The sequence below is a fragment of the Pseudonocardia phyllosphaerae genome, from assembly GCF_046546475.1.
Taxonomy (GTDB): Bacteria; Actinomycetota; Actinomycetes; order Mycobacteriales; family Pseudonocardiaceae; genus Pseudonocardia; species Pseudonocardia phyllosphaerae.
This window is the reverse complement of the sequence record NZ_JBKGXS010000008.1, coordinates 169,672-225,746: the sequence shown is the minus strand read 5'-3', so window position 1 is coordinate 225,746 and position 56,075 is coordinate 169,672. Positions and strand designations below refer to the sequence as shown.

Sequence of the window (56,075 nt, the reverse complement as noted above, 5' to 3'; positions counted from 1 at the left end):
GTCGTCGCGCTGACGCCGCGCGCGGACGCCGAGCCGCTGGCGACGGCCGGGCTGGCGGGGGAGCGGGTGGCGCTGCTCGTCGGGGCCGAGGGGCCGGGGCTCAGTGACGAGGCGCTCGACGCGGCGGACCGGCTCGTCCGGATCCCGATGGCGAGCGGGGTGGACTCGTTGAACGTGGCGACGGCGGCCGCGGTCGCCTTCCACGCGGTGACCGGCGGGGGCTGAGTTCCGGCGCCCCCTGCACCGGCGCCCCTGACGCGAGTCGGGCCCCGCACGAACGTTCTCGTGCGGGGCCCGATCGGGTCGGTGCGGGTCAGCGGCCGCCGCGGACGCCGAGCAGGACCTCGTCCCACGACGGCATGACCGGCTTGCCCTTCTTCGTGCGCTTGGCCGGGGTGCGCGGCTTGTCCTCGGCGCCGTCGGTGGTCTCGGCGCTCTCGGTGGGCCGGGCGTCCTCGGTAGGCGCGGCGTTCTCGGTGGGCGCGGCGTTCTCGGTGGGGTCGGTCGTCGCGGCCGGCTCGGTGGTCTGCGGTTCCGGAGCCTCGGCAGGGGCCTCGGTGGTCTGGGACTCGGTGGTGCGGACCTCAGCTGCGGCCGGCTCAGCGGTGGCGGAGTCGTCGGTGCCGTAGTCGTCGGTGTCGGGCTCGGCCGCGGCCGGCTCGGTCGCCGTGGACACGACCTCGTCCGCCGGGACCGACGCCGCGGTGGCGGCGGCCTCCGTGCTGTCAGTGCTGCCGGTGCTGTCAGTGCTGCCGGTGCTGCCGGCGGTCCGAACGGTGCCGGGCCGGGCCTGCTCGTCGGCGGGCTCGCTCACGGGCGTCGTCGCGGGAGAGCCGGTCCCGGTCGTGGAGTCACCGGTAGCCGAGTCCCCGTTCGCCGGGGTTCCGGCCGACGTCTCGTCGACGTTCTCGTCGATGGCCGGGGCCTCGTCCGTCGTCTCCCCGGACTCGACGATCTCCGCCTCCGGCGTCTCCGCCACGTAGGTCGTGACGTCGGCCGCCGGAGCGGGCTCCGCCGTCCGCGCGTCCTCGGCCGGCGCGGTCCGCTCCGCGGCCGGCTCGTCCCGGCGCTGCGGGACGGCCGGGCGGGACTCCTCGGCCGGCGCGGTGTACTCGGTGTACTCGGCGCGCGGCTCGTCGTCACGGGTGCTGCGGGACCCCGCGGCGGGCGTCGACGGCAGCCCCCAGGACGTCCGGGTGGGCGCCGACGGGCGCACCTGCGGCGGGCTCGGCCGGCGCTGCTCGGGAGCCACACCGCGTCCGGCCCAGGACTCCGCGGGGGAGCCCTGGCCGACGGCGTGGGCCGGAGCGGGGGCGTGGTCGTCGTAGGTCGGGGTGGGGTCCTCGTCGCGCGCCATGTCGACGACCGCGCCGAGCGGGCGCAGCGGACGCGCGGGCAGGCCCTCGACCAGGTCCGACGCGTGCTCGTCGAGCGGAGCGACGGTGCCGCCGTGCGCGCCGGGCTGGAACGCCCAGTGCGCGGCGTTGTCCGAACGACCGGTCTGCCAGGTCAGGACGACGACCCACTTGCCGTCCTCGCCCTTCCACGAGTCCCAGCCGGCGCTGCTGTAGTCCTGGCCGCGCAGCCCGAAGGTGTGTGCGACGGTCTCGCCGAGCGTGCGGGAATCGGGGCCGTCCGCGCGCTGGGGGTGTGCACCCTGGGCGAGCTCGGCGGTGCGGGAGCGTTCCAGCAGGACCGGGTACGCGAACCGCTCGATCTTCTGCACCGGAACGCCTGCTGCGGCGGCGACCTCGTCGACCGACGCGCCGCCCCGGATGCGGGCCTGGATCTCCCGTGGGCGCAACTGGCTCTCCAACTCGATCGCGATCTGTCCGAGCCGGGTCACGTCGCCGCGTGCCGCGGCGCGGAGCTGCTCGTCGGCCGGCACGGTGAAACGCTCACGTCGCCCTGGGTCCTCGAGGACGACCGAGCCGTCCCCGGTCACCCCCACGACCCGCAACGCGCGCATTGATCGGCCCTCCTGCTGTTCGTCCCCGTCCGGGTGACGGTAGATGCCTGCGGGTCCCGAGCGGCTGAGGCGCGCCGGGCGTGTTCTGCCTGGTCGGCAATGCGTACCTGGCCGGGGGACCCGCGGGCCGGTTTCACGCACCGTGCGCAGACTCTCATGTGGCGTGCTGCACGGTGCTCTTGGGGCTGTTGTGAAAACTGTGACTACAACGTGTTGCTATCGATCCGGTGTCGCGCGGGTGTTGCCGGATGCGATTCCGTGCTGATCAGTTCCGTGCCGATCAACCGGGCGGGGCCGGACACGCGGACGGCCGGGGCCCGCTGCTGCGGGACACCCGGCCGTCGGCGGGAACGCGGGGCTCAGCTGCCGAGGCGCTCCACGACCCAGTCCACGCTCGCGGTCAGGGCGGAGACGTCGGCCGGCTCGATCGCCGGGAACATCCCGACCCGCAGCTGGTTGCGGCCCAGCTTCCTGTACGGCTCGGTGTCGACGATCCCGTTGGCGCGCAGCACCTTCGCGACGGCTGCGGCGTCGACGGCGTCGTCGAAGTCGATCGTCCCGACGACCAGGCTGCGGTGCGCGGGGTCGGTCACGAACGGCGTCGCGAACGCGCTCTTGTCGGCCCAGGTGTAGAGCCGCTCGGACGAGTCGCGGGTGCGGGCGACGGCGCCGTCGAGCCCGCCGAGGCCGTTCAGCCAGTCGATCTGGTCGGCGAGCAGGAACAGCGTCGCGAGCGCCGGGGTGTTGTAGGTCTGGTCCTTGGCCGAGTTGTCGACGGCGGTCTGCAGCGACAGGAACGGCGGGATCCATCGCTCCGAGGCCTGCAGCTCCTCCACCCGGGCCAGCGCCTTCGGGCTCATCAGGGCGATCCACAGGCCGCCGTCGGAGGCGAAGCCCTTCTGCGGGGCGAAGTAGTAGACGTCGGCTTGGGCGATGTCGACGGGCAGCCCGCCCGCGCCGGACGTCGCGTCGATGACGACGAGCTGGTCGTCGGTCGTGCCCTCGGGTCGCAGCACCGGTACCGCGACACCGGTCGAGGTCTCGTTGTGCGCCCACGCCAGCACGTCCGCCGACGGGTCGGTGCGCGGCGCAGGCGCGGTCCCCGGCTCCGACGACACGATCACCGGGTCGGCCAGGAACGGCGCGCCCGCGGTGGTGTCGGCGAACTTCTGCGAGAACTCGCCGTAGGTCAGGTGCAGTGACTTCTCGCGGACCAGGCCGAACGCGGCCGCGTCCCAGAACGCCGTCGAGCCGCCGTTGCCCAGCACCACCTGGTAGCCCTCGGGCAGCGAGAACAGCTCGCCGAGCCCGGCCCGCACGCGTCCGACGATGTCCTTGACCGGCTTCTGCCGGTGCGAGGTGCCCAGCAGGGAGTCCCCGGTCGCGGCGAGCGCGGACAGCGCCTCGGTGCGGACCTTCGACGGGCCACAGCCGAAACGGCCGTCGGCGGGCAGGAGATCGGACGGGATCGTGAGGTCGGCAGGATCGGTCACGGACCCAGTGTCGCAGCCCGTCCCGAGCTGTACCGATCAGGCGGTGGGTGAGGTCACCCCGCCGGGCCGGGGTCGCACGGTCGGGTCTCCGCGCTGCTCCGGCTCCCGGATGCGGCCCGCACCGGGTAGAACCGGGCGACGCACACGAACGGGGAGGGGTCGTCCGTGACCGAGCAACCACCGCGGCCGTCCGGCGGGGAGCCGGGCCGGCCGGCCCGCCCCGGCATCATCCCGCTCGCCCCGCAGGACGCGGGCGACCTGGTCGGCGCGGGTTTCCGGTTCGTCCGGACGTGCCCGGTGACCGTGCTGGTGCCGATCCTGGTGTACTCCGCGGTACTCGTCGCGGTGCAGTTCGGGCTGCAGGGCGAGACCGGCGGGGTCGGGCCGACGTCGGTGCCCGGCTACGGCGCCGACCCGTTCGGTCCGTTCTCCCTGTGGTCGGGCCTCGGCATCGCCGCGGTCACCGCGCTGATCTACCCGCCGCTGCTGGGCATCGCGCTGGCGGCGCTGCGCCCGGCCGTCGTCGGCCGCCGGATCGGGCCGGGCCAGGCCTGGCAGGCGGCCCGGCCGCACCTGGGCGCGCTCTACGTGGTCGTGCCGGTCACGGCCCTGATCGGGCTCGTGCCGGTCCTGATCATCGGGTTCGTCGGGGCGCCGCTGTGGGAGTCCGGTGTGGTCGGCGCGGTGGTCGCCGTGCTGCTCGTCGTCGCCGGGTACGTCGTGATGATCTATCTGACGGTGCTGCTCACCCTGGCGCCTGCGGCGGTCGTCGTCGAGGGGCTGCCCGCGGTCGACGCCCTGCACCGGTCCCGCGAGCTGGTCACGGGTTCCTGGTGGCGCTGCTTCGGCGTGCAGCTGCTGTGCGGGATCGCCGTGGCGGTCGCCGGGCTGGCGATCGCGATCCCGGTGATCGCCGTCGCGGTCGCGGTCGGAGCGGGTGGCCTCCGGTCCGGCGCCGTGGTCGTCGGCGGGATCGGCATCGTGCTCTACGAGGCGCTCGCCTACGCCGTGCTCGTCGGGACGACCGCGTTGCTGTACCAGGACCAGCGCATCCGTCGCGAGGGTCTCGACCCGGAGCTGGCCTCCGCCGCGCACGGCGGCTGACGGCCCGGGCTCACACGGCCTGGGGGGCCCGGTGCGCCCGCCGGTAGGCCAGCGGGGCCATCCCGATCTCGCGGTGCAGCCGGTGCCGCAGCGCCGCCGTGGTCCCGAACCCGGACCGCGCCGCGATCTGCTCGACCGACAGCTCGGTGGTCTCCAGCAGCCGCCGGACCAGGTCGAGCCGCCGCGCGGTCAGCCAGTGCCCGGGGCTGGTGCCGGTCTCGGCGCGGAACCGCCGGGTGAACGTCCGCACGCTCATCGCTGCCCGCGCCGCCAGGTCCTCGACGCCGAGCGGCCGGTCCAGGTGGGCCAGTGCCCACTCCCGTACCTCGGCGGTGTCCGGTCCGGACGGCTCGGGCATCCGGTGCTCGACGAACTGCGCCTGCCCGCCCTCCCGCCACGGCGCGACGACGTTGCGCCGCGCCGTCGCCGCCGCCACCTCGGCCCCGTGGTCGCGGCGCACCAGGTGCAGGCACAGGTCGATGCCCGCGGCCACGCCCGCGGAGGTGAGGACGTCGCCGTCGTCGACGAACAGGACGTCCGGCTCGAGTGTGACCTGCGGGAACATCGCCCGGAACCGGTCCGCGTGCGCCCAGTGCGTGGTGGCGCGCCGGCCGTCGAGCACACCGGCCGCGGCGAGCGCGAACGCGCCGGTGCAGATCGCGACGATCCGGCATCCCCGCGCCGCGGCCGCCCGGATCACCTCGAGCAGCCGCGGCTCCGGGTACTGGCGCGGCCGCCCGGGCCGCGACGCCACGGCCGGGACGACGAGCGTCTGCGCCCGGTCCAGCACCTCCGGGCCGTGGTCGGGCAGCACCCGGTAGTCCGACGCGGTGCGGACCGGCCCGCCGTCGAGGGAGGCGACGCGCACGTCGTAGAGCTTGGTCCCGTCGGGGGCGACGGTCGTGCCCAGGATCCGGTCCGGGATCGCCACCTCGAAGGGAATCACCCCGTCGACGACGACCACACCCACCCGATGTGTCATGGCCGGATTTTTGCACATGTCGGCGGAACGGCCACTGGCTCGCAGCGGGCGACCGGCGCAGGATCGCGGCCATGAACGCTCCCGCCGGAGACCGTCGCATCCACCCCGCCTGGTGGGCGGCCGCCGCCACCTTCCTCGCGCTGCTCGGTGCCGCCGGGTTCCGCTCGACGCCCGGGGTGATGGTCGGCCCGCTGCACGACGAGTTCGGCTGGGCGATCGGCGACATCTCGGTCGCCATCGCGGTCAACCTCGCGCTGTTCGGGCTGACCGCGCCGTTCGCGGCCGCGCTGATGGAACGCTTCGGCGTCCGGCGGGTGGTGGCGGCGGCGCTGCTGCTCGTCGCGGCCGGTGCCGGCGCGACGGTGTTCATGACGGCGGTGTGGCAGCTGGTGCTGCTGTGGGGCGTCGTCGTCGGCCTGGGGACCGGGTCGATGGCGATGGCCCTGGTCGCGACGGTCGTCGGTCGCTGGTTCGTCGCCCGCCGCGGCCTGGTGTCGGGAATCCTCACCGCGGCCACCGCCACCGGGCAGCTGGTCTTCCTGCCGATGATCGCCGCGATCGTCGAGGGCGGCGGATGGCGCCCGGCCGCGCTGACCGTGGCGGCCGCGGCGCTGGTCGTCGTGCCGGTGGTGTGGTTCTGCCTCAAGGACCACCCCGCCGACGCGGGCGTGCTCCCGTACGGCGGCACCGAGGCCGACGTCGTCGTCCCGCAGCGCAGCGGGGCCGCGCTGCTCGCCCTGCGGACCCTGCGCGACGCGGCCCGCACCGGCACGTTCTGGCTGCTCGTGGGCGGGTTCTTCATCTGCGGCGCGACGACCGCGGGCCTGGTCCAGTCGCACTTCGTGCCCGCCGCGCACGACCACGGCATGCCCGCGACCACGGCCGCGTCGCTGCTCGCCGTCGTCGGGATCTTCGACCTGGTCGGGACGATCCTGTCCGGCTGGCTCACCGACCGCGCCGACCCGCGGATCCTGCTCGGCGTCTACTACGGTCTGCGCGCGGTGTCGCTGGCGCTGCTGCCGCCGCTGTTCGGCACCGACCTGAACGCGAGCATGCTCGCCTTCGTCGTGTTCTACGGCCTGGACTGGGTCGCGACCGTCCCGCCGACGATGGCGCTGGCCCGCGAGCGGTTCGGGCCGCGCGCCGCGGTGGTGTTCGGCTGGGTCTTCGCCTCGCACCAGCTGGGGGCGGCGTTCGCGGCGCTGGTGGCCGGGCAGGTCCGCGACGCGCTGGGCAGCTACGACGCCGCCTGGTACGGCGGCGCCGTGCTGTGCGTCGTCGCCGCGGTGCTGTCGCTGCTGGTCCGGCGGCGGCGCACCGCGCCCGCCCCGGCCCCGGCGCCGGTCTGACGGGCCCGGCGCGGCGAGAGCCCCGCGAGGGCTCAGCGCGGGGTGACCGACTCCCAGCCGGGGACCTGCTGCGGGGTGCGCGGACCCGGCCCGACGTACTGCGCGGACGGGCGGATCAGCTTGTTCTCCCGCTTCTGCTCCAGCACGTGCGCCGACCAACCCGCGGTCCGGGCGGAGGTGAACATCGCGGGCATCATGTGCGGCGGGACCTCGGCGAAGTCGAGGACGACCGCGGCCCAGAACTCGACGTTCGTCTCGATCGGGTGGTCGGGGCGGCGCTCGCGCAGGATCGCCAGCGCCGCACGCTCCAGCTCCGCGGCCACCTCGTAGCGCGGGGCGTTGAGCTCCCGGCAGGTGCGGCGCAGTACGCGGGCGCGGGGATCCTCGGCCCGGTAGACCCGGTGGCCGAAGCCCATGAGCTTCTCGCGGCGGTCGAGGATGCCCTTGACCAGCGCCTCGGCGTCGCCGGTGCGCTCGACCTCGTCGATCATCGGCAGCACGCGGGCTGGCGCACCGCCGTGCAGCGGCCCGGACATCGCTCCGATCGCGCCGGACAGCGCCGCGGCGACGTCGGCGCCGGTGGAGGCGATGACGCGGGCGGTGAAGGTGGAGGCGTTCATGCCGTGCTCGGCCGCGGAGACCCAGTAGGCGTCGACGGCGGCGACGTGGCGGGGGTCGGGGTCGCCGCGCCAGCGGGTCATGAACCGCTCGGTGATCGTCGCGGCCTCGTTGATCCGGGCCTCGGGGACGGCGGGGACGCCGATCCCGCGGGCGGACTGCGCGACGTAGGACAGCGCCATCACCGACGCGCGGGCCAGGTTGTCCCGGGCCTCGTCGGTGTCGATGTCGAGCAGCGGCCGGTAGCCCCAGTAGGGGGCGAGCATGGCCAGCGCGGCCTGGACGTCGACCCGGACGTCGCCGGTGTGCACCGGGATCGGGAACGGCTCGGCCGGCGGCAGGCCCTGGCCGAATCGGCCGTCGACCAGCAGCGCCCAGACGTCGCCGAACGACACGGACCCGGCCAGGTCCTCGATGTCGACGCCCCGGTAGCGCAGCGCGCCGCCGTCCTTGTCCGGTTCGGCGATCTCGGTCCGGAAGGCGACGTGGCCCTCCAGCCCGGAGCGGAAGCCGGGCGGGGGCGGCGGGACCTCGTGGGTCACGCCGGGGCTCGCGGTCTCGGTCACCGGGTCTCCTTCGGCTCGGGTCGGTGCCACCCTGCTCCCGTCGCGGCGCCCCCGGCAACGCGGGGACCCGGTGGTATCGGTCACGAACCCGCCCCTGAGCACCCCGAACGGTGGGTGCGCGCGACCACCCGTTCCGCCTACGGTCGGGGCCCGCAGGGCCCGCGCAGGAGGACACATGACCGACGCACCGCCACTGGAGACGATGCGGACGGACTACGACAGCCGCCCGTTCGACGTCGCCGACCTCAAACCCACCTGGTACGAGCAGCTCGCCGCCTGGATCGACGAGGCCCGCGAAGGCGGTGAGCCCGAGCCGAACGCGATGGTGCTGGCCACCGCCGACCCGGACGGGATCCCGTCCTCGCGCACGGTGCTCTGCAAGGGCGTCGACGCCGACGGGATCGTCTTCTACACCAACTACACCTCGGTCAAGAGCCACGACCTCGACCGCACCCGGGTGGCGTCGGCGACCTTCCCGTGGTTCGCGATGCACCGCCAGGCCCAGCTCGCCGGCCGGGTCGTGCGGGTCCCCGAGGCGCAGGCCGACGCGTACTGGGCGCTGCGGCCGCGCGGTGCGCAGCTGGGCGCATGGGCGTCGGCACAGTCGACGGTCGTGCTGGGGCGCAACGTCCTCGACCACGCTCTCGACGGCGTCACCCGCCGGTTCGCCGACACCGAGGAGATCCCGCGCCCGCCGCACTGGGGCGGCTGGCGGATCGAGCCGCGCACCGTGGAGTTCTGGCAGGGGCGCCACGACCGGATGCACGACCGGCTCCGGTTCGACATCGACCGCGACGACGACGGCTGGACGGTCCGCCGGCTGGCCCCCTGATCCGGCCGCGACCCCGGCGCCGCCCCGGGCCCCGGCCAGGGTGAACCCGGAGGCGGTGCCGCGGGGCCGCGGTGTAGACCTGTCGTCGTGAGCAATCCGAACGACCCGCCGGAGGGTCGGACCGAGCCGGTCGCCGGCCCGACCCGGCCCGTCCGGGGGACCGGACCCGGTGCCACGACGACCCCGACGGCCCGTGGCGGTGCGACTTCCCGGCTCACCGCGCTGCTCCGCTCGACCTTCGCCGACACCACACCGCTGCGCACCCCCGCCTACCGGCGGCTGTGGGCGGCGGGGATCGTCACCGTCATCGGGGCGCAGCTGTCGGTCGTCGCGGTGCCCAAGCAGATCTACGACCTGACCGGCTCGTCGTCCTACGTCGGGCTGACCGGGCTGTTCGGCCTGGTCCCGCTGGTCGTGTTCGGGCTGTGGGGCGGGGCGATCGCCGACGCCGTCGACCGCAGGCTGATGCTGCTGTTCACCGGCTCCGGCATCGCGCTGACCTCGCTGGCGCTGTGGGTGGTGAGCGCGTCCGGCGCCGGGAACGTGTGGGTGGTGCTGTGCCTGTTCGCGGTGCAGTCGGCGATGCTCGCGATGAACCAGCCGACCCGCAGCGCGGTGATCCCGCGGCTCATCCCGGCCGACCAGCTGCCTGCGGCCAACGCGCTGAACATGACGGTCGTGCAGGTCGGCGCGGTCCTCGGGCCGGTGCTGGCCGGGGTGCTGATCCCGCTGGTCGGGCTGCCGACGCTCTACCTGATGGACGCGGTCTTCCTGCTCGCGACGCTGTGGGCCACCTGGCGGCTGCCGCCGCTGCCGACCACCGCCGCCGACGACGGCGCCCGCCGTCCGGCCGGGCTCCGCTCGGTCGTCGACGGGTTCCGCTACGTCGGCACGCAGAAGGTGCTGCTGGTGTCGTTCCTGCTCGACGTCGTCGCGATGGGCTTCGGGATGCCGCGTGCGGTGTTCCCGGAGATGTCGGTGACCTCGTTCGGCGACCCGCCGCAGGGCGGGATCGCGCTGGGCCTGCTGTTCGCGGCGATCCCGATGGGCATGGTCGCCGGCGGGGTGCTGTCCGGCTGGCTGCAGAAGGTGGACCGCCAGGGCGTCGCCGTCGTCGCGGCGATCTGCGTGTGGGGCGGCGGGATCGCGGTGTTCGGGCTGACCGGCTCGCTGTTCCTGGCCGTGCTCGCGCTGGCCGTGGCCGGGGCGGGGGACCTGGTCAGCTCGGTCTACCGCTCCTCGATGCTCCAGTCGGTCGCCACCGACGACATGCGCGGCCGCATGCAGGGCGTCTTCATCGTCGTCGTCGCGGGCGGGCCGCGGCTGGCCGACCTGTGGCACGGCCCGGCGGCCGACGCCGTCGGGCCCGGGCCCACCGCCACCGTCGGTGGACTCGCGGTGATCGCCGGAGCACTGGTGGTGGTCGCGCTGTTCCCGCAGTTCCGGGACTACCGTGCGCCACGAACCGGACATTCTCCGGAGTGAGCCCGGTCGCCGGGCTCCGCCGGAGCCCGGTAAGCGGACTAGCCTCCGCACGAGACCCGATTTGATCCCCGTTGTGAGAGGGAACCTCCACATGTCCGACGAGACCGCCACCCGGCCCGACTCCGCCACCCTCCACTACCCCGGCGGCGAGTTCGAGACGGCGGTGCACACCCCGACCGAGGGCTCGAAGGCCGTCGACGTCAGCAAACTGCTCGCGAAGACCGACCTCATCACCTACGACCCGGGGTTCACGAGCACCGCAGCCTGTTCGTCCGCGATCACCTACATCGACGGCGACGCAGGCATCCTCCGCTACCGCGGCTACCCGATCGACCAGCTGGCGTCGAACTCCTCGTTCCTCGAGGTCAGCTACCTGCTCATCTACGGCGAGCTCCCGACCGAGAAGCAGCTCGGGTCGTGGACCAACGACATCAGCCGGCACACCCTGCTGCACGAGGACCTGAAGAACTTCTTCGACGGCTTCCCGCGTGACGCGCACCCGATGCCGGTGCTGTCCTCGGCGGTCAGCGCGCTGTCCACCTTCTACCAGGACGCGCTCGACCCCTACGACGACAAGGCCGTCGAGCTCTCGACCCGCCGGCTGATGGCGAAGCTGTTCACCATCGCCGCCTACGCGTTCAAGAAGTCGGTCGGCCAGCCCTTCCTCTACCCGGACAACTCGCTGGGCCTGGTGGAGAACTTCCTGCGCATGACGTTCGGCTTCCCGGCCGAGCCCTACGAGGTCGACCCGGACGTCGCCCGCGCGCTGGACACCCTGCTGATCCTGCACGCCGACCACGAGCAGAACTGCTCGACCTCGACCGTTCGTCTGGTCGGGTCCAGCCAGGCGAACATGTTCGCCTCCATCTCCGCCGGCATCAACGCCCTGTTCGGCCCGCTGCACGGCGGCGCCAACCAGGCGGTGCTGGAGATGCTGACCCGGATCAAGGACGTCGAGGACGGCAACGTCGACGCGTTCGTCGAGCGGGTCAAGAACAAGGAGCAGGGCGCCCGCCTGATGGGCTTCGGGCACCGGGTCTACAAGAACTACGACCCGCGCGCGACGATCGTCAAGGAGCAGGCCGAGACGATCCTGAAGAAGCTCGGGATCAACGACCCGCTGCTCGACATCGCGATGCGGCTCGAGGAGAAGGCGCTCGCCGACGACTACTTCGTCGAGCGCAAGCTCTACCCGAACGTCGACTTCTACACCGGCGTCATCTACCGGGCGATGGGCTTCCCGGTGAAGATGTTCACCGTGCTGTTCGCGCTCGGCCGGCTGCCGGGCTGGATCGCGCACTGGCGCGAGATGATGAGCGACCCGCAGAACAAGATCGGTCGCCCGCGTCAGCTCTACATCGGGTCCGGCGAGCGCGCCTACGTCCCGATCGGTCGCCGCTGAGCGACGCCACCGCGCCCGCCCCGCCGAGCCCGGGAGCGGGCCGATGACACCTGGGCCCCGCCGGACACCGGCGGGGCCTTCGTCGTCCCACCGGTGTGTGCACGGTGTGACCGGTCGGGCCGCTGCTCGGCGCGCGGCGGGCATGCGGCCGAACTAGCGTCGTCCGACATGGCCGCCACGCCCACCGCCGTCGTCTGGTTCCGCCGCGACCTGCGGGTCGCCGACCAGCCCACGTTCCTCGCCGCGGACGAGGCCGCCGACCGCGCCTTGGCGCTGTTCGTGCTGGACCCGGCCCTGCTGGGCCCGTCCGGGACACCGCGGGCGAACTTCCTGTACGGCTGCCTGCGGGAGCTGGACGACGCGCTCGGCGGGAAGCTGCTGGTCGTGAAGGGCGACCCGGCCGACGTCGTCCCGCGGGTCGCGAAGGCGGTCGGCGCGGGGACCGTGCACGTCGCGGCCGACTACGGCCCGTACGGCATGCGGCGTGACGAGCAGGTCGAGAAGGTCCTCTCCGACGACGGCGCCGAGCTCGTCCGCACCGGCTCGCCCTACGCCGTCGCGCCCGGTCGGGTGCTGACCGGCGGCGGCGACCGCTACAAGGTGTTCACCCCGTTCAGCCGGGCCTGGGCCGAGCACGGCTGGCGTGCCCCCGCCGACACCGGGGCGGACACGCTGACCTGGATGGACCCGTCGGACACCGACGGCGAACCGCGCGCCGTGCAGATCCCCGACGACGCCGCCTGCGACGCCGAGCTGCCCGAGCCCGGCGAGGCTGCGGCCCAGCGGCGCTGGCACGACTTCCTCGACGAGGGGGTGCAGTCCTACGAGTCCGACCGCGACCTGCCGGCGAAGAAGGGCACCTCGGGGATGTCGCCGTACCTGAAGTACGGCTGCGTGCACCCGCGCACGCTGCTCGCCGACCTGGCGGGGCGGAAGGGGGAGTCGGCGTCGGCGTACCGCACCGAGATCGCCTGGCGCGAGTTCTACGCCGACGTCCTGCACCGCCGCCCCGACTCGGCCCGGCAGAACTACGACAAGGCCTTCGACCACCTCCCGCTGCGCAGCGGCAAGGCCGCCGACGCCGACTTCGCGCGCTGGCAGGAGGGCCGCACCGGTTTCCCGATCGTCGACGCCGGGATGCGCCAGCTGCGCGCCGAGGCGTGGATGCACAACCGGCTGCGGATGATCGTCGCGTCGTTCCTGGTCAAGGACCTGCACCTGCCGTGGTGGTGGGGCGCGCGGCACTTCATGGCGCTGCTCGTCGACGGCGACCTGGCCTCCAACCAGCACGGCTGGCAGTGGACGGCGGGGACGGGGACCGACGCGTCGCCGTACTTCCGGATCTTCAACCCGATCACCCAGGGGGAGCGGTTCGACCCGGCGGGCGACTACGTCCGCCGCTGGGTCCCCGAGCTCGCCGGGATCGAGGGCAAGGCGGTGCACCAGCCGTGGAAGCTGCGCGACGGCATACCGGACGGCTATCCGGAGCCGATGGTCGATCACAAGGCCGAGCGGCAGGAGGCACTGGATCGTTATGAGGACGTGAAGCGAGCGAATCGATCGTGATATCTGCAGGTCGTAGCGGGTGCTCGTGAGGAATCGCACGGGTGTTGTCCGCGGCAACGGCATGGCTGGCGACGGCCGGGTTGCTCCCGTAGCGTCCAGCGGAATCCACGATGCGGAGCGGCCACGGCCGACGGCCGCGTCACCTTTGGGGGGTGTGCGATGAGTTCGCAACCGGCTGGCAAGGCGTCGACCGGCGACGCCGATGAAGTTGAACCGTCCGTCCTGCGGCGGGCGGTCGCCGCGTCTGCCATCGGCAATGCGACCGAGTGGTACGACTACGGCATCTACGGTTACCTGACCGCGGAGCTGACCACAGCCTTCTTCCCCGGTCTGGGGTACCTGGGCACGCTGCTCGGATTCGCCATCTCGTTCGTCCTCCGCCCGCTGGGCGGATTCGTGTGGGGACCGCTCGGCGACCGTCTCGGACGCCAGAAGGTGCTGTCGCTGACGATCGTCCTCATGGGTTGTGCGACGTTCCTGATCGGCGTCGTCCCGTCGTACGGCACGATCGGCGTCCTGGCCCCGATCCTGCTGTTCCTGCTGCGGATCGTGCAGGGCTTCTCCACCGGCGGCGAGTACGGCGGCGCCGCGACCTTCATGGCGGAGTACTCGCCCGACAAGAAGCGCGGTTTCTGGGGCAGCTTCCTGGAGTTCGGCACCCTGGCCGGTCTCACGCTCGCCGTCATCGTCGTGTACGGACTCGAGTCGGCGATCGGCGAACAGGCCATGTCCGACTGGGGCTGGCGTGTTCCGTTCATGCTCGCCCTGCCGCTGGCCCTGATCGGGCTCTACATCCGGACCAAGCTCGAGGACACCCCGGTGTTCCGGGACCTGGAGGAGGCAGGCGAGACCGAGCACGCCGCCACCGGCGCGCTGAAGAACCTGCTGGTCCAGTACTGGAAGCCGATCCTCACGCTGTTCGGTCTGGTCATCGCACTGAACGTCACGCAGTACACGCTGCTGAACTACATGCCGACGTACCTGCAGAACACGATCGGCATGTCCTCCAGCGGCGCCGACACGCTGGCGATCGTCGGGCAGGTCGTCATGATGGTCTTCATCCCGTTCGCCGGGTCGCTGTCGGACCGGATCGGCCGCAAGGCGTGCTGGCTGATCTCGATGGCCGGGTTGTTCGTCCTCGCGGTTCCGATGTATCTGCTGATGGCACAGGGCCTGGCGTGGGCGATCGTCGGTTTCACGGTGCTCGGGCTGGTCTACATCCTGCAGCTCGGCACGATCTCGGCGACCTTCCCCGCGATGTTCCCGACACACGTCCGGTTCGCCGGTATGGCGGTCTCCTACAACGTCGCAACCGCTGCTTTCGGCGGGACCTCGCCGCTGATCGCGGAGAGCCTCGTCGAATCCACCGGCAATCAGCTCATCCCGGCGTTCATGGTGATGGTCTCTTCGGCGATCGGTCTGTTCGCGCTGTACTTCGTGATCGAGACGAAGGGGACGTCGATCCGGGGCCGGGAGATCCCCGGGCTCGCCGAGCACCAGGCGAAGCTGGCGGCCAAAACGGGGTCCTGACCCCACTCTCGTCCCGCACCGGGCCCGTCTCCGCACGTCGGAGGCGGGCCCGGTCGCATGTCAGTGCCTCGCCCACCCGTCGGGCAGCGGGCGCAGTCCGGTGCGCCCGGCGATCCACAACCACGCCCAGCACACGATGCCGTCGGCCAGGGAGACCCGGATCCGCCGGTACTCCGGGCCCTCGTAGCGGTCCAGGTCCGGCATCGCGGCAGCCGGGTCGCCCAGCTCGACGACGTGGCCGGGCACGCCCGTCCCGCCCAGGGTCAGGGCCGGGTAGCCGTGCCCGGTGTCGGCGACGGCGGCCCCGGGCAGCGTCGCAGGCCGGGGCGGCGAGGCGGCGACCTGCTCGATCCGCCACCACGCGCGCTGCCCGGGCATCAGCGAGCCGTAGACGAACACCCGCGAGGGCCACGCCCGCGGGTCCGGGACGCCGTCGACCGTGGTCGCGGCCAGGCCGTCGTCGCCGGGGACACCGGTGAGCAGCGCCGCCCCGGCCTGCCCGACCGCGGTGACCGGCACCGGGACGCCGTCGACCAGCAGCGGGCGGCGGTCGGTGCGGGGGTCGCCCCGCGGGACATCGGGTGCGATGTAGGCGATCGGCCGGTCGAGCACCGCACCGCCCTCGAACACGGGTCCGCCGTCCGGAACCGCACCGCTTTCGAGTACGACGCGGCCGGTCGTGAGGGCGGCCAGCCGGTAGCGGGGCGGCACGGCCACCCGACCCTCGACGACGTCGAGCGCGGCGAACTGCTCCGGCGCGGCGAACCAGACCGCCTGCTCCTCCACGACACCTGGTGCCGCGACCAGCGTCGCCGGGCGCTGCTCATCGACCACGCGCCGCCCGGCCGACCAGACCGCGGAGATCCCCTCGACCCGCGCCCGCAGGCAGACGACCGGACCGGTCAGCCCGCGGTGGCACCGCATCCAAGAGATCTTCGACGGGCAGGCGTTCGAGCCGTACGCGAGCACCGGCACCCGGTCCGCGAGCGGCGCCGCGCCGAGCCCGGTGAGCACGTCGTCCAGGCACCGGCCGTCGAGCGCCCACCCGGACGGCCGCTCCCGGTCCGCGACGACCGGCTGCGCGACCCCGCCGGCGTGCAGGAACGACGCCGGTGGCCGCGCCCCCGGATACGGGTCGGCCGGGAACAGCGCGTCCGGCCAGGGTGGGCCGGGCAGGGTCATGGACGGTCGCGGCGTACCGCCGGGTGGAACATCCCCCGCAGCCACGGCGGGGCCTCGTCCGGGAACACGAAGATCCTGCGCAGCAGCTCCATCACCCGACGGTAGCCGAATCCCTGGCGGCCCGGGGACCCTCGGTCATTCGGACGAGGAAGCGCCCTCCGGCGTCGCGATCCCGTAGCCACGGATCTTGCGGTAGATCGTCGCCCGGCTCATCCCGAGCCGTCGTGCGGCCTCGGCCTTGTTGCCGGAGGCGTCGGTGAGTGCCTCGACGATCGCGTCGCACTCGATCGACTCCAGCGGCGTCAGCACCCGCCGGGTCAGCGCGTGCGCCTCCGGCGGCAGGTCCTCGGGCCGGATCGTGCCGGTCCGCCGGTGCGCGACCACCTTGCGCAGCACCTGGTAGAGCTGGTCGACGTTGCCCGGCCAGCGGTGCCGCATCAGGATCCGCATCGCCTCCGGCGAGCAGGCCAGTTCCGCGCCGCGGGTCAGCCGGGTCAGCAGGTAGGGCACGAGCTCGCCGACGTCCTCGACGTGGTGACGCAGCGGCGGCACCTCCACGGTCCGCGGGAACGCCTGCAGCAGCTCGTCGACCTCGGGGGCGAGGTCGCGGTCGTCGTCGCCGAGAGTGGCGACCACCCACGGCCGTTCGTGGCAGGTGGACTCGCGCAACGGTTCCAGCGCGTCGACCAAGGCGTGCGCACCGGCCGCCGACAGCTTCCCGACGTCGCGGATCACCAGCGTGCCGCCGGCCCCGGCCAGCTCGTCGTGGACCTCGGCGAGCCAGCGCGGGCAGAAGTCACCGGCGTCGAGGATCCGGATGTGCCCGGCGGGGGAGTGCAGGTGGTGCGTCGCCCGGGCGAGCGTCGTGCGCCCGGAGCCGGACTCGCCCTGCAGCACGACCCACTCGTTGGTCCGCAGATGCCGGTCGACGGTCTGTGCGCACTTGGCCCACAGCGCCCCGGACCCGACGGCCGTCGGCAGCGCCGGGCCGGGCACGGCCGGGCCACCGGCGCGGGGGGCCCGCGCCGGGGCGGCGGCGGTGAGGCTGACCTGCAGCACCCCGCCCGACGACCCGCGCTCGGCCCAGCTGGGCCTGCACTGCACCCGCGCGGTCGTCCCGCTCGGCAGGTCGACGACGATCTGCCGCGCCCGCCCGCCGCGCAGTGCCTCGGTGGCCCCGGCCAGCAGCGGCACCTGGTCGCCCGGCGCGATCAGCTCGCGGGCCCGGTCGTTCATCATCACCAGGTCGTCGCCGACGGCGAGCACCGGTGAGTTCCCGGCCCGCGCGACGGCACCCAGATAGTCCTGCAGCAGCGCCAGCTCGCGCCGGCTCGACGCGGCCAGCAGCGCGTCCTCGATCCGCCGGGCGGTCGCGGCCGCGGTGGCCACCATCAGCGAGTTCGCCTCACGCCGCCAGCACGTCAGGTCGACGACGCCGAGGACCTTCCCGGTCACCGGGTGCCGGATCGGCGCTCCGGCGCACGCCAGGTCCTCCAGGTGCTCGACGAAGTGCTCGTGCCCGAACACCTCCGTCGGCCGGCGGCCCTCCAGCGCGGTGCCGATGCCGTTGGTGCCGACGTGGCGCTCGGCGTAGGAGAAGCCGGGCGCGAGCCACACCCGGTCCAGGTGCCGGCCCAGCGCGGAGTCACCGGTCCGCCGGTCGAGCACGACGCCGTCGTGGTCGCAGAGGATCAGGCTCACCGGCTCGGTCGTGAACTGGTCGGCGAGCTCGGCCACGACCGGGCTCGCGGCCCGGGTCAGCGGACAGTCGGCGTCGGCGCCGATCTCGGGCAGGTCGATCGAGTCGGCCGGGACGTCCATGTCCCGGGACCGGATCCAGGACGCCAGGATCGGCGCCCGCACGGCCCCGGAGGTGACCACCGGGGACGCCGTGTCGTGGTGCAGAAAGGCCTCGCGGGCAGCGGCGATCCGTTCGGCCGCAGCCGACTCGGCACGTACCGCCGGTCTGTCGTCGTGCACGTCCTCGGGCACGGAAGTCAACGCGAGCCTCCTTGCCGGCGTCGAGATCAGGACACACCCGAGTCCCACGCGTGCAGCGGTGACCTGCACGGACATCGGGTGTGGCGGCGACGGTACGCGCCGCACAAGCAAGATCACCAGACGCCGGCCGGGGCCCGCGTCTCATATTGAGACCGCTACTGCCGCATGAGTTCAGTGTGATGTGGAGCACGGAACGACCGGCATCGGGGCCGCGGACACCATCCGTGCCATCCCCGCATCGCCGGTGGGTCCGACGTTCGATCACCCGCACCGGGGCACCCGCGCTCGCCCCGAGGTCCGGCGGTCGGGCGAGGCGGGATGCACCGCGACGACGCGCTCACCCCTCGGTCGAGGGGGCCCGCGGGGCGTGACGTCGCCGGCCCGCACGTACGACGCACGACCGCACGGACCGCGATCCGACCACCCACCACCGTGAGGAGACGACGTGAGTCGGCAGAGCTTGGCGAAGGCCCACCAGAAGATCCAGGAGCTCTCCTGGGAGCCGCAGTACCACGAGCCGTACATGAAGTACGGCACGGACTACACCTTCAAGAAGGCGGCCAAGAAGGACCCGCTCAAGCAGGTCCTGCGGTCCTACTTCCCGATGGAGGAGGAGAAGGACCACCGGGTCTACGGCGCCCAGGACGGTGCCATCCGCGGGAACATGTTCCGCCAGGTGCAGGAGCGCTGGCTGGAGTGGCAGAAGCTGTTCCTGTCGATCATCCCGCTGCCGGAGATCTCCGCGGCGCGCTCGATGCCGATGCTGTTCCACGCGGTCCCGAACCCGGAGCTGCACAACGGCCAGGCGATCCAGATGATCGACGAGGTCCGGCACTCGACGATCCAGCAGAACCTCAAGCGCCTGTACATGAACAACTACATCGACCCGGCGGGCTTCAACAACTCGCTGCGGAACTTCCAGTCGGACTACTGCGGCACCATCGGCCGCCAGTTCGCGGAGGGGTTCATCACCGGTGACGCGATCACCGCCGCGTCGATCTACCTGACGATCGTCGCGGAGACCGCGTTCACGAACACCCTGTTCGTCGCGATGCCGGCCGAGGCCGCCGCGAACGGCGACTACCTGCTGCCGACGGTGTTCCACTCGGTGCAGTCCGACGAGTCCCGGCACATCTCCAACGGGTACGCGACCCTGCTCATGGCACTGTCCGACGAGGACAACCGCCAGCTGCTCGAGCGCGACCTGCGGTACGCGTGGTGGAACAACCACCGCGTCGTCGACGCCGCGATCGGCACGTTCATCGAGTACGGCACCAAGGACCGGCGCAAGGACCGCGAGTCCTACGCCGAGATGTGGCGCCGCTGGATCTACGACGACTACTACCGCAGCTACCTGCTGCCGCTCGAGAAGTACGGCCTGGTCATCCCGCACGACCTGGTCGAGGAGTCCTGGAACCAGATCTGGAACAAGGGCTACGTCCACGAGGTCGCGCAGTTCTTCGCCACCGGCTGGTGCGCCAACTACTGGCGGATCGACGGCATGACCGACGAGGACTTCGAGTGGTTCGAGTACAAGTACCCGGGCTGGTACGACCGGTACGGCAAGTGGTGGGAGAACTACAACCGCCTCGCCAAGCCGAACGGGCACAACGCGATCGTCGCCGAGGACGTCGACTACGTGTACCCGCACCGCTGCTGGACCTGCATGGTCCCGTGCCTGGTGCGTGAGGACATGGTCGTGGACAAGGTGGACGGCCAGTGGCGCACCTACTGCCACGAGGTCTGCCGCTGGACCGACGCCGAGGCGTTCCGCCCGACCTACCAGGGCCGCGAGACGCCGAACATGGGCAAGCTCGTCGGCCACCGCGAGTGGGAGACGCTCTACCACGGGTGGAACTGGGCCGACGTCGTCCAGGACATGGGCTTCGTGCGCGACGACGGCAAGACCCTCACCGCGCAGCCGCACCTGGATCTGGACCCGAAGAAGATGTGGACCCTGGACCACATGCGGCGGATGCCGCACCTGCAGAGCCCGAACGTGCTGCTCAACGAGATGAGCGACGCCGAGCGCGAGGCGTTCGTGGCCGACTACAACCGCCAGGGGCCGGGAGGCCGGCCCGCGCCCGCCGACGCCTGAGCGCGGGTCAGGCGAGGGAGGGGGCCCGCGCCGCCGCGCGTGGTGAGGGCCTCTTCCCGCGGTCCGGCCGGGGTGTCGTCATCCCCGGCCGGGCCCCCCGCCCTGCCCCCAGCAGCTCAGCACCTGTCGCCGCGCACGCTCCGCGAGTTCACGGAAGGTGGTTCCCGTCGTGGGTGAGAAACACGTCGTGCGGTTCGAACCGGTCGGCATCGAGATCGAGGTCGACTCCGACCAGAACATCCTCCGCGCAGCGGCCGAGCAGGGCGTCCAGCTCATGCACGGCTGCAAGGAGGGTCAGTGCGCCGCCTGCAAGTCGTTCGTCCTGGACGGCGACGACATCGAGTACGACAGCTACTCCACGTTCGCGCTGCCCGACTACGAGAAGGAGGAGGGCCAGACCCTGCTCTGCCGGGCGCACGCCTACGAGGATCTGACGATCGAGCTCCTCAACTACGACGAGGAGATCATCCGGTCCGGCCTGCCGCTCACGAAGGGCGTCGTCGAGGTCGTCTCCAACGAGCCGGTCACCCACGACATGCGGCACCTCACGGTGAAGCTCGTGGAGCCCTCGGAGATCAAGTTCTTCCCGGGCCAGTACATGGACTTCGTCGTCCCGGGGACCGAGGAGACCCGGTCGTTCTCGATGGCGAACGTCCCCAACCGCGACGGGCTCTACGAGTTCGTCGTGAAGGTCTATCCGGACGGGCTGTTCTCCGAGTACCTGGACAAGAAGCTGCAGGTCGGTGACCGGCTCGACGTGGAGGCCCCGTTCGGGACGTTCACGCTCCGCCAGAACCGCAGCAGCGACATCGTGTTCGTCGGCGGCGGCGCCGGCATGGCCCCGGTCCTGGGCCTGCTGCGTGCGATGGCCGATGGCGGCGTCGAACGCAAGCCGCGCTTCTACTACGGCGCCCGCACCGCCAAGGACCTGTGTTTCGAGAAGGAGATCGAGGAGCTGGGTACCAAGCTCAACGACTTCCGCTACGTCCCCGCGCTGTCCGAGCCGGACAGTCTCGACAGCCAGGGGTGGTCCGGCGAGACCGGACTGATCACCGAGGTGCTCGACCGCAACGAGACCGACCTGAAGGGAGCCGATGCCTACGTCTGCGGCCCGCCGCCGATGGTCGATGCGGCGATCGCGACGCTCACCCGGCTGGGCGTGAGCGAGCAGAACATCTTCTACGACAGGTTCACCACCACCGGTGAGCAGGAAGAGGACGGCCAGTGACCACCACAGAGCGCACCACCCCGCAGGACAACGAGTCCCCGGAGGAGTCGCAGCGCAGCGTCCCCAGGCCCGTGTTCACCGACGCCGAGGCCGGGGCCCGCACGTTCCCCGACTCCGGTCCGGACGCGCGCCACTTCAACTACTACAAACCGGCGAAGCGCAAGCAGACCCTCTACGAGGACACGACCGTCGAGGTCCAGCCGGACCCGCGGCACTACCTCACCCAGGGCTGGATCTACGGCTTCGCCGACGGCACCGGCGGCTACCCGCTGCACTGGACGAAGCTGAAGGCCTGGGGCGTCGACGAGCCGGAGCCGCAGCGCGGCCCGGGCAGCGGCGGCCGCCCGGTGGAGAACTGGCCTGCCCACGGCTGGCACGAGTTCCGCGACCCCAACGAGGAGTGGGAGCAGAGCCTCTACCGGTACAACGCCAACGTCGTCCGGCAGCTGACCCAGAACGTCGACAACGCCCGCAACGCCAAGGCGTTCGAGATGTGGAACCCGAACTGGGTGCGCTTCGTCGAGCGCAACGTCGGCGCCTGGATGCACTTCGAGCACGTCCTGGGGCTCTACGTCTTCGCCTCCAACGAGCGCTCGGCGCCGACGAACATGCACAACACGGCGCTGGCCGCGAACTCCACCCGCAAGATCCGGTTCGCCCAGGACCTGGCGCTCTACAACCTCACCCTCTCCGAGGAGATCGAGGGCTTCGAGGGATCGGCCCACCTGCAGGCGTGGAACGAGGCCCCGGAGTGGCAGGGCGCGCGGAAGTTCTGCGAGGCACTGACCGCGGTCCAGGACGACTGGGGCGAGGCGGTCTTCGCGGCGAACGTCGTGTTCGAGCCGCTGATCGGCGAGCTGTTCCGGTCCAACCTGGTCATGCAGTCCGCGGCACCGAACGGCGACTTCGTCACCCCGACGGTGATGGGGGCCGGCGAGTACGACTACGCCCAGCGTGACCTGCGCTGGACGATCGCCTGCTTCGCGCCGCTCAACCACGACCGCGAGTTCTCCGGCTACAACCAGGACCTCATGAACGGCTGGCTGCGTACCTACGTGCCGCAGGCCCTCGAGGCCGCACGGACGATGCAGCCGATGTGGTCGCAGGTCGACTCCAAGCCGCCGACCTTCGAGGACTCGCTGGACCGCGCCAAGAGCCGCTTCTCCGGGATCTGCACCGATCTCGGTCTCGACGTGCCCGAGGAGATCAAGCAGTGAGCACCGAGAGCCCCTTCAAACAGGACAGCACCGCGTCGAACATGTGCGGGTTCACCCTGATGAACAACCAGATCGGCGCGATCATGGCCGACGTGCTGGACCGTCAGGACAACGTGACCGTCCAGCACCTGCCCTCGATGATCCGCGTCGACGGCACCGGCATGTTCGAGGTCGACTACGCCGCCATGGACGAGGAGGCCGGCCACGAGGACGGCTGGTTCGACGCGGCGGAGTTCGAGGAGAACATGTCGACCCACTACGGGCGCATGGTCCACCTCGACGACAAGACGATCATGTTCGCCAATCCCGAGGACGCCGCCGAGTACATCGACTTCGACCTGAAGCCGGTGACCTGACGCCCGGCGGCTCGCAGCACGTCCCTCACTGCACCATGCGCCGCACCGCCCGGGAGACGACCCGGCGCGGACCACCACACCCGAGCCGGCTCGGGCGGTGCGGCGTTCGCACGTACCCGCGGCCCGGTGTCACCACGGCCGCGGCGGTTGATCCGCACCCGCGCACTGGACCAACTCTCTCCGGGAGGACCCCACCATGGCCAAGGAACTCCGCTTCGGCGCCCAGGGCCGCCATCTGCTGCAGGCCGGCGTCGACCAGCTGGCCGAAGCCGTCAAGAGCACGCTCGGGCCCAAGGGCCGCAACGTGATCCTGGAGAAGATCACCGGCTCGCCCGAGGTCACCAACGACGGCGTCACCATCGCCCGCGAGATCCACCTGCGCGACCCGTTCGCGAACATGGGCGCGCAGCTGGTCAAGGAGGCGGCGGTCAAGACCAACGACACCGTCGGCGACGGCACCACCACGGCCACGGTGATCGCGCAGGCGATCGTGCACGAGGGCATGGCCGCGATCGAGGGCGGTGGCAACCCGGTGCTGGTCAAGCGGGGCATCGACCTCGCCGTCGGCGCGCTGGTGGACCGGCTGCAGGCGGTCGCGCACCCGGTGGACGGCGAGGAGGACTACGCCCGCGTCGCCGCGATCTCCGCCAACGACGACGAGGCCATCGGCCGGGTCGTCGCGCAGGCGCTGCACACCGTCGGCGACGACGGCGTGGTCACCGTCGACGACGCGCCGGTCCCGGGCATCTCGGTGTCGTTCGTGGAGGACTTCGAGTTCGACAACGGTTACGTCTCGCCCTACATGGTGACCAACCCGGGCACCCTCGAGGCGATCGTCGACGACCCCTACATCCTGTTCTCCGCGGAGAAGATCCGCGACGTCCAGCAGCTCATGCCGGTGCTCGACCGGATCATGCGCAACGGGCCGGCCCCGCTGGTCGTCGTCGCCGAGACCGTCGAGGGCACGGCGCTGCAGATGCTGGTGCACAACCACGTCAACGGGCACCTGCAGGCCGTCGCGATCAAGGCGCCCGGCTTCGGGGAGAAGCGCATCCACCTGCTCGAGGACATGGCCGCGCTGTGCGGCGGCAAGGTGCACTCCAAGAGCTCGTCGTTCTCCCTGGACCAGATCGACGTCGACCACCTCGGCCGGGCCGGGCAGGTCCGGGTGACCAGCGAGAACACCACGATCATCGGTGGCAAGGGCGACCGCGGCGCGCTGGAGCAGCGGCTGTCGCAGCTGCGCGCCGAGCTGGCCAGGGCCACGATCGGCACCGACGAGGACTTCTTCTCCGACCGCATCGCCCGGCTGTCGGGCAAGGCCGCGATCATCTCGGTCGGCGCGCCCACCAACGCCGAGGCCCGCGAGGTCCGGCACCGCGTCGACGACTCGCTGCAGGCGACCCGGGCCGCGGTGGCCGAGGGCATCGTCGCAGGCGGCGGTGCGGCGCTGCTGCACGCGGAGTCCGCACTCGACGACCTGGACGTCACCGGGGACTACCGGATCGGCGTCGAGATCGTGCGGCACACGCTGGCCGAGATGGTGCACCTCATCGCGTCCAACGCCGGCTACGACGGCGACGACGTGGTCAAGCAGGTGACCGCGATGGACGCCGACTCCGGTTTCGACGCCCTGGAGGGCCGCTTCGGGAACATGGTCGAGATGGGGATCATCGACCCGCTGCGGGTGGTGCGCTCCGCCCTGCAGAACGGCGCGTCGGTCGCCGGGCTGATCCTCACCACCAACTCGCTGGTCGCCGAGGAGGTCACGCCGTGGAACAAGGCGCTGATGACCGAGTTCGGTGAGCTCGACGAGGGCATCCCGCAGCCCAGCCCGGACTCCAGCACGCCGCAGTCGCTGGGCCTCGGCCCGTCGATGGGCTGACGCGGGACGCCGGCAGCGGGGAGGGGGTGTGGTGAGGGGTTCCGGGAACGGGCGGTGCTCCGGCACGGGATCGCCCACGGTCGTGGACGCGCAGGTGCACGGCTGGGACGGGCGCCCGCACAACCAGGCGGGCCCGGCCGGTGAGCAGTTCGTCGCCGACCTGCACCACCGGCACCGCATGGTGGACCCCTCGCCCCGCCCGCTGTCCGACGACGCGTTCGGCCTGGTCACCCCGGACGCGCTCGCCGCACACGTGCTGTCGGCCGTCGACCGGGCGGTGCTCGTGCCTGCGACCTGGTCGGACCTGTTCGTGCTCGGGTTCGCCGCGCCCGCCTGGCACGCCGAGCTCGCCGCGGAGCACCCAGGACGCCTGGTGCTCTCCGGCGAGCTCGACCCGGCCGACCGGGACCGGGCGCGGGGGATCGGGGTGCAGGTGAGCAGGGCCGGGTACGGCGGGCTCACCGTGCTGCCCGGGCGGCGGCCGGAGGCCGCGGTGTCGCTGCGCGCCCCGTGGCTGCGGCGCACCCTGGCCCGCGCCGAGCAGGCCGGGGCCGGGGTGGTGCACCTCGGGGTCGCCCCCACGGCGCGGCCGCCGCACGGGGCGGCGGACTGGGCGTACGCCGGTGTCGTCGACGACAGCGAGGCGGCTCCCCGGCCCCGCTGGCCGTCCTGGGCCGAACCGGTCCGGGCCGGGTCGGCGCTGCCGGTGCGTGCCCGGTCCGCCGGTCCGCTGCCGGCAGGCGGGTTCGACCCCGCCGAGCTGGGGGAGCTGGCCGGGGCGCTGCCCCGGGTCCGGTTCGTGCTGGGGGCCGGGTCGCTGGCGCTGCCGTCGCTGTTGCGGCTGGCGCGGCGGCCGAACGTGCACGTGCTGCTCACCGACGTCCTCATCGGACTCCGGCGGGCGCCGGTCCCGGCAGCCCGCGCGCTGGGGGAGCTGCTGGCCGCGTTCGGGCCGGACCGGCTGATGTTCGGCAGCGGCTACCCGCTCGCGCGCCCGGCCCGGCTGGTCCGCGACCTGATGACCTTTACCTACCCGGAGCCGCTGCGCGGGCAGTACCCCGAGCTCGACGACGACGTCCGCGAGGCGCTGCTCGGCGGGACCGCGGCCCGGCTCTACGACCTGGGCGACCCCGTCCCGCCCCGGGCGTCGCTCCGGCGGAGCCGCTGAGGTCGTCCCCGGCGGCGGAGTCGCTGAGGCCATCACCGACGACGGGGCCGCTGAACGCTCACGCCGGCTTCTCGTCGCGCAGGCGCTCGGCCGCCCACCGGGCCCAGTCCCGCACCGCCTCGTACTGGCGCAGGCCGTACTCCGCGGCGAGCTGCCCGAAGCCATCGGCGCCGAGCAGCGGGCCGTCGTCGGGGTGGGCCTCGCGGACCGCGCGCAGCTCGGCGGCCGCGTCGCCGGTGCTCTCCGCGATCTGCTCCAACAGGGCCAGCGCGTCGTCGTGGGGGAGAGCGGAGATCAGGAACATCCGCAGGACGTACTCGTTGCGGGCTCGGGTGGGCCCGGGCGGGGACATCAGCCAGCGGTGCAGCTCCGTGCGGCCGGTCTCGGTGACGGTGTAGGTCTTCGCCCCGCGCGCGCCCTCGGCGGTGACCTCGGCGAGGCCGTCCTCGGCCATCCGGTTCAGCTCCGGGTAGACGCTGGTGTGCCCGGCCTGCCAGGCGTGCCGGCCCAGGTCTCCCTCGAACTCCTTCGCCAGCTCGTAGCCGGTGCTGGGCCGGACGGCGAGCAGTCCGAGCAGTGCGTGTCGTAGTGACATGTGACAACCTTACCTGTCACAACCGACATGTGAACAGTGACCTGTCAGTATTGACATGTCATAGGTGAGGGGTGGACGCTTCGGTCATGACGACGAACGCGACCTCCGCGGCGACCGACACACGAGAGGTGACCACCGTGGCCGAGAACAACGCCTCGATCCCGGCCGGGCCCGGCATGCTGCTGCGTGGCCTGGCCCTCGACGTCGGCCTGCCGGTCGCCGTCTACTACCTGCTGTTCCTGTGCGGCGCACCGGATCCGGTCTCGCTGCTGGCGGCCTCCGGCGTCGCCGCGGCGCGGGTGGTCTGGTCGGCGGTGCGCCGCCGCACGCTGAACGCGTTCGCCACCGTCATGCTGATCGTCTACGGGGCCGGGTTCCTGCTCGTGTTCGTCAGCGGGGACCCGCGGTCGCTGCTGCTGCGGACGTCGCTGATCAGTGCGGCGCTCGGCGTGGTGTTCCTGGTGACCGCGATCCGTGGCCGCCGTCCGCTGACCTTGGCCGCGATGCAGAGCTTCGCGCCGGACAAGGCCGCCGGCGCGGCCCGGGAGTTCGAGAGCGATCCCGCCGTGCGGCACGGCCACCGCGTCTCCTCGACCGTGTGGGGCGTCGGACTGCTGGCGGAGGCGGCGCTGCGGGTCCCGATGGTCTACCTGCTCCCGATCCCGGTCGCCGTCGGCGCCACCGAGGCGCTGCTGGTGGTTACGCTGGTGGCACTGGCCGCGTGGAACGTCTGGTACGTGCGGCGGGCGCGGGCGCGCTGACCCGCCGGGTGCTGCCCGCCTGTAACGGTGATGATCGAGCTCGCGAAGAATAGGTAAGCCTTACCGACGCAACGGGTGTCGGAGGCGGACCGGAGGACATCACCGATGGAGTTGACGCGGCGCCGCATGCTGCTCGGATCGTTGGCGGCGGGCGGGCTCCTGCTCGCCGGCTGTGGCAGCGGGGGGAACGAGAACCAGGCACCGGGCACCGGCGGGGGTGACGGGGGCGGCGAGGGCTTCCCGGTCACCGTGGACCACAAGCTGGGGACGACGACGATCGAGCGGGCGCCGCAGCGGCTCGCCTCGCTCGGCTACACCGACCACGACGCGATCATGGCGCTCGGCGTCGCACCGGTCGGCGTCCGCTACTGGTACGGCGACAAGAACAACGCGATCCAGCCGTGGGCGAAGGCCGCGGCCCAGGCGGTGAATGCGAAGCCCACCGTGCTCGACATGGACACCATCGCCCCGGAGAAGGTCGCGGCGCTGAACCCCGACGAGATCATCGGCGTGTACTCCGACCTCGACGCCAAGAACTACCCGGTGATCAACCAGATCGCCCCCACGGTCGGCCCGGTGAAGGACTTCGGCGACTACGAGGCCCCGTGGCAGGAGACGACCCGGCTGATCGGCCGGGCACTGGGCAAGGCCCAGGAGGCCGACAAGCTGGTCAGCGACGTCGAGGCGCGGTTCGCGCAGGTCGCCGCGGACAACCCGCAGTGGAAGGGCAAGACCGTCGCCGTCGCCTACCGCTCGGCCGACAAGTACGGCGTGTTCGCCTCCGGCGACCCGCGAGCGCGGTTCTTCACCGCGCTCGGCTTCGTCGTCCCGAAGCAGTACGACGACCTGGCCGGGGACAAGTTCTACGCCGACGTCAGCTTCGAGCAGGCCTCGCAGCTCGACCAGGAGCTCATCGTCTGGGACCAGCTGTCGTTCACCCCGGGCGGCAAGGCGACCCTGCAGAAGGACCCGCTGGCGAGCAAGCTCAAGGCCATGCAGCAGAAGCACGCGCTGTACCTGGAGGGCGCCACCGAGCTGGCGTTCGCGTGGCAGACCGTGCTGAGCCTCCCGTCGGTGCTCGACGGCGTGGTCCCGCAGCTGCAGAAGATGTTCCCGAAGGCCTGAGGTACGGGTTTGCGAGGCTGGGCGGGTGCCCGGCTCGCTCACCTCGCTCCCGTTCCGCCTGCTCCTGCTCGCCACCGCGCTCGGCTTCGGTGGCTACGCCCTGCTGCTCCCGGTCGTCCCGCTGTGGGTGTCCCGCGGCGGGGCGGGGGAGTTCGGCGCCGGACTGACGACGGGCGTGCTGATGGCCGTCACCGTCGGCACCCAGGTACTGGTCCCGGCGATGCTGCGCATCGCCGGGCACCGCGCCGTCCTGGTCACCGGGTCGCTGCTGCTCGGGCTGCCCGCGCCGCTGCTGACGCTGTCGGCCGACCTCGCGCCGGTGCTCGCGATCTCCGCGGCCCGCGGTGTCGGGTTCGGGATGGCGACGGTGGCGGGCAGCGCGCTGGTCGCCGAGCTCGTCGACCCGGCCGCGCACGGGCGCGCGTCGGCGCACTACGGCTACGCCGTCGGCCTGCCCCAGCTGCTGTTCCTGCCGGCCGGGGTGGCCGTCGTCGACGTCCTCGGCTTCGACGGCGTGTTCTGGCTCGCCGGGATCACCCCGGTCGCCGCGGCGCTGGTCGTCGCGTTCCTGCGCGGCCCGGCGCGGTCCCCGGAACGCGCGGCCCCGGCCGGTCGTGGCGGCAGGCGGCTGCCCGCCGCCCCGGTCGTCGCGATGCTGGCCTGCTCCACCGCCCAGGGCGGGGTGATCACGTGTGGCGCCCGGTGCGACGGTCGCGGTGCCGGTGGCGCTGTTCCTCGTCGCGCTGGGGATGCTCGCAGGGCGCGGCGTCGCCGGGACCCTCGCCGACCGGTCCGGCCGGCCCGGAGCGCTCCTCGCGGCGGGCACGTTCGCCGCGGCGGCCGGCATGGTCGCGGTGCTCGCCGCGCCGTCCTGGGAGATCCTGCTGGTGCTCGGGGCGGCGCTGGTCGGCGTCGGGTTCGGCCTCGTGCAGAACGACGCGATGGTCGGCCTGTTCTCCGCCGCCGGCCCGCTGCACTACGGCGCCGCGAGCGCCGCCTGGAACATCGCCTACGACGCCGGTACCGGACTCGGCGCCTCCGGGCTCGGCGCGATCGCCGAGCCGTTCGGGTTCACCCTCGCCTTCGCGACGACCGCGGTCGCCCTGGTCGTCACCGGCACGGTCCTGCACCGGGCCCGGTCCCGCACCTGACGTCGCCCCGGAGCCCCCGGCGGCGTGGCACCGATCGGCACCCATGTGGCACACCGGGTGATCGACAGGCTCCGGCCGGGCCGTTTGACTGGGCCAACCGGCGGGCGTGGGATCCCCGGGCCCGCGCGTCGGCCGGACTCCCGAGCCCGGACAGCCAGACCCGAAGCGAGGAATCCGACATGCGGCAACCGGCACCCCGGCCGAGTGGTGTGACGGCCCGGCTCACCACGTCGCTGCGCAGCGAGTCGGGCTCGGCGTTCCTGCTCGTCGCGGTGACCGTCGTGGCCCTGATCTGGGCGAACTCCCCGTTGTCGGAGACCTACGCCGAGCTGTGGCACCAGGAGACCGGGTTCCACCTGGGCCCGCTGGGCATGGAGATGAGCCTGCAGCACTGGGTGAACGACGGCCTGATGGTGATCTTCTTCTTCGTCATCGGGCTGGAGGTGCGGCAGGAGTTCGCCCACGGGTCGCTCCGGGACCCCTCCCGCGCGCGCATCGCGCTGATCGCGGGTGTGACCGGTGTGGCCCTGCCCGCGCTGCTCTACCTGCTCGTCGCCGGTGGCGGCGAGGGCGCGACGGGATGGGGCGCGGTCGTCGGTACCGACACCGCGTTCCTGCTCGGCGCGCTGGCCATCGTCGGTCCCCGGCTGTCCGGGCAGCTGCGCGTGTTCCTCCTGACGCTGACCGTGGTCGACGACTTCCTCGCAGTCTCGATCATCGGGGTCGTGTACAGCGAGGAGATCCGGGTGGTCCCGCTGCTGATCGCCGTCGCCTGCCTGGTCGCGCTGTGGCTGCTGGGCCGTTCGCGTCAGTGGCGCGCGACGCCGTACATCGCGATCATGGTTGTGCTCTGGTTCGCCACGGTCTCCTCCGGTGTGCATGCCTCGCTCGCGGGAATGGCCGCGGGGCTGCTCATCCCCGCCTACCCGACGCAGCGGCACAAGGTCGTGGCGGCGCGGCAGCTGTTCCGGGACTTCTGGCAGTCGCCGAGCGCCGCGTCGGGCCGGTCGGTGTCGCGGGGCCTGGCCAAGGGCACCGCGGTCAACGAGCGGATGCACGAGTTCCTCCGGCTGCCGACCGCACTGCTGGTCGTCCCGATCTTCGCGCTCGCCAACGCCGGGGTCGACCTGCGCGGCGGTCTCCTGGCCGCCGCCGTCACCTCCACGGTCACCTGGGGGATCGTGCTCGGGCTGGTGCTGGGCAAGTTCCTCGGCATCGGCCTGGCGACCCTCGGCGCGGTCCGGCTCGGTGTCGGGCGGCTGCCCCAGGGCGTCGGCGTGGGGAGCGTGTTCGGGGGCGCGGCCCTGTCGGGGATGGGCTTCACGGTCTCGCTGCTCATCATCGGGCTCGCCTTCGGCACCGGCTCCGACCTGGGCCGGGAGGCCACGCTCGGCGTGCTCGTCGCGATGGTGCTCTCCGGGGTGCTGGGCTGGGGGATCTTCCGCATCGCGGCCGTCCGGTGGGGCGAGGACACCGCGGATCTCCCGCGCGTCCTGTTCCCGCAGGTGGACCCGGAGGTCGACCACATCCGGGGGCAGGAGGACGCCCAGCTCACCCTGGTCGAGTTCATCGACTTCGAGTGCCCGTTCTGCGCGCACGCGACCGGGGGCTGGGAGGACCTGCACGAGCAGTTCGGCGACGACCTCCGGTACGTCGTCCGCCACCTCCCGCTCGTCGACGAGCACCCGCACGCGCTGGAGGCGGCGAAGGCTTCCGAGGCCGCCGCGAACCAGGGGATGTTCTGGCCGTGGCTGGACCTGGTGTTCACCCGCCAGAACCACCTGGAGCGGGACGACCTGATCTCCTACGCCGCCGAGCTCGGGCTCGACGTCGACCGGTTCGTCGAGGACCTCGACAGCGACGAGGTTCGGGCCCGCGTGGAGCGCGACATGGTCAGCGCCGAGGCCAGCGGCGCCCGGCACACCCCGACGTTCTTCGTCGACGGGTGCCGCAACGTCGGCGCCCACGACGCCCGGTCCCTCACCGCCGAGCTGGAGCAGAGCAGGCGTGGTGCCCGCACCCAGGAGCCCGTCGGGACGGCGTCGGTCTGACGGGGGTCCGGGGTGCCCGCGCGGAGGCGGGGCGCTCACGCACCGGGGGAGACGACAGTGATGCCGTGGGAGCGTGCGGCGTCGGCGAGCCGGTCGTCGTAGGTGAGCAGTGCGTCGAGCTCGTCGCCCAGCAGGAGCGCGGTCGCGAGGTGGACGGCGTCGAGCGATCGCAGGTACGGGCTCGGGAGGCGGCTCGCCGTCTCGACGACCGCGTCGCTCACGCCGATCAGGGTGTACCGGGCGAGGAGCAGGTCGATCCGCGGAACGGCCGAGGGGTCGACCCGGAGGGCGCCGCGTCGTGCCTCGAGCTCCAGCAGCCGGCTGGCGACCAGGTCCTCCCGGTGCCCGGCGTACTCGCGCAGTTCCGCGGAACCGTTCTCGGCCCACGCGGTCTTGAGGAACGCCGACGTGTCGACGTAGATCACCAGCGTTCCTCGTCCCGCATCGCGCGCAGGACCTCGGACGGACTGGGGGAGCCCTCCGGAACGGGTGGTGGTGCCGGGAGCTCGTCCAGGGTGCCTGCGCCGCGGCGGAGCTGCCCGGCCGCCTCCAGCCGGTCGAGGATCGACGTCGGTTCGTCGGCGGGAACCAGGTAGGCCACGAGCTTGCCGTGTTCGGTGACCGGCACCCGCCGTCCGGCCTTGGCCGCGGCGACGTACCGGGACGCGTTCTGGCGCAGCTCCCGGATTCCGATGCGCTCGTGCTCGGCCGACTCCACGAACGGAAGGTAGCACATAATGTGCTACATGTCGGTCAGTTCGCTCGCAGCGGCTGTGGGGCCCCGAGCGTGTTGCGGATCAGCGGCGGGATCTCCTGCTTGCCCGACCCGTCGACGGCGATGACGACGTAGGTCGTGCGCGCCGAGCAGGTCACCGTCCCGTTCTCCTGGCGGACCTGGAAGTCCAGCTCGAAGCTCGTGGTGCCGAGCCGCGCGGTGGAGACGGCGACGGCGACGTCCTCGCCCCACCCGACACCGGCGCTCCAGTCGACCTCGGTGTGCACGAGCTGGACGTCGTAGCCGGCGTCGAGCATGGCGCGGTAGGTCAGGCCGCGGAACTCGAGGAACTCGGTCATCGCCTCGTCGAACCAGGCGAGGTACCACGCGTTGAAGACCACGCCCTGGGCGTCCACCTCGTGGTAGCGCACCCGGACCGGGTACTCGAACGTCGTCATGGCAGGAGTCTAGGCGTGATCGGCGACGGTCACCCGGTGCGCGAATCGCCGGTCAGCGTGTCGAGTAGGTAGTCGAGGTAGGCGTCGAGTGCTGGGCCGCGAGGCAGGAGATCCGGTGCTGCGCGGGCGAGCTGGACCTGGCCGAGGTACGCGGTGAGGCCGAGCGCCGCGCGTTGCCGCGCCCCGCCGGTCGGTACGCCGAGCCGGACAAAGAGCTCTGTCAGGTGGTCCAGCCGCTGCCGGGCCACCCGGTCCAGGGCGGCTGCGACGAGCGGGTTGCGCGCGTCGGCCTGCAGCGCGACCTCGACCGCGTGCCCGGTCCTCGACGGAGCGGGGGCGTCCGTGGTGACCGAACCGAGAGTGGTGCTCAGCAGCGTGCGCAGTGCGGAGCGGGGGTCCGGGTTGTCGGCTGTCGCCGCGATCACGTCTGCGGTGTTGCGGCGCTCCCACAGGTCCAGGGCGGCCTCGATCAGTGCATCGCGGTTGCGGAAGTGCCAGTAGAAGCTGCCCTTCGTCGCCCCGAGGTGTACGGCGAGGGGCTCGACCGCCACGCCGCGCAGGCCGTCGGCGGCGAGTGCGTCCAGCGCGGCCGCAGCCCAGTCCTCCCGGCTCAGCTGCTTCCTCTCGGGCATGTCCGTACGCTACCGTACGGACACCATACGGTGGCGTACGGAGGGTCCGATGAAGGTGCGGAACGTGCACGTCCGAGAGGTCGCGGCATCGGCGGCGGAGCTCGGAGTCCTCCTGGACCGTCTCGGTGGTCCGGACGACGAGTTGTGGCCCGTGCCGCAGTGGGCGCCCATGGAGCTGGATCGGCCGCTGCGGAACGGATCGGCCGGTGGTCACGGGGCCATCCGCTATCGCGTCACCGGCTACGACCCCGGCAGGCGCCTCGAGTGCACGCTCGACCCGGGGCTCGGCCTGCGCGGCACTCACACGTTCACCGTCGAACCGCTCGGCCCGCGGGCCTCCCGATTGCGGCACGTGGTCGACGGGCACGTGAGCGGTGCCATGCTCCTCGGCTGGCCGGTAGCAGTCCGATGGCTGCACGACGCGGTGGTCGAGGACCTGTTCGACCGTGCGGAGGCCCGCGTCGGGGCCGGCCCCGTCCGGCCGGTCCGATGGTCGTGGTGGGTTCGGCTGCTCCGTCGGCGGGATGCGCCCCGGGTCCAGGCGGTTCCGCTGCCGCACGACGGCCTGCTCGACCCCGACGATGCGGATGCCGCGGACGCGGTCGCCGTCGCCGTGCCGGCCGGGATGCCGGACGACCCGCGGCGATGGGCGGACGTGATCTTCCGGGAGCCGCCGCCGTTGGTGACGGTACTGCTGGGACTGCGCGACGCGCTCGTCGGCCTGGTCGGGATCGAGCGGTCCCGGGGCGACGAGTTCGAGATCCGTGACCACGACGACTGCGAGGTGCTGCTCGGCGCCGACGCCGGGCATCTGGACTTCCGGTGTGTGGTGCGGGTCGAGCCCGGCCGGGTGGTGCTGGCGACGACGGTGCAGCTGCACGGAGCGCGGGGGCGTCTCTACTGGTCGGTCGTGCGTCACATCCACCCGTGGGTCGTGCGGGCGATGCTCACCCGGGCGGCACGCCGTATCCGCGACACGGCGTCCGGGCGACCTCGGCTGGTCGCGTGAGTGGAGCTACTGCGTCGGAGTTCCTCGCTCCCGTGTCGGCCCCTCGACGCGCTCTCGGATCGTCCGGTTCACCGCCCGTCCGAACGTCGCGACGACACCCTGCACGGTGATCGGCTTGAGCCGGGACAGCGCCGCGGCGAGCCGGCCGCGCTCGTCGGCGGGGCGTCCGCGGTCGCGGTAGGGCTGGAGCACCTCCTCCTGGAACAGGCCCATGAGGTCCTCGGCGAGCGCGGCGGTGTGTCGCTCGATCATCCCCTGGGCCCGCTGCCACAGCTCCGGGTCCAGGCCCGAGGCCAGCGCGTCCAGGGCGGTGGCCAGTGAGATCTCGCCGTGCACGCAGATCTCGTCGCCCCGGCGGCTGATCGCGCCGAGGCTCTCCAGGGTGGCGAGGTCGCCGTCGTCGAGCGGGCGCCCGGCGCGGGCCGCCAGCTCGTCGGTGCCGATGAGCTCGTCGCGCTCGGGGACCCAGGGCGCGAGCAGGGCGCGCTGCAGCGCGAGCTCCTCCGGGCCGGCGTCGAGCGGGACACGGGCGAGCTGCTTCTCGATCGCGGCCAGGGTGAAACCGAGTCCGGTCAGCTCGCTGATCAGGTCGAGCCGGGCGCGGTGCCCGGAGTCGTAGAGCCCGGTCCGGCCGCGCATGAGCGGCGCGGGCAGCAGGCCCTTGCCGGAGTAGAACCGGATGGTCCGCACCGAGACGCCGGTCCGCTCGGCGAGCTGGTCGACGGTCAGCAGGTCCTCGGACTCGACGGGTGCGGCGGACATGGCGAGGAGGGTACGGCCCGAAAGGGCTATGTGACAGTCTTGATGTGACATCGAAGGTGTCACATACTCGGGCGAGACTGTTGACCCTTGTGACAGCGCTGCTGTAACAAGGGGTTACCAGCAAGTAGGGGCAGTGCTGCCTGCGGCGCGCTCCTTGGCGACCACCGACGAGAGGTTCGGATGAGCGAGATCCCCGAGGCCTACATCTACGACGCGATCCGCACGCCGCGCGGCCGGGGCAAGGCCTCCGGTTCGCTGCACGAGGTCAAGCCGATCTCCCTGGTGGTCGGACTGATCGACGAGCTGCGTGCCCGTCACCCCGAGCTCGACCCCAACACCATCGACGACCTCGTCCTCGGTGTCGTGTCGCCGATCGGCGACCAGGGCGGCGACATCGCCAAGACCGCCGCGATCGCGGCCGGGCTGCCCGACACCGTCGCCGGTGTGCAGCTCAACCGGTTCTGCGCGTCCGGCCTGGAGGCGGTGAACACCGCCGTGCAGAAGGTCCGCTCCGGGATGGAGGAGCTGGTGATCGCCGGCGGCGTCGAGGCCATGAGCCGGGTGCCGATGGGCTCCGACGGCGGCGCCTGGGCGATGGACCCCGACACCTCCTACGAGACCGGCTTCGTGCCCCAGGGCATCGGCGCCGACCTCATCGCGACGCTGGAGGGCTTCTCCCGCGAGGACGTCGACGCCTTCGCCGTCGAGTCCCAGACCCGCGCCGCCAAGGCCTGGGCCGACGGCCGGTTCGCCGACTCCGTCGTCCCGGTGAAGGACCGCAACGGGCTCACCGTCCTCGACCGCGACGAGCACATCCGCGCCGGCGCGACCGTCGAGACGCTCGGCGGGCTCAAGCCGTCGTTCGAGATGATGGGCCAGGAGGGCGGCTTCGACGCCGTCGCGCTGCAGCAGTACCACTGGGTCGAGAAGATCGACCACGTCCACCACGCCGGCAACTCCTCCGGCATCGTCGACGGCGCCGCGCTGACCCTGATCGGCACCGAGGCGGCGGGCAAGGCCAACGGCCTCACCCCGCGCGCCAAGGTCGTCGCCACCGCGCTGTCCGGCGCCGACCCGACGATCATGCTGACCGGCCCGGCGCCGGCCGCGCGCAAGGCGCTGGACAAGGCCGGCCTGACCGTCGAGGACATCGACCTCTTCGAGATCAACGAGGCGTTCGCCGCCGTCGCCCTGCGCTTCATGAAGGACATGGGGATCTCGCACGAGATCACCAACGTCAACGGGGGCGCGATCGCGATGGGCCACCCGCTCGGCGCGACCGGCGCGATGATCCTCGGGACGCTCGTCGACGAGCTGGAGCGCCGCGAGCTCAAGCGCGGCCTCGCCACGCTCTGCGTCGGCGGCGGCATGGGCATCGCCACCATCGTCGAGCTCGTCTGACAGCGGCCGCGGATCTTCGGAAGGACTGAACAGCAGTGAGTGAGCAGAAGGCCGTCCGCTGGGAGAAGGACGCCGACGGCATCGCCGTCGTCACCCTCGACGACCCGGGCCGCAGCGCCAACACCATGAACGACCGCTACCGCGAGGCCATGCGGGAGGTCGTCGACGATCTGGAGAAGCACAAGGACGACATCGTCGGCGTCGTCGTCACCTCGGCGAAGAAGACCTTCTTCGCCGGTGGCGACCTGCAGGCGCTCTCGTCGGCCGGGCCGGACGACGCCGGGAAGATCGTCGAGCTCGTGACCGAGGTGAAGGCCCAGCTGCGCAAGCTGGAGACCTTCGGCCGCCCGGTCGCCGCCGCGATGACCGGCACCGCCCTCGGTGGTGGCCTGGAGATCGCCCTGGCCGCGCACCACCGCGTCGCGCTCGACGCCAAGGGCGCCATCTACGGCCTGCCCGAGGTCACCCTGGGCCTGCTGCCCGGTGGTGGTGGCGTCACCCGGGTCACGCGGATGCTCGGCATCGCCAACGGCTTCATGAACGTCCTCGCGCAGGGCCAGCGGCACAAGCCGGCCAAGGCCCTCGAGCTGGGCCTGGTCGACGAGCTGGCGGCCACCCCCGAGGAGGTGCTGCAGAAGGCCAAGGACTGGGTGAAGGCCAACCCGGAGCACACCACGCAGCCGTGGGACGAGCCGAAGTACAAGATCCCCGGCGGCACCCCGGCCACGCCGAAGCTGGCCTCGATCCTCCCGGCGTTCCCGGCGAACCTGCGCAAGCAGATCAAGGGTGCGCCGATGCCGGCGCCGCGCAGCATCCTCGCCGCGGCCGTCGAGGGCAGCCAGGTCGACTTCGAGACCGCGCAGAAGATCGAGGGCCGGTACTTCGCCGAGCTGGTCTGCGGCCAGGTCTCGAAGAACATGACCAAGGCGTTCTTCTTCGACCTCAACGCCATCAACGGCGGCAAGTCCCGCCCGGATGGCCCCGCGCAGTGGCAGCCGACCAAGGTCGCGGTGCTCGGCGCCGGGATGATGGGCGCGGGCATCGCCTACGTCTGCGCGCTCGCCGGCTGGGAGGTCGTGCTCAAGGACGTCTCGAAGGAGGCCGCCGACAAGGGCAAGGCCTACTCGCAGAACCTGGTCGAGAAGGGTGTCTCCCGCGGGAAGACCACCCAGGAGAAGGGCGACGCCCTGCTCGGCCGGATCACCGCGACCGACGACTACACCGACCTCGCCGGCTGCGACGTCGTGATCGAGGCCGTGTTCGAGTCCGTCGAGCTCAAGCAGGAGGTGTTCCGGGAGGCCGCCAAGCACATCAACCCGGACGCGCTGCTCTGCTCGAACACCTCGACGCTGCCGATCACCGAGCTGGCCAAGGGCGTCGACCGTCCGGACGACTTCATCGGCCTGCACTTCTTCTCGCCGGTCGACAAGATGCCGCTGGTCGAGATCATCAAGGGCGAGCGGACGAACGACGAGGCACTGGCCAAGGCGTTCGACCTCACCCTGGGGATCAAGAAGACCCCGATCGTGGTCAACGACTCCCGCGGCTTCTTCACCAGCCGCGTGATCGGCACCTTCATCAACGAGGGCGTCGCGATGATCGCCGAGGGCATCGACCCGCAGACGATCGAGCAGGCGTCGTCGCAGGCCGGCTACCCGGCCCCGGTGCTGCAGCTGATGGACGAGCTGACCCTGACGCTCCCGCGCAAGATCCGCGAGGAGACGAAGAAGGGCATCGAGGCCGCGGGCGGCACCTGGACCCCGCACCCGTCGGACGAGGTCATCGACCGCATGGTCGACGAGTTCGACCGCAAGGGGAAGAGCTCCGGCGCCGGGTTCTACGAGTACGACGACGGCAAGCGCACCCGGCTCTGGCCGGGACTGCGCGAGCAGTTCGGTGCCACCAACCACGACGTCGACCTGCACGAGCTGTCCGAGCGCATGCTGTTCATCGAGGCGCTGGAGACCGTCCGCTGCGTCGACGAGGGCGTGCTGGAGACCGTGGCCGACGCCAACATCGGCTCGATCTTCGGCATCGGCTACCCCGCGTGGACCGGCGGTGTGCTGCAGTACATCGAGGGCTACCCCGGTGGCCCCGCCGGTTTCGTCGCGCGGGCCGACGAGCTCAAGGAGCGCTACGGCGACCGGTTCGACGTACCGCAGTCGCTGCGCGAGCGCGCCGCGAAGGGTGAGACGGCCACCGCGGCCGCCTGACCCCCCATCCGTCCCCTCGCCGGGACAGCATCGAGGCCCCGCCGGTCACCCCCTCACCGGCGGGGCCTCGTCGTACCGTGGGCAACTGACAAGATCGGGAACAGGACGGGAGGCGGGCGATGATCCGCAACGTGGTGGTCGGCCGGCTGAAGGACGGCGTGGACCCGTCGGAGATCGAGAAGGGTCTGCAGGCGCTGCGGAACCTGCGGATCGACGGCGTCGAGCTGGATGTGAAGGCCGGGGTCGACCTGGGCCTGCGTGAGGGCAACGCGAGCTGGTCGATCACCGTCGACCTCGCCGACGAGGACGCCTACCGGGCCTACGACCTCGACGAGGAGCACAACCGCCTCCGCCGCGAGGTGTTCGGGCCGCTCAGCGCGTCGGTCGAGCGGATCCAGTTCCGGCTCCCCTGACCGCGGTGCGGGGTTCCCGGATGTGATCTGAGAGGTCGCCGGATGTGTCCGGTTCGTCCGTTCAGGCACAGTGGAGTGCGTGACGGCCGAACTGATGCAGTGGATCCTCGCCGCGGTGGACCGGCTCGGCGCCGCCGGAATCGGGATCCTGATCTTCCTGGAGAACGTGGTCCCGCCGATCCCGTCGGAGGCGATCCTGCCGCTCGGCGGGTTCCGCGCCGCGACCGGCGCGATGAACGTCGTCGCGGTGTGGGCGGCGGCGACGATCGGCGCCGTGGCCGGGGCGCTGCTGCTCTACGCCCTGGGCGCCTGGCTCGGGTTCGAACGCGTGCACCGGCTCGCCGGCCGCCGCTGGTTCCTGCTGTGCAGTCGTCGTGACCTGGAGAAGGGGCTCGACCTGTTCCACCGGCGTGGCAGCTGGTTCGTGCTCGGCGGCCGCTGCGTCCCGGTGGTGCGCAGCCTGATCTCGATCCCGGCCGGGATCGCCCGGATGCCACTGCTGCGTTTCACCGTGCTGACCGCGCTCGGCAGCGGGGTCTGGAACGTGATCTTCGTCGGGCTGGGCTGGTACCTGGGGGAGCGCTGGGCGGAGATCGAGAACTACGTGTCGCCGATCAGCAAGGGTGTGCTCGTCGTCGGGATCGCGGCGGTGGTGGTGCTCGTGGTGCGCCGGCTGCGGCGCCGCCGGGCCCTTGCCCGTCACGGAGCGCATGGGGCCGGACGCGAGGAGGTGCCGGGAACCCGCTGAGCTGCGGCGGAGCCGACCGGGCGGCGGGGTCCGCGGCCCGTTGTGCCACCCTGATTCCTGCAGCGTGTGCAGGTGACGAACAGGGTGGAGGTGGCCGTGCGGCTCGTCGGCATCCACCACACCCAGCCGGGCGGGAACGTGGCGTTGCGCGGCGTCGATCTGGACGTCGCGCCGGGTGGCCCGACCGTGCTCCGCGGGCCCAACGGGGCGGGCAAGTCGACGCTGCTGCGGATCGCCGCCGGAGTCGAGATGCCCACCGCCGGACGGGTCGAGGACCGGCCCGCGGTCGTCGGGTACCTGCCGGACCGGTTTCCCGCGTTGCTGCGCATCCCGCCGCGGCGCTGGCTCGACCACATGGCCCAGCTCCGCCGGCTCGACGTCGACGAGGTCGGCGACCGTTCCGACGCCCTGCTCGAGGAACTCGGCTACGACGGCGCAGACGACGAGCCCATGTCCGCGCTGTCCAAGGGCAACGCGCAGAAGATCGGGCTGGCGCAGGCGCTGGCCTGTGAGCCCGGCGTCCTCGTGCTCGACGAGCCGTGGTCCGGTCTCGACGACGAGGCCGCCGACGCGCTGACCGCCCGGATCGCCGCCCGCGGCGGCCCCACCCTGCTCACCGACCACTCCGGGACCGCGGCTGTGCTGCCCGGCGCACGACTGCACCGGATCGAGGACGGCGAGCTGTCGCCCGACCCGGACTCCCAGCCGTTGCCCGCCGCTCCGCCCGCCGACGTCGTCATGCGGATCGACCTGGCCTGCGCCGGGGACCCGCGAGCGGTGCTCGACCGGCTCCCGCCCGTACCGGTGGAGGGAGTCGGCCGCGGCCGGATGATCGTGCTGGTCCCCGCGCCGCAGAGCGACGCCTGGCTGGCCGCGGCGCTCGCGTCGGGCTGTGCGGTGCGCTCGGTGCGCCCGGTCCGGCCGACGGGGCGGGACGCCCCGCCGCAGGCCAGCCGGAACAACGGCGCACGGGACAACCGCCCCCGGGGCGACGGCGCGCGGGATCTGGGTGCACGGGACGACGGCGCGGGGGATCGCACGGCCGGGCGGCGCCGTCCGCTGGGACGGGCCGGCGCGTGAGCGTGACGGCCCGCGCCCGCTCCGCCGTCGCCGTCGCCCGACTGCTCGGCGAGGACGTGCTGCGCTCCGAGCGCTTCGTCGCGCCCGCCGTGCTCTTCGCCGGCGCCCTGGCGATCCTCTTCGGTGGTGACCCCGGCCCGCTCCCGGAGCCGTGGGCGGCGAGCGCGCTGCTGCTCTACCCGGTGGGGGCGTGGATCGCGCACGCCCTCGCCGAGTCCGAGGACGACGTCGCCCGCACCGTCACGCTGTCCGCCGCCGGTGGGCCGCTGCCCGTCGCGGCCGGAGTGCTGGTCGCGGCGACGACCGGGATCGCGGCGCTGACCCTGCTCGCCGTCGTGTGGGGCGTGCTCGCCGCCTGGGGCACCGCGACGGTCGGGATCCTGGCCGAGGGGATCCTCGCCCACCTGTCCTGCGGGATCACCGGTGCCGCGGTCGGATCGGTGTTCGCCCGCCCGGTGTTCCGGCGCCAGGGCGTCGCGCTGCTGTGCGGGCTGGCGTTCGTGGTGATCACCGGGACCCGGCCGTGGCTGCCGCCGGTCGGGACGTCCGCGGCGTCGCTGGGCTCCGGACGCGTCGGCATCGGCCCGGTCGGGGACCTGCTGCTGGCGCTGCTGGTCGCGGTCGCCGCGCTGGCGTTCGTGGTGCGCGCCGAGCAGGGCGGGCTGCAGGCCTGGCGGCGCCGGCGGCTGGCGGTGCTGGCGCGGATCCGCGAGCGCCGCTGAGGCTCGGCCGTCCGGACGCTCGGCGGGGCAGCGTTCAGCAGGGAAGCCCGGCGAGGCGGCCCAGGCGGGTGACGGTGGCGTCGAACATCGCGTCCCGGTCGGCGATCGCGTTGTCGAACTGCCCGAACAGCTCGAACGACACGTGCCCGAACAGGCCGGTCCACGCGGTGACCGCGGCGGCCAGCGCCGGCCCCGGGAGGTCCCGGGCCCCGTCGAGCGCGCCCTGCAGCCCGGCGACGTCCGCGGCCGACGGGGCGGGGCCGTCCGGCACGTCGAGCAGGCCCGCGGCGTGGGCGTCGCCCAGCACCGCGATCATCGGCGCGATCACCCGTCCGGCGGGGGTGACGGTGTCCGCGGGCGCCCGGTAGCCGGGGACGGGGGAGCCGTAGAGCAGGGCGTACTCGTGCGGATGCGCCAGTGCCCAGCCCCGCACCGCGCCCGTCACCGCACGCCAGCGCGCCGCGGGATCAGCAGGGTCCGCCGCCCCGGCCGCGGCCTCGACGGCGTCGCCGAGCGCGTCGTAGCTCTGCACGATCAGCGCGGTCAGCAGGTCGTCGCGGGTGGGGAAGTAGCGGTGCAGCGCCGAGGACACCATCCCGATCTCCCGCGACACCGCCCGCATCGACAGCGCCGCCGCCCCGGTCTCGGCGAGCTGCCGCCGGGCGGCCGCGGTGATCTCGGCGACGAGCTCGGCACGGGCGCGTTCGCGGGCGGTGCGGGAGGCGTTCACCGGGCCACCGTAGACCGGTGCCCTGATTCGAGAGCGACGCTCTCGTGCGATCGGTTCCCCCGGAACGCTGGACCGCGGGGTTCGTCGCCGCTATGGTTCATTACATGAGTAACGAACCACTGCACCGGCGAACCGGGCGGTCGTCGTGATCGACGACGGCCGGCCGCTGTTCGTGCAGATCGCGGAGGACATCGCCTCCGCGGTGGTGGACGGCACCTACCCGGAGGAGACCCAGGTGCCGTCCAGCAACGAGCTCGCCGCGTTCCACCGGATCAACCCGGCGACGGCGGCGAAGGGGCTGAACCAGCTGGTCAGCGAGGGTGTCCTCTACAAGAGACGGGGGATCGGGATGTTCGTCGCCGAGGGGGCACGGACCCGGCTGCTCGACAACCGGCGCGAGGACTTCGCCCGGCAGTACATCGCTCCGCTGGTCACCGAGGCACGCAAGCTCGGCATCGACCCGGAGCAGCTCAAGAAGCTGATCGACGTCTGGGGGGACGAGCGATGAACGCGCTGGCCATGCAGGGCGTCACGAAGCGCTACGGGGACACCCTGGCCCTCGACGACGTGAGCTTCACCCTCGAGCAGGACCGCATCCACGGCCTGCTCGGGCGCAACGGGGCGGGCAAGACGACCGCGATGCAGATCCTGACCGCCCAGAACTTCGCGACGTCGGGCAGCGTCGAGCTGTTCGGCGAGGCCCCGTACGAGAACGCGCCGGTGCTCGCCCGTACCTGCTTCATCCGCGAGTCGCTGAAGTACCCGGACGCGTTCCAGGTGTGGCACGCGCTGCGGGCCGCCGCGTCGGTCTACCCGCACTGGGACCAGGCCTTCGCCGACCGGCTCGTCGAGGAGTTCTCGCTGCCGCTCAAGCGGGGCTGCAAGAAGCTCTCCCGCGGCCAGGTCTCCGCCGTCGGCGTGATCATCGGACTCGCGTCGCGGGCGCCGCTGACCTTCTTCGACGAGCCGTACCTGGGCCTCGACGCCGTCGCCCGCCAGATGTTCTACGACCACCTGCTCGCCGACTACGCCGAGCACCCGCGCACGGTCGTCCTGTCCACGCACCTGATCGACGAGGTGTCGGATCTGATCGAGCACGTCGTCCTGATCGACCGGGGTCGGGTCCTGATCGACGAGGAGGCCGACGCGCTGCGGGGGCGCGCCGTCACCGTCACCGGGCCGGCCGAGGCCGTCGAACGGTTCGCCCGCGGCCACACCGAGCTGCACCGCGAGGCGATGGGCGGGTTCCTGCGGGTCACCCTCGCCGGGGCCGAGCCGGAGCCGGCCGTGCCCGGGCTGCAGTTCGAGCCGGTCTCGTTGCAGCAGCTCGTCGTCCGCACCACCCAGCAGAACGCCGGAGTGCCGTCCCTCGACAGCCGGGAGGTCCTGTCATGACCGCCGCCGCAGTGCCCGCCGCACCGTCCACCGCCGTCCCGAACCGGCTCGTCGCGGTCGCCCGGATGACCAACGTCGACCTCGGACGCCGGATGGGCCTGGTCTGGGGCGTCCTCTCCGTGATCTTCGTGGTCAACGTGGCGATCTTCTGGGTCGTCCGGACGGTCGAGCTGCGGTCCTCGCCCGGCGCGGAGGCCGGGGGCGGAACTGGTGCGGTGACAGCGCTGCTGATCATCGTCGGCGCGAGCTACCTGGCGATGATGACCCAGGTCCTGCCGTTCGCCCTCAGCCTCGGCCTGACCCGGCGGGACTTCTACACCGGCGTCGCGCTGGTGATGGTGGCCGAGACGTTCGTGCACGCGCTGCTGGTGACGATCCTGGTGAACATCGAGTTCGCGACCGGCGGGTGGGGTATCAGGATGAAGTTCTTCTCGGCCGGGATCGTGCCGGACTCCAATCCGGCGCTGCAGTTCGCCTGCTACTGGGTGCCGCTGCTGACCTTCGGATTCCTGTTCCTCGCGATCGGCACGGTCTTCCGCCGCTGGGGTCAGTACGGCGTGTGGACGGTCCTCGTCACGCTGACGCTGGTGCTGGGCGGGCTGGCAGTTCTGATCACCTGGCAGGGCGGGTGGCCGGCGTTCGGCCGGTTCTTCGTCGAGACGCCCCGGGGACTGCTGCTGGCGACCTACCCGCTGGTCGTGGCGGTCGTCGCCGCGGCCGGGGGCTACCTGCTGGTGCGGCGCGCCCGGCCCTGACACCCGCACCGCGATCCGGCGGCCCGGCATCCTCGTGGGGGGTGGTGCCGGGCCGCTTCCGCGCGGCCGGAACCGTCAGGGGTCGACGAGCACGACGTCCGCCCGCTGCGGGGTGCGGGCGCGCACCGCGAGCTCCAGCTCCTGCCGCCGCCAGGTGTCGCGGAACGGCGCGTAGCCCGGCCAGTCGGGACGGGCGTGCAGGCGGGCCTCGCGGACGTCGTCGTCGGCGTCGATCCAGATCAGCAGCGACGTCACCTCCGCCAGCGCCAGGCCGCCCGCCCCGCACCCCTCCAGGACGACGACCGGCGCCGGCGCCCGCTCGCGTACCTGCCCGGGCCGGTCGTGCGCCCAGTCCCAGGACGTCCACCGCAGCGTCCTGCCGCGGGCCAGCGGCTCCCCGATGCCGTCGCGGGCCAGGCCCGGCGCGTGGCCGAGGCCGTGCCAGCCGGGGTAGAGGTCCTCGATCTCGAGCAGCGGGGCGCCCAGGTGCCCGGCCAGCTCGGCGGCGCGGGTGGACTTCCCGGCGCCGGAGAACCCGTCGACCGCGATCAGGCGGTTCCCGGCCGGTCCGGGCGCGGCGGCGTCGACGGCCGCGGTGACGGCGTCGAGCCAGCCCGGGGCGAGCGTGATCAGGGTGGGCACACCGGCGAACCTGACACGCGCCGCGGCACCGCGCCAAGCCGGCCGCGGCCAACCGGCGCGCCGAACGGGTCGCGGCAGACCCAGCGGGAACCGGCCTTGCCGCACACCGTGTCCGTACGCAGCACACGCTGCAGCATGTGCTGCGTACCGAAACGGTGTGCTGCGGCCACGGCACACCCCCGCCGACCCGTGCACGTGATCATGGAACGGGAGTCCGGTGGACACCGGGCGCGGCGACCGATTGACTGACCGCAGGTGCGGCCGGCGGCCGGAGGAGGGGACGGGCGGCGATGAGCTCGGGCATCGAACGACCGGTGGTCACCGGCTTCCACCACGTGTCCGCCGTCGTGGGCGACGTGGAGGCCAGCGCCACCTGGTACCAGCGGGTGCTCGGCCTGCAGCGCATGCCGATGACGTTCCCGCACCACACCGCCGGGATCGGCGACCCGGAGAAGGCCGTGCTGCTGCTCGACCCGGGCAACGGGGTGATGATCGAGCTGCACGCACCCGCCGCCGACGACCTCGGCGGCCCTCGCGGCGCGCTCGACCACCTCGCGTTCGGTGTCGCCCGCCGTGGCGACCTGGACCGGTGGGCGAGCTGGCTGGACGTCCTCGCGGTGCCGCACGACGGCGTCGTCGAGCACCACGACCCGACCGGCTACGCGACGCTGGAGTTCCGCGACCCGGACGGCATCGCGCTGGAGTTCATCCACTTCCCCGGCCGCGGCTGACGGCCCCGACTGGCCCGCTCAGGGATCGACGCAGACCAGGCCCCACGGCCGGTCCGCGGCCCGGGTCATGACGACCGTCGCCCGGCGGGATCCCTTGCCGCGCAGCTTCCGGGCGATCGCGTCGACGTCCCCGGCGAGGCCACGGCGGCGGACGTCGACCGCGCCGACGTCGAGGTCGCGCAGCAGCCGGGGGAGCCGCTTCTGGTCCCACGGCCGCGAGTCCAGCACCCGCAGCGGGCGGGCGAACGGCGTCCCGGGCGGCTCCTCGTCGCCGGTCAGGAACGCGATCCGCGGGTCGATCCGGGACGTCCCGGTGCGCTCGGCCAGTTGCGAGACGAGCCCGGCGCGGGTGACGGCGGGGTTCGGGTCGAGCAGCCATGTGCCCGGCTCGATGACCGCGACGCCGGTGTCGCCGTCCTCGGGGTCCGGGTCGCCGGCGAGGACGTGCGCGGTCCCGTCGGCGTCGAGGACGGTGGCGCGGGTGCGGCTCGCAGCCAGCGCGGGCGACCAGGCCGCGGCCTCCTTCAGCTCCCGGCCCAGCGCCAGGAACTCGATCTCCCAGCCGCCCGGGACGGTGTCGTGGTCGATCCCCGGCGCGGCCTTCACCCCGACGGCGCCGACCCGGCCTGCCAGCTCCACGCACCACTCCAGCGGCGGCTCCGAGGTGCCGGTCCGCATCCGGCCCCCCGACGAGCGCCGGGCCGGGTCGACGAACACGCCGTCGATCCCGGTGAGGTCGGCGTCGCGGACGTCACCGCACCAGGTCACGGCCTCGCGGTCGTAGGCGGCGGCGTTGCGCGAGGCCATCCACAGGTGCACCGGGTCCCGGTCGACGCCGACGACGTCGTGCCCGTCGGCCAGTGCCAGCAGGTCGCCGCCGATGCCGCAGCACAGGTCGGCCAGCCGGCCCAGCCCGGCGTAGCGGGCGGCGCGGTGCCGCGCGATCACCTCCGACGACGCCTGTTCCAGCCCGTCGCGGGTGAACCACATCGCCGCGGCCCGGGAGAACTTCGCCGCGGCCCGGTGCCGCAGCTGCGCCTGCGCCATCGCGTCGGCGACCAGGTCGGCGGGGTGGTCGCGGCGCAGGACGGTGCCGAGGCGCAGCGCCGCGTCGCCGGACAGGTCGGAGTCCGCGAGCCGCTCCAGCAGCGCGGTGCCCTCCGGTTCGGCCAGGCGTTCCAGGCGCGCGAGGTCCTCGGTGCTCACCCGGCCAGCGTGCCGGTCCGGCCCCGCCGCGCTGCGACGGGGCCGGACCGGGTGGTGCTCAGGAGCGGCTCGTTCAGTCCTGGGGCACGCCCATCGCCTCGGCCAGCCGCAGGTGCGGCGCGGCCTCCTCGCGGCGGGACGTGCGCTGCAGCGTCCGGCCGAGGAGCAGGTGGGCGTAGCCCTCGGACGGGGCGCGCTCCAGCAGCTCGCGCAGCGCCGTCTCCGCCCGGCCGAGCTGGGCCGAGTGGAAGTAGGCGCGGGCGAGCAGCAGCCGCGGCGCGACGGCGTCGGGCCGGTCGGCGACCAGCTCGTCCAGCACGCGGGCGGCGGCGATCCGGTCGCCCGAGTCGAACAGGTAGGTCGCGCGCTCCCAGCGGTCGGCCGGCTGCACTGCGGCGTCGTCCATCCAGGGCAGGGCATCGAGGGTCATCGGTCCGGCCTCCCTTCGAGGTTGTGGTGGCGACCACGTCGTTGACGTGTCATCCGTTACGTCCAACCGGGGAGGTCCGTGATCTGTTCCCGTCGCCCGAACGGCCCTGACCAGCGACGGCGTCCGGTACACGGCGTGAGGAAACTCCAGGCGTCGGCAGCTCGTCCGACACATTCCGGGCATGTTGCTCGGGGGTCTCAGCGTGATCACAGCTCGGCCATGGACCATGGAACCCATGACGACACCGGACGTGCCGACCTGGGTGGGCGAGCTGGACCGCTCCGCGCCGCTGCGCGAGCTGCAGGTCGACCCCGCCTACCGCGCGGCGCGTCTGCTGGTGACCGTGGCCGGGACCCCGCAGGGCCAGATCACCGTGCCGCTCGTCGACGGCTACGCCGCCGTCGACGCCCTCGCCGCGGCGATCGAGTCCCTCGGCCCCGCCGACGCCGTCGCGCCGGCCCCGGTGTCGCACGAACCGATCACCGTGGTCGTCCCGACCCGCAACCGGCCCGAGATGGTGGCCCGCTGCCTGCGCGCGGTCCTGGCCTCTGACCACCCCGCCCTGACCGTGGTCGTCGTCGACAACGACCCCGACGACGAACGCACCGCCCGCGCCGTGGCCGCCACCGGCTCCCCGCGGGTGCGCTACGTGCGCGAGTCCCGCCGCGGTACCTCGGTGGGCCGCAACCGGGGTCTGGCCGAGGCCCGCACCGAGTACGTCGCCTTCACCGACGACGACACCGAGGTCGACCCCGCCTGGGCCTCGCGCATCGCCGGCGCCTTCGCCGCCGACCCCGACCTGGCCTGCCTGTCCGGACCGGTGCTCGCCGCCCGCCTCGGCTCGCCGGAGGAGCGTGCCGCCGACGTCGCGCTGGCCTGGAACAAGGGCTTCACCCCGCGCCGGTTCACCCTCGCCGAGCCCCCCGCGGACTCGCCGATCTTCCCGTTCTCCCCGGGCCTGTTCGGCATCGGCGCGAACATGGCCGTGCGCGCCACCCCCGCCCGCGCCGCGGGCGGCTTCGACGAGGCCATGGGCCCGGGCACCCCCACCAAGGGCGGCGAGGACTGCGAGTTCCTCGTCCGCATGATCCTGGCCGGACACGTCCTGGGCTACGTCCCGGGCGCGTACCTGTGGCACCACCACCGCCCCGACCAGAACGCGCTGCGCGCCCAGCTCGAGGGCTACGGCCTCGGCCTGGGCAGCTTCCTCGCGAAGGTGGCGCTGTCGCCGGAGGGCCGCGCGGTCGCGCTGCGCCGGCTGCCCGCCGCGGTCGCGCGGCTGCGGCACATCGCCTCCCGCGAGGGCGGCGCCGGCGACGCGATGCCCGACTCCGGCGCGGCCGTCCGGCTGGCCCGGCTCGGCCGTGGGGGCTGGGCGTACCTGCGCCGCAGCCGAACCGTCCGCAGTCTCGGCGGGGCCGTCCCGCCGATCGAGGTCCCGGTGCCGCCGAGCACCGTGCCCGGCTACATCCGCCGGGCCGCCGCCGCGCGCCAGGCCGCCGAGCACGCCCGCCGCGTCGCCGGTACCCCGCACACCGGCCCCGCGGAGCACCGGGCCGCGCCCGAGACCCCGCAGGCCGACGCCGACGGCCCCGACCCGGTGCTGCCCCAGGCCCGCACCACCCCCGAGAACCCCGGCGCGGCCCTGACCGGCTGAGCGCACCCCGCCGGGCCGGCGGTACCGGCCCGGCGCAGGACGGCCTTCACCTCACCGTCATCAACGGTTAGGCTCGCCTGGGTAACGGTGAGGGAGGCCTGATGTCGCTACGTCTGCCGACCGGCAGCGTCACGGTGCTGCTCGGTCCGTCGGTCCAGCGGCGCCGGATGATGAACCGGCTCGACGACTCGACCGGGCGCTGCGCGTCCGGGCACGACGCGGTCGTCCGCCGGCTGGGCGCGCGCGAGGCCGAGCCGGCAGGCGACCGGCTGGCCACCGTCGAGTCGGCCCGTCGGGGCCCGACCGCGATGGTCCTCGCCGACCGCCTGACCGACGGCCTCGACTCGTCCGAACGCAGCACCGTGCTCGCCGCGCTGCGCTCGGTCGCCGCGGAGGGGATTGCCGTCCTCGTGGACGACGCCGACCCCGTCGCGGCCCTCGCGGTCGCCGACGGCGCGCTGCGCGTCGACGAGTCCGGCGAGGTGCGTGCGGAGGAACTCGCCTACTTGGCCTCGTAGGTGAGGCAGTCGGCGGCGTCCGTGCCCTTGCCGATGTTCACCGACGACGCGGTGCACTCCAGCTTCTCGTTGTACTTGCAGTCGGAGCGGTGGCACGCGCCGACGAGGCCGTTGCCGTTCCCGCCGCGGAACGAGATCTCGACGAAGGTGCCGCAGGCGGCGTGGTCACCGGAGATCGTGATCGCCCCCGCGCCACAGGTGGAGTCGGAGTTGTAGGAGCAGCTGGTGGCGGCGCACTGCTGAACCTGGGGCATGTCCTGAGCCGTGGTCATGACGCAGATCGTGGACCGTCCCGCCTGCGCCCACCAGCCAACAGAGGCTCCCCATACCGCCGGTGGGGTCAGCCTGAATCGGGGTCCGGAGCAGCGGGTTTCCGCGTTGTACATACCTTGTTGGGTGATGCGCATCACAATTGCGTGCGACTGTTCGGGTGATGCGAGGGGGTTCCCGGGCGTCCGGGCGGGGCGGGCATGCTGGCGTCGTGGATCCCGACCTTCTGCCTCGGCTGGTCCGCTACGCCGACCTGTCCGGCTTCCCCGCGTTCGCCGCGTTCGGGGTGCGCGAGTCGGCGGTGGACCGGCTGCTCGCCGACGCCGCGGGCGTCGACCCGTCGGTGGTGACCGGCCTGCGCGCCGACCTCGACGAGCTGGTGCTCGACGCCGCGGACGCCCTGCTCACCGACCCCGCCGTCACCGACCGGGTGGCCGCGCTGGACCTGGCGCCGGGGGAGCGGATCGTCGTCGTCGGTGACTCGCTGTCGGCGGACCGGCTCAGCTGGGCGCGGATCCTGGTCGAGCTCGTCGGGCGGATGCACCCGCAGGTGTCGGTGGAGGTGCTCGCACTGTCCGGCCGCACCACCGGCGACGCGCTGGCGCTGGCCCCCGTCCTGATCTCACGCCGCCCGACGCGCGTGCTGGTCCTGCTGGGCACCAACGACATCCGCCGCGAGGGCGCGTCCGCGGCCGTGCCGATGGTGTCGGCCTGGGAGACCGGGCGGAACCTGCACGCGCTCAAGGCGCTGCTCGAGACCGAGGTGCGCGCCCGGGTGCGGCTGATCGTGCCGCCGCCGATGGACCCGGAGCGCTCGACGTCGACCCGGTTCCTGACCGGCGAGTTCTGGGACGCCGCGGACCTGCCGCGCCTCGCCGCGACCGTGCGCGACGTCGACCGGACCGCGATCGACCTCGCCTCGGTGCCGGTGGGCCCCGAGTTCTGGGAGGACGACGGCGTGCACCCCGGCCCGGACGGCCAGATCACGGTGCTGCGGGCGATCCTGGCGCAGCTCTGAGCGCTACCCGCGGCCGAGCTGCGCCAGGGCGGCGCGGGTCGCGTCGGCGATCGCCTGCTTCGCCCGGTCCCCGTCGGCCGGTGCGGCGGGATCGGCCGGGGCGCTGAACACGGTCAGCACCATCGGCGCGCCGTGCGGCGGGAACAGCACCCCGACGTCGTTCTTCTCGCCGGCGTTCCCGCCGCCGGTCTTGTCGCCGACCGACCAGCCGGCCGGGACCCCGCCACGGATCTGGCCCTCGCCGGTGGTGTTGGCGCGCAGCCACCCGGCGAGCCGGTCGCGGTGCGGCGCCGGCAGCGCGTCGCCGAGGACCAGGGTGCGCAGCGTCGCCGCGAACGCGGCCGGGGTGCTGGTGTCGCGCTCGCCGTCGGGGGAGTTGAGCGACGGCTCGGTGCGGTCGGCGCGGGTCGTGGCGTCGCCGAGGGAGCGCAACCACGCCGTCAGCGCGCCCGGCCCGCCGGTGGCAGCCGAGAGCAGGTTCGCGGCCGTGTTGTCGGAGACGGTCACCGCCGCCTCGCAGAGCTGCGCGACGGTCATCCCGGCGCCGACGTTGCGACTGGTCACCGGCGCGTGCTCCAGCAGGTCGGCGCGGGTGTACCGGATCCGGCGGTCGAGCAGGCCGGGGTCGGTGACCGAGCGGTGCAGCACGAACGCGGCCAGCGGCGCCTTCACCGTCGAGCACATCAGGACGCGGTCGCCGTCGCGATGCCCGGCCGTCGCGCCGGTCCCGGTGTCGAGCGCGTGCACGGCGAGCCGCCGCCCGGTGCGGGCCTCGACGTCGGCGACGGTCGTGGGCGGGGTGGCGGCGCCGGAGGCCCCGCAGCCGGTGAGCAGCGCCGCGCCGATCCCGGCGCCGGACAGCAGCAGCGCACGACGGTCGATCATCGGGCGGCCGATCATCGGGCGGGCAGCCATTCCCGGGCGGCCGCGACCAGGGCCGCGACCCCCGTCGTCAGGGTCGGTTCGATCACCGGCGCGTAGCGCGGGGAGTGGTTCGACGGCAGCTCGCCGACCCGGTCGCGGATCTCCTCCACCGAGCTGCATCCGCTGAACAGCTCCGGGTCGGCGCCACCGAGCAGCCAGTACGCGCACGGCGCCCCGGCGGCGGTGGCGAACTCGCCGACGTCCTCGCTGCCGGTCACCGGCCCGGGGTCGACGACCGGGAGCGGGGTGACCGTCGCCAGCGCGGCGCGGGTGCGCTCGCAGGCGTCGGCGTCGTTGATCACGGCCGGGAAGCTCTCGCCGAAGGCGATCTCCGGGTCCTTCGGCACCCCGGACGCGGCGGCCTCCCCGCGCACGACCCGCTCGATCGCGCCCAGCACCCGGTCCCGGACGGCGCGGGTGTAGGACCGCACGGTCATCCCGAGCTCGGCGGTGTCCGGGACGATGTTCTCCTTGGTGCCCGCCCGCATCGTGCCGACGGTGAGCACCGCGGTCTCCGAGCCGGGGATCTCCCGGGAGACGATCGTGTTGAGCCGCAGCACCGTCGCCGCCGCGAGCACCACCGGGTCGACGGTGGTCTCCGGGCGGGAGCCGTGGCCGCCGGTGCCGTGCAGCGTGACCCGCACGGTGTCGCTGGCGGCGAATGCGGCCCCGGAGGTGAGCGCCAGCAGCCCGGCCGGGAGCGGGGCGACGTGCTGGCCCAGCACGACGTCGGGGGTGCCGAAGCGGTCGTAGAGGCCGTCGTCGAGCATGGCCCTGGCCCCGCCGCCGACCTCCTCGGCCGGCTGGAACACCACCAGCAGCGTCCCGGACCAGGTGTCGCGGGCCGCGGCGAGCTCGGCGGCCGCGCCGGTCAGGCAGGTGACGTGCATGTCGTGCCCGCAGGCGTGCGCGACGGCGGTCTCCTCGCCGTCGGGGGTGACGCCGCGGGCGGTGCTGGCGTAGTCCAGGCCGGTGGTCTCGGCGACGGGCAGCGCGTCCATGTCCGCGCGCAGCAGCGCCGTCGGGCCGTCGTCGTTGCGCAGGACGCCGACCACCCCGGTCCCACCGACGCCCTCCGCCACCTCGTAGCCGGCGTCGCGGAGCCGGGCGGCGGCGATCCCGGCCGTGCGGGTCTCGGCGAAGGACAGCTCGGGATGGCGGTGCAGGTCGCGGTAGAGATCGGCGAGGTCGTCGGCGGCGCTCACGTCACCCCAACGTAGCCGCGACATGATCAGGTGGCCAGGGTCGTCGGCGACCTCACCCGCGGACCGCGTCGGCGATCGCCGCACCCAGCGTGGCGGTGGTGCCGGACCCGCCCAGGTCCGGTGTGGTCACGTCCCCGCCCCGCCCGACGACGTCGGAGATCGCGGCCAGGACCGCGTCCGCCGCCTCCTGCTCCCCGAGGTGCTCCAGCATCATCGCGCCGCACCAGATCTGCCCGACCGGGTTCGCGACGCCCTTGCCCGCGATGTCCGGCGCCGAGCCGTGCACCGGCTCGAACAGGCTCGGGAACTCCCGGGTCGGGTTGATGTTGGCGCTCGGCGCGACGCCGATCGTGCCGGTGCAGGCCGGCCCGAGGTCGGAGAGGATGTCGCCGAACAGGTTGCTGGCCACCACGACGTCGAACCGGTCCGGGCTCATCACGAACCGGGCCGCGAGGATGTCGATGTGGTACCGGTCGACGTGGACGTCCGGGTACTGCTCGGCCATCGCCGCGACCCGCTCGTCCCAGTACGGCATGGTGATCGAGATGCCGTTGCTCTTGGTCGCCGAGGTCAGGTGGCGTTCCGGGCGGCTGTTCGCCAGCTCGAAGGCGTAGCGCAGCACGCGGTCGACGCCGGTGCGGGTCATGACGGTCTCCTGGATCACCGTCTCCCGCTCGGTCCCTTCGAACATCCGGCCGCCGATGCTGGAGTACTCGCCCTCGGTGTTCTCCCGGACGATGAACATGTCGATCTCGCCGGGGGAGCGGCCCGCCAGCGGCGCGGGGACGCCGGGCAGCAGCCGGACCGGGCGCAGGTTGACGTACTGGTCGAAGCGGCGCCGGAACTGCAGCAGGCTGCCCCACAGCGACTCGTGGTCGGGCAGCACGTCCGGCCACCCGACGGCGCCGAAGAACAGCGCGTCGAAACCGCGGAGCTGCTCGAACCAGTCGCCGGGCAGCATCGTGCCGTGCTCGAGCCAGTAGGCCGCGCTCGCGAAGCCGAACTCGACCGGCTCCAGCGTGAACCCGAACCGCTCGGCGGCGGCATCGAGCACCCGCAGGCCCTCGGGGACGACCTCGGTGCCGATCCCGTCCCCGGGGATGACGGCGATGCGGTGGGTGCGGGTCATGTGCTGCTCCTTCGTTCGTTCCGAGTGCTTCCGGCCTGCTGCTTCCAGCCTGAGGCGCGAGAACGAAGCGGAACAGCGCAGAATGCGCCGCACAGTCTTTCGCCGGAGGAAAGAAGGACGCGGTGGACCTGCCCGAGCTCGACGACCTCCGGTTCTTCAGCGGCGTCGCCGCCGCCGGGACGCTGACCGAGGCCGCGCGGGTCTGGGGCGTCTCGGTGTCGGCGGTGAGCAAGCGGCTCGCCCGCCTGGAACGGCGACTCGGCGCCCGCCTGGTGCAGCGCAGCACCCGGCGGCTCACCCTCACCGACGAGGGCCGCCGCTACGCCGCGGGCGCCGCCGACGTCCTCGGCCAGATCGACGACCTGGAGGACGACGTCGGCCGCGGCTCCGGGCGGCTGCACGGCCGGGTCGCGGTGCACTCGTCGATGGGGTTCGGGCGGGCCCACGTGGCGCCGCTGCTCGGCTCGTTCGCCGCCGCGCATCCGGACCTGCGGGTCGACCTGGAGCTGTCGCACCTGCCGGTGCACGTCGGCGGCACCGGCTACGACCTCGCGATCCGCACCGCGCCGCTGCCGGACTCGCGGTTGCACGCGCGCCCGCTGGTGCGCAACCGCCGGGTCGTCTGCGCCGCCCCGGACTACCTGCGCCGGCGCGGTACGCCCCGCGAACTCGCCGAGCTGGCCGGCCACGACTGCATCGTGATCCGCGAGACCGACACCGCCTACGCGCACTGGCGCTTCGGCACCTCGCCCGCCGACAGCACCGCCGTCCGCGTCACGGGCGCCATGACCTGCAACGACGGCGAGGTCGCCACCGCGTGGTGCCTGGCCGGGCGCGGGCTGGTGATGCGCTCGCTGTGGCAGGTGGCGCCGCTGCTGGCCGCCGGGGACCTGGTGCAGGTGCTCGACGACGTCCCGACCCCGCCCGCGGACTTCCTCGCGGTGCACGACGCACATCCGCCGCGGCGGGTCGCCGCGGTGCTCGACCACCTCGCCACCGGCCTGGCCGAGCGGCTCCCGGCGCGCTGAGCGTCAGCGCTCCGTGGACTCGGACGACGCGGAGGACTCGGACGACTGAGACGGCTGAGAGGACTGATACGACTGAGAGGACTCACCGGCCTCGGAACCCTCGGCCGCCCGGCTCTGCTCACCATCCCCGGTCTTCTTGTCCCGCTTCGGGATCAGGTGCATCAGCCCGACGATCACCGACCCCACGACGATGCCCAGGATCGCCGAGAAGACCGTGTTGGTGAGCCAGCCCAGCACCCCGCCGAGCGCGCCGGTCGCCCCGGTGACGACCTCCTCCAGGTGGTGCACGAACCCGTAGACCGGGTGGAAGCCGAGCGCGTCCATCCCGACCAGCAGGATGTGCCCGCCGACCCACAGCATCGCCGCGACGCCGACGACCGAGAGCACCGACAGCACGATCGGCATCGCCTTGACCAGGCCGCGGCCGAACCCGGCCACCGCCGCGGAGTCGCGCTCGGCCAGCGCCGCGCCGGCGTCGTCCATCTTCACGATCAGCGCGACCACGCCGTAGACCAGCACGGTGATCAGCACGCCGACGACGGCCAGGATGATCGCCCGCGCGACGAACGC

54 protein-coding genes and 1 pseudogene (2 of these 55 only partly in view) are annotated in these 56,075 nt (G+C 73.0%); 34 read left to right on the top strand and 21 right to left on the bottom strand.

Annotated features, from left to right (window positions below):
- A protein-coding gene (locus ACLE50_RS17685) for a TrmH family RNA methyltransferase (protein ID WP_410944671.1) crosses the window boundary here: on the top strand, window positions 1-225 show its end. 585 nt of this gene lie to the left of the window's left edge; 225 of the gene's 810 nt are visible here — the last part of the coding sequence; its start codon lies beyond the left edge, outside the window; it ends in the stop codon at window positions 223-225.
- An 88-nt stretch (window positions 226-313) separates the two neighbouring features.
- On the opposite strand, the gene sepH is transcribed toward ACLE50_RS17685, so the two are convergent.
- Together sepH and serC are read right to left on the bottom strand one after the other, a co-directional pair.
- Window positions 314-1,969 carry a septation protein SepH gene (sepH, locus tag ACLE50_RS17680; RefSeq protein WP_410944670.1) on the bottom strand — a complete coding sequence of 552 codons (1,656 nt, stop codon included), beginning with the start codon at window positions 1,967-1,969 and terminating at the stop codon, window positions 314-316.
- 359 nt (window positions 1,970-2,328) lie between these two features.
- Window positions 2,329-3,462: a phosphoserine transaminase gene (gene serC / locus ACLE50_RS17675; RefSeq protein ID WP_410944669.1), complete on the bottom strand. Its 1,134-nt coding sequence runs from the start codon at window positions 3,460-3,462 to the stop codon at window positions 2,329-2,331.
- A gap of 165 nt (window positions 3,463-3,627) precedes the next feature.
- On the opposite strand from serC, the gene ACLE50_RS17670 reads away from it, so the two are divergent.
- A complete protein-coding gene (locus ACLE50_RS17670; RefSeq protein ID WP_410944668.1) occupies window positions 3,628-4,566 on the top strand; it encodes a hypothetical protein in 939 nt (312 codons plus the stop codon).
- 10 nt (window positions 4,567-4,576) lie between these two features.
- Here the strand turns inward: ACLE50_RS17670 and ACLE50_RS17665 are convergent, their stop codons facing one another.
- Entirely contained in the window at window positions 4,577-5,548 is a 972-nt protein-coding gene (locus ACLE50_RS17665) for a GlxA family transcriptional regulator (RefSeq protein ID WP_410944667.1), read from the bottom strand.
- Between the two features lie 71 nt (window positions 5,549-5,619).
- Here ACLE50_RS17665 and ACLE50_RS17660 point away from each other — a divergent pair, with 71 nt between their 5' ends.
- Window positions 5,620-6,897, top strand: coding sequence for an MFS transporter (locus tag ACLE50_RS17660; RefSeq protein ID WP_410944666.1), 1,278 nt, complete (start codon window positions 5,620-5,622; stop codon window positions 6,895-6,897).
- A 32-nt stretch (window positions 6,898-6,929) separates the two neighbouring features.
- Here the strand turns inward: ACLE50_RS17660 and ACLE50_RS17655 are convergent, their stop codons facing one another.
- Window positions 6,930-8,081 (bottom strand): citrate synthase 2, encoded by a 1,152-nt coding sequence (locus tag ACLE50_RS17655; protein WP_410944665.1) that lies wholly within the window; start codon window positions 8,079-8,081, stop codon window positions 6,930-6,932.
- Between the two features lie 175 nt (window positions 8,082-8,256).
- Between ACLE50_RS17655 and pdxH the strand changes: the two genes are divergently transcribed.
- From pdxH to ACLE50_RS17630, 5 genes are all read left to right on the top strand, one after another.
- On the top strand, window positions 8,257-8,913 hold the full coding sequence (pdxH, locus tag ACLE50_RS17650; RefSeq protein ID WP_410944664.1) for a pyridoxamine 5'-phosphate oxidase: 657 nt from the start codon (window positions 8,257-8,259) through the stop codon (window positions 8,911-8,913).
- Window positions 8,914-9,000: 87 nt separating this feature from the next.
- Window positions 9,001-10,398 carry an MFS transporter gene (locus ACLE50_RS17645; RefSeq protein ID WP_410944663.1) on the top strand — a complete coding sequence of 466 codons (1,398 nt, stop codon included), beginning with the start codon at window positions 9,001-9,003 and terminating at the stop codon, window positions 10,396-10,398.
- Between the two features lie 91 nt (window positions 10,399-10,489).
- Window positions 10,490-11,800, top strand: coding sequence for a citrate synthase (locus ACLE50_RS17640; protein WP_410944662.1), 1,311 nt, complete (start codon window positions 10,490-10,492; stop codon window positions 11,798-11,800).
- Between the two features lie 168 nt (window positions 11,801-11,968).
- On the top strand, window positions 11,969-13,366 hold the full coding sequence (locus ACLE50_RS17635; RefSeq protein ID WP_410944661.1) for a cryptochrome/photolyase family protein: 1,398 nt from the start codon (window positions 11,969-11,971) through the stop codon (window positions 13,364-13,366).
- 159 nt (window positions 13,367-13,525) lie between these two features.
- Complete coding sequence (locus ACLE50_RS17630; protein ID WP_410944660.1) at window positions 13,526-14,896, top strand: MFS transporter; 1,371 nt, start codon at window positions 13,526-13,528, stop codon at window positions 14,894-14,896.
- 60 nt (window positions 14,897-14,956) lie between these two features.
- Here the strand turns inward: ACLE50_RS17630 and ACLE50_RS17625 are convergent, their stop codons facing one another.
- The gene (locus ACLE50_RS17625) at window positions 14,957-16,078 is read right to left on the bottom strand and encodes a gamma-glutamylcyclotransferase (RefSeq protein WP_410944659.1); all 1,122 of its coding nucleotides are present in this window, start codon (window positions 16,076-16,078) and stop codon (window positions 14,957-14,959) included.
- A gap of 135 nt (window positions 16,079-16,213) precedes the next feature.
- Complete coding sequence (locus tag ACLE50_RS17620; protein ID WP_410944734.1) at window positions 16,214-18,070, bottom strand: sigma-54-dependent Fis family transcriptional regulator; 1,857 nt, start codon at window positions 18,068-18,070, stop codon at window positions 16,214-16,216.
- Window positions 18,071-18,539: 469 nt separating this feature from the next.
- On the opposite strand from ACLE50_RS17620, the gene ACLE50_RS17615 reads away from it, so the two are divergent.
- From ACLE50_RS17615 to ACLE50_RS17590, 6 genes are all read left to right on the top strand, one after another.
- Complete coding sequence (locus ACLE50_RS17615; protein WP_410944733.1) at window positions 18,540-20,177, top strand: ferritin family protein; 1,638 nt, start codon at window positions 18,540-18,542, stop codon at window positions 20,175-20,177.
- 169 nt (window positions 20,178-20,346) lie between these two features.
- Window positions 20,347-21,405 (top strand): FAD-binding oxidoreductase, encoded by a 1,059-nt coding sequence (locus ACLE50_RS17610; RefSeq protein ID WP_410944658.1) that lies wholly within the window; start codon window positions 20,347-20,349, stop codon window positions 21,403-21,405.
- Window positions 21,402-22,622, top strand: a complete 1,221-nt coding sequence (locus ACLE50_RS17605) for a ferritin family protein (RefSeq protein WP_410944657.1) — start codon at window positions 21,402-21,404, stop codon at window positions 22,620-22,622. The genes ACLE50_RS17610 and ACLE50_RS17605 overlap by 4 nt, the downstream gene beginning before the upstream one ends.
- Window positions 22,619-22,978, top strand: a complete 360-nt coding sequence (mimD, locus tag ACLE50_RS17600; protein WP_410944656.1) for a propane 2-monooxygenase effector subunit MimD — start codon at window positions 22,619-22,621, stop codon at window positions 22,976-22,978. Before ACLE50_RS17605 ends, mimD begins: the two co-directional genes overlap by 4 nt.
- A gap of 196 nt (window positions 22,979-23,174) precedes the next feature.
- On the top strand, window positions 23,175-24,863 hold the full coding sequence (gene groL / locus ACLE50_RS17595; RefSeq protein ID WP_410944655.1) for a chaperonin GroEL: 1,689 nt from the start codon (window positions 23,175-23,177) through the stop codon (window positions 24,861-24,863).
- An 82-nt stretch (window positions 24,864-24,945) separates the two neighbouring features.
- Window positions 24,946-26,031, top strand: coding sequence for an amidohydrolase family protein (locus tag ACLE50_RS17590; protein ID WP_410944654.1), 1,086 nt, complete (start codon window positions 24,946-24,948; stop codon window positions 26,029-26,031).
- A gap of 58 nt (window positions 26,032-26,089) precedes the next feature.
- On the opposite strand, the gene ACLE50_RS17585 is transcribed toward ACLE50_RS17590, so the two are convergent.
- Window positions 26,090-26,626 carry a PadR family transcriptional regulator gene (locus tag ACLE50_RS17585; RefSeq protein ID WP_410944653.1) on the bottom strand — a complete coding sequence of 179 codons (537 nt, stop codon included), beginning with the start codon at window positions 26,624-26,626 and terminating at the stop codon, window positions 26,090-26,092.
- Between the two features lie 86 nt (window positions 26,627-26,712).
- On the opposite strand from ACLE50_RS17585, the gene ACLE50_RS17580 reads away from it, so the two are divergent.
- The 5 genes and pseudogenes from ACLE50_RS17580 to nhaA all read left to right on the top strand — a co-directional run bounded on the left by ACLE50_RS17580 (window position 26,713) and on the right by nhaA (window position 31,714).
- Entirely contained in the window at window positions 26,713-27,387 is a 675-nt protein-coding gene (locus ACLE50_RS17580; RefSeq protein WP_410944652.1) for a VC0807 family protein, read from the top strand.
- Between the two features lie 105 nt (window positions 27,388-27,492).
- Window positions 27,493-28,512 carry an ABC transporter substrate-binding protein gene (locus tag ACLE50_RS17575; RefSeq protein ID WP_410944651.1) on the top strand — a complete coding sequence of 340 codons (1,020 nt, stop codon included), beginning with the start codon at window positions 27,493-27,495 and terminating at the stop codon, window positions 28,510-28,512.
- Window positions 28,513-28,537: 25 nt separating this feature from the next.
- Window positions 28,538-29,095: pseudogene (locus ACLE50_RS17570) on the top strand (MFS transporter); the annotation flags it as partial.
- 109 nt (window positions 29,096-29,204) lie between these two features.
- Entirely contained in the window at window positions 29,205-29,663 is a 459-nt protein-coding gene (locus ACLE50_RS17565; protein ID WP_410944735.1) for an MFS transporter, read from the top strand.
- A gap of 209 nt (window positions 29,664-29,872) precedes the next feature.
- Window positions 29,873-31,714 (top strand): Na+/H+ antiporter NhaA, encoded by a 1,842-nt coding sequence (nhaA, locus tag ACLE50_RS17560; protein WP_458788560.1) that lies wholly within the window; start codon window positions 29,873-29,875, stop codon window positions 31,712-31,714.
- Window positions 31,715-31,749: 35 nt separating this feature from the next.
- Here nhaA and ACLE50_RS17555 read toward each other — a convergent pair whose 3' ends face one another.
- Genes ACLE50_RS17555 through ACLE50_RS17540 form a run of 4 tightly spaced genes read right to left on the bottom strand, consistent with a single transcriptional unit; the run spans window position 31,750 to window position 33,519 of the window.
- On the bottom strand, window positions 31,750-32,139 hold the full coding sequence (locus ACLE50_RS17555; protein WP_410944650.1) for a type II toxin-antitoxin system VapC family toxin: 390 nt from the start codon (window positions 32,137-32,139) through the stop codon (window positions 31,750-31,752).
- Entirely contained in the window at window positions 32,136-32,432 is a 297-nt protein-coding gene (locus ACLE50_RS17550) for a type II toxin-antitoxin system Phd/YefM family antitoxin (protein WP_410944649.1), read from the bottom strand. Before ACLE50_RS17550 ends, ACLE50_RS17555 begins: the two co-directional genes overlap by 4 nt.
- Before the next feature lie 35 nt (window positions 32,433-32,467).
- Complete coding sequence (locus ACLE50_RS17545; protein ID WP_410944648.1) at window positions 32,468-32,887, bottom strand: acyl-CoA thioesterase; 420 nt, start codon at window positions 32,885-32,887, stop codon at window positions 32,468-32,470.
- A 29-nt stretch (window positions 32,888-32,916) separates the two neighbouring features.
- Window positions 32,917-33,519 carry a TetR/AcrR family transcriptional regulator gene (locus tag ACLE50_RS17540; RefSeq protein ID WP_410944647.1) on the bottom strand — a complete coding sequence of 201 codons (603 nt, stop codon included), beginning with the start codon at window positions 33,517-33,519 and terminating at the stop codon, window positions 32,917-32,919.
- A 49-nt stretch (window positions 33,520-33,568) separates the two neighbouring features.
- On the opposite strand from ACLE50_RS17540, the gene ACLE50_RS17535 reads away from it, so the two are divergent.
- Window positions 33,569-34,528, top strand: coding sequence for a DUF2867 domain-containing protein (locus ACLE50_RS17535; RefSeq protein ID WP_410944646.1), 960 nt, complete (start codon window positions 33,569-33,571; stop codon window positions 34,526-34,528).
- A gap of 6 nt (window positions 34,529-34,534) precedes the next feature.
- On the opposite strand, the gene ACLE50_RS17530 is transcribed toward ACLE50_RS17535, so the two are convergent.
- The gene (locus ACLE50_RS17530) at window positions 34,535-35,290 is read right to left on the bottom strand and encodes a MerR family transcriptional regulator (RefSeq protein WP_410944645.1); all 756 of its coding nucleotides are present in this window, start codon (window positions 35,288-35,290) and stop codon (window positions 34,535-34,537) included.
- 180 nt (window positions 35,291-35,470) lie between these two features.
- On the opposite strand from ACLE50_RS17530, the gene ACLE50_RS17525 reads away from it, so the two are divergent.
- The 6 genes from ACLE50_RS17525 (at window position 35,471) to ACLE50_RS17500 (ending at window position 41,867) form a co-directional block, all read left to right on the top strand.
- Window positions 35,471-36,691, top strand: coding sequence for an acetyl-CoA C-acetyltransferase (locus ACLE50_RS17525; protein ID WP_410944644.1), 1,221 nt, complete (start codon window positions 35,471-35,473; stop codon window positions 36,689-36,691).
- Between the two features lie 35 nt (window positions 36,692-36,726).
- Window positions 36,727-38,904: a 3-hydroxyacyl-CoA dehydrogenase NAD-binding domain-containing protein gene (locus ACLE50_RS17520; RefSeq protein WP_410944643.1), complete on the top strand. Its 2,178-nt coding sequence runs from the start codon at window positions 36,727-36,729 to the stop codon at window positions 38,902-38,904.
- Window positions 38,905-39,023: 119 nt separating this feature from the next.
- The gene (locus tag ACLE50_RS17515; protein ID WP_410944642.1) at window positions 39,024-39,317 is read left to right on the top strand and encodes a Dabb family protein; all 294 of its coding nucleotides are present in this window, start codon (window positions 39,024-39,026) and stop codon (window positions 39,315-39,317) included.
- 79 nt (window positions 39,318-39,396) lie between these two features.
- Window positions 39,397-40,065: a DedA family protein gene (locus ACLE50_RS17510; RefSeq protein ID WP_410944641.1), complete on the top strand. Its 669-nt coding sequence runs from the start codon at window positions 39,397-39,399 to the stop codon at window positions 40,063-40,065.
- 72 nt (window positions 40,066-40,137) lie between these two features.
- Window positions 40,138-41,145, top strand: a complete 1,008-nt coding sequence (locus ACLE50_RS17505) for an ATP-binding cassette domain-containing protein (RefSeq protein ID WP_410944640.1) — start codon at window positions 40,138-40,140, stop codon at window positions 41,143-41,145.
- Window positions 41,142-41,867, top strand: a complete 726-nt coding sequence (locus ACLE50_RS17500; RefSeq protein WP_410944639.1) for a hypothetical protein — start codon at window positions 41,142-41,144, stop codon at window positions 41,865-41,867. The genes ACLE50_RS17505 and ACLE50_RS17500 overlap by 4 nt, the downstream gene beginning before the upstream one ends.
- Before the next feature lie 34 nt (window positions 41,868-41,901).
- Here the strand turns inward: ACLE50_RS17500 and ACLE50_RS17495 are convergent, their stop codons facing one another.
- Entirely contained in the window at window positions 41,902-42,597 is a 696-nt protein-coding gene (locus tag ACLE50_RS17495; RefSeq protein ID WP_410944638.1) for a TetR/AcrR family transcriptional regulator, read from the bottom strand.
- A gap of 148 nt (window positions 42,598-42,745) precedes the next feature.
- Between ACLE50_RS17495 and ACLE50_RS17490 the strand changes: the two genes are divergently transcribed.
- From ACLE50_RS17490 to ACLE50_RS17480, 3 genes are read left to right on the top strand one after another with little or no spacing between them, the layout of a single operon-like run.
- Complete coding sequence (locus ACLE50_RS17490) at window positions 42,746-43,105, top strand: GntR family transcriptional regulator (protein WP_410944731.1); 360 nt, start codon at window positions 42,746-42,748, stop codon at window positions 43,103-43,105.
- Window positions 43,102-43,992 carry an ABC transporter ATP-binding protein gene (locus tag ACLE50_RS17485; RefSeq protein ID WP_410944637.1) on the top strand — a complete coding sequence of 297 codons (891 nt, stop codon included), beginning with the start codon at window positions 43,102-43,104 and terminating at the stop codon, window positions 43,990-43,992. The genes ACLE50_RS17490 and ACLE50_RS17485 overlap by 4 nt, the downstream gene beginning before the upstream one ends.
- Window positions 43,989-44,747, top strand: a complete 759-nt coding sequence (locus tag ACLE50_RS17480; protein ID WP_410944636.1) for a hypothetical protein — start codon at window positions 43,989-43,991, stop codon at window positions 44,745-44,747. Before ACLE50_RS17485 ends, ACLE50_RS17480 begins: the two co-directional genes overlap by 4 nt.
- Before the next feature lie 75 nt (window positions 44,748-44,822).
- Here ACLE50_RS17480 and ACLE50_RS17475 read toward each other — a convergent pair whose 3' ends face one another.
- On the bottom strand, window positions 44,823-45,389 hold the full coding sequence (locus ACLE50_RS17475) for a nucleoside/nucleotide kinase family protein (protein WP_410944635.1): 567 nt from the start codon (window positions 45,387-45,389) through the stop codon (window positions 44,823-44,825).
- Between the two features lie 290 nt (window positions 45,390-45,679).
- Between ACLE50_RS17475 and ACLE50_RS17470 the strand changes: the two genes are divergently transcribed.
- Window positions 45,680-46,120, top strand: a complete 441-nt coding sequence (locus ACLE50_RS17470; protein ID WP_410944634.1) for a VOC family protein — start codon at window positions 45,680-45,682, stop codon at window positions 46,118-46,120.
- A gap of 18 nt (window positions 46,121-46,138) precedes the next feature.
- Here ACLE50_RS17470 and ACLE50_RS17465 read toward each other — a convergent pair whose 3' ends face one another.
- Together ACLE50_RS17465 and ACLE50_RS17460 are read right to left on the bottom strand one after the other, a co-directional pair.
- On the bottom strand, window positions 46,139-47,326 hold the full coding sequence (locus tag ACLE50_RS17465; protein ID WP_410944633.1) for a class I SAM-dependent methyltransferase: 1,188 nt from the start codon (window positions 47,324-47,326) through the stop codon (window positions 46,139-46,141).
- Window positions 47,327-47,399: 73 nt separating this feature from the next.
- Complete coding sequence (locus ACLE50_RS17460; RefSeq protein ID WP_410944632.1) at window positions 47,400-47,756, bottom strand: tetratricopeptide repeat protein; 357 nt, start codon at window positions 47,754-47,756, stop codon at window positions 47,400-47,402.
- Window positions 47,757-47,991: 235 nt separating this feature from the next.
- Between ACLE50_RS17460 and ACLE50_RS17455 the strand changes: the two genes are divergently transcribed.
- Together ACLE50_RS17455 and ACLE50_RS17450 are read left to right on the top strand one after the other, a co-directional pair.
- Window positions 47,992-49,413, top strand: coding sequence for a glycosyltransferase family 2 protein (locus ACLE50_RS17455; RefSeq protein WP_410944631.1), 1,422 nt, complete (start codon window positions 47,992-47,994; stop codon window positions 49,411-49,413).
- Between the two features lie 101 nt (window positions 49,414-49,514).
- On the top strand, window positions 49,515-49,931 hold the full coding sequence (locus ACLE50_RS17450; protein ID WP_410944630.1) for a hypothetical protein: 417 nt from the start codon (window positions 49,515-49,517) through the stop codon (window positions 49,929-49,931).
- On the opposite strand, the gene ACLE50_RS17445 is transcribed toward ACLE50_RS17450, so the two are convergent.
- Window positions 49,916-50,203: a DUF1540 domain-containing protein gene (locus ACLE50_RS17445; protein ID WP_410944629.1), complete on the bottom strand. Its 288-nt coding sequence runs from the start codon at window positions 50,201-50,203 to the stop codon at window positions 49,916-49,918. The two genes, ACLE50_RS17450 and ACLE50_RS17445, sit on opposite strands and share 16 nt — an antisense overlap.
- A 209-nt stretch (window positions 50,204-50,412) precedes the next feature.
- Here ACLE50_RS17445 and ACLE50_RS17440 point away from each other — a divergent pair, with 209 nt between their 5' ends.
- The gene (locus ACLE50_RS17440) at window positions 50,413-51,219 is read left to right on the top strand and encodes an SGNH/GDSL hydrolase family protein (RefSeq protein WP_410944628.1); all 807 of its coding nucleotides are present in this window, start codon (window positions 50,413-50,415) and stop codon (window positions 51,217-51,219) included.
- 3 nt (window positions 51,220-51,222) lie between these two features.
- Here the strand turns inward: ACLE50_RS17440 and bla are convergent, their stop codons facing one another.
- From bla to ACLE50_RS17425, 3 genes are read right to left on the bottom strand one after another with little or no spacing between them, the layout of a single operon-like run.
- Entirely contained in the window at window positions 51,223-52,104 is an 882-nt protein-coding gene (bla, locus tag ACLE50_RS17435) for a class A beta-lactamase (protein ID WP_410944627.1), read from the bottom strand.
- Between the two features lie 11 nt (window positions 52,105-52,115).
- Window positions 52,116-53,348 (bottom strand): amidohydrolase, encoded by a 1,233-nt coding sequence (locus tag ACLE50_RS17430; RefSeq protein ID WP_410944626.1) that lies wholly within the window; start codon window positions 53,346-53,348, stop codon window positions 52,116-52,118.
- Between the two features lie 52 nt (window positions 53,349-53,400).
- Window positions 53,401-54,477, bottom strand: coding sequence for a tartrate dehydrogenase (locus ACLE50_RS17425; RefSeq protein ID WP_410944625.1), 1,077 nt, complete (start codon window positions 54,475-54,477; stop codon window positions 53,401-53,403).
- Window positions 54,478-54,599: 122 nt separating this feature from the next.
- Here ACLE50_RS17425 and ACLE50_RS17420 point away from each other — a divergent pair, with 122 nt between their 5' ends.
- On the top strand, window positions 54,600-55,505 hold the full coding sequence (locus tag ACLE50_RS17420) for a LysR family transcriptional regulator (protein ID WP_410944624.1): 906 nt from the start codon (window positions 54,600-54,602) through the stop codon (window positions 55,503-55,505).
- A gap of 3 nt (window positions 55,506-55,508) precedes the next feature.
- Here the strand turns inward: ACLE50_RS17420 and ACLE50_RS17415 are convergent, their stop codons facing one another.
- On the bottom strand, window positions 55,509-56,075 hold the 3' portion of the coding sequence (locus ACLE50_RS17415) for a DUF808 domain-containing protein (RefSeq protein ID WP_410944623.1). 504 nt of this gene lie beyond the right edge of the window; 567 of the gene's 1,071 nt are visible here — the last part of the coding sequence; its start codon lies beyond the right edge, outside the window; the stop codon is at window positions 55,509-55,511.

Coding starts and splice junctions, on each gene's coding strand:
- sepH (WP_410944670.1), bottom strand. CDS start 1,969: ATGCGCGCGTTGCGGGTCGTGGGGGTGACCGGGGACGGCTCGGTCGTC.
- ACLE50_RS17665 (WP_410944667.1), bottom strand. CDS start 5,548: ATGACACATCGGGTGGGTGTGGTCGTCGTCGACGGGGTGATTCCCTTC.
- ACLE50_RS17660 (WP_410944666.1), top strand. CDS start 5,620: ATGAACGCTCCCGCCGGAGACCGTCGCATCCACCCCGCCTGGTGGGCG.
- pdxH (WP_410944664.1), top strand. CDS start 8,257: ATGACCGACGCACCGCCACTGGAGACGATGCGGACGGACTACGACAGC.
- ACLE50_RS17640 (WP_410944662.1), top strand. CDS start 10,490: ATGTCCGACGAGACCGCCACCCGGCCCGACTCCGCCACCCTCCACTAC.
- ACLE50_RS17635 (WP_410944661.1), top strand. CDS start 11,969: ATGGCCGCCACGCCCACCGCCGTCGTCTGGTTCCGCCGCGACCTGCGG.
- ACLE50_RS17630 (WP_410944660.1), top strand. CDS start 13,526: ATGAGTTCGCAACCGGCTGGCAAGGCGTCGACCGGCGACGCCGATGAA.
- ACLE50_RS17625 (WP_410944659.1), bottom strand. CDS start 16,078: ATGACCCTGCCCGGCCCACCCTGGCCGGACGCGCTGTTCCCGGCCGAC.
- groL (WP_410944655.1), top strand. CDS start 23,175: ATGGCCAAGGAACTCCGCTTCGGCGCCCAGGGCCGCCATCTGCTGCAG.
- ACLE50_RS17585 (WP_410944653.1), bottom strand. CDS start 26,626: ATGTCACTACGACACGCACTGCTCGGACTGCTCGCCGTCCGGCCCAGC.
- ACLE50_RS17580 (WP_410944652.1), top strand. CDS start 26,713: ATGACGACGAACGCGACCTCCGCGGCGACCGACACACGAGAGGTGACC.
- ACLE50_RS17575 (WP_410944651.1), top strand. CDS start 27,493: ATGGAGTTGACGCGGCGCCGCATGCTGCTCGGATCGTTGGCGGCGGGC.
- ACLE50_RS17545 (WP_410944648.1), bottom strand. CDS start 32,887: ATGACGACGTTCGAGTACCCGGTCCGGGTGCGCTACCACGAGGTGGAC.
- ACLE50_RS17540 (WP_410944647.1), bottom strand. CDS start 33,519: ATGCCCGAGAGGAAGCAGCTGAGCCGGGAGGACTGGGCTGCGGCCGCG.
- ACLE50_RS17535 (WP_410944646.1), top strand. CDS start 33,569: ATGAAGGTGCGGAACGTGCACGTCCGAGAGGTCGCGGCATCGGCGGCG.
- ACLE50_RS17530 (WP_410944645.1), bottom strand. CDS start 35,290: ATGTCCGCCGCACCCGTCGAGTCCGAGGACCTGCTGACCGTCGACCAG.
- ACLE50_RS17525 (WP_410944644.1), top strand. CDS start 35,471: ATGAGCGAGATCCCCGAGGCCTACATCTACGACGCGATCCGCACGCCG.
- ACLE50_RS17515 (WP_410944642.1), top strand. CDS start 39,024: ATGATCCGCAACGTGGTGGTCGGCCGGCTGAAGGACGGCGTGGACCCG.
- ACLE50_RS17485 (WP_410944637.1), top strand. CDS start 43,102: ATGAACGCGCTGGCCATGCAGGGCGTCACGAAGCGCTACGGGGACACC.
- ACLE50_RS17480 (WP_410944636.1), top strand. CDS start 43,989: ATGACCGCCGCCGCAGTGCCCGCCGCACCGTCCACCGCCGTCCCGAAC.
- ACLE50_RS17470 (WP_410944634.1), top strand. CDS start 45,680: ATGAGCTCGGGCATCGAACGACCGGTGGTCACCGGCTTCCACCACGTG.
- ACLE50_RS17460 (WP_410944632.1), bottom strand. CDS start 47,756: ATGACCCTCGATGCCCTGCCCTGGATGGACGACGCCGCAGTGCAGCCG.
- ACLE50_RS17455 (WP_410944631.1), top strand. CDS start 47,992: ATGACGACACCGGACGTGCCGACCTGGGTGGGCGAGCTGGACCGCTCC.
- ACLE50_RS17450 (WP_410944630.1), top strand. CDS start 49,515: ATGTCGCTACGTCTGCCGACCGGCAGCGTCACGGTGCTGCTCGGTCCG.
- ACLE50_RS17445 (WP_410944629.1), bottom strand. CDS start 50,203: ATGACCACGGCTCAGGACATGCCCCAGGTTCAGCAGTGCGCCGCCACC.
- bla (WP_410944627.1), bottom strand. CDS start 52,104: ATGATCGACCGTCGTGCGCTGCTGCTGTCCGGCGCCGGGATCGGCGCG.
- ACLE50_RS17425 (WP_410944625.1), bottom strand. CDS start 54,477: ATGACCCGCACCCACCGCATCGCCGTCATCCCCGGGGACGGGATCGGC.